Here is a 57,671-nt window from a genome sequence, read left to right on the forward strand (position 1 = left end):
CGACGCCCAGTCTGTATCGGGTAGTACGATTTCTAACTACAATATTGCTGAGGCAGAGCCCGTTTCCTTTGAAGAGGTAAATGTAGAGGGTTTACGAGGTATCACCTTTGTATTGGATGTGGTGTCTCCTTCCTATAACAGCATGATGGACTTTATCGATTTTCTAGAAAAAGGTGATCGTATCCTTTCGGTTGAGCAGGTTTCTTTTTCAGAATCGGAGACCGATGATGTACAATTCACACTAACTTTTTTGACATATTATCAAGAGGGACTAGATGGACTACGTGAACACCAACCATCCATCAACATCCCAAACCCAGCGAACAAAACAAACCCACTCCAATAACGAAACCAGATTAAAAGGATTCGACCATTTTAATCTGGTTTTTCTTATCTTCTAAATTTTCGAATTTGTTATAATAACAATATTACGATAGAAAGAGATGTGATCCTTTGCGGCGATTTTGGTACTCGTTTCTTCCGCTAGTTATACTCCTAGGGTTTGCAAGCTATACAGAGTATGTACAGTCTAGCATATCTCTACATATGATTTGGTTTTATAGTGTTCTATTATGTATATACTTTTTCATGCCGATTTTAAAAAATGTGCTGCACCTTTATATTGGGATGACTGGTGTTATTGGTGCTTATGCCCTGTTTTTACAGGCCGAACAAAATCTGTTTTTAATGTTGTTATGTTTCTTATTAGTTATTAAAAGTGTCTTTTATTTAACGAATAAACAGTTCATCATGTACGTTGCTTTTTCTATTGTTGTCTGTCTTTCTATCATCTATCACTATCAAGATGCTTTTTCTATGGAGTGGCTCTTACTTGCGTTGTTCCTTGCTTTTCCACTGTTGTTGTTAAATATATATTATATCGATGAGGAAGAACGTAAGGAAACGTATGAGAAGCTACTAAGTGAATATCGTATATTGAAGCGGCAAACCCATGAGGCGGAGCGAGCTGCTCGATTAGAAGAAAGAACAAAAATTGCTAGAGACATTCATGATTCTGTTGGGCATAAGCTAACCGCGTTACTTATGCGATTGCAGATGCTTTCGATGCAGGAGAAAAGGCAGGAATATGAAGACTTGAAGCAGCTTGCATCTACTAGTTTAGAAGAGACGAGACAGGCGGTAAAGCAGCTTCAGGTGGAGGAGCATGAGGGGCTGTCCTCTGTACTGCAGCTCATTCGGAAGCTAGAGGCGGAAAGTCATATCCATTTAGATTTTACGTTGCGAAAAGGTGTCTTGTTAGCTCCCTTATCCAATGAGCAAAATGTAGCTTTATATCGAGTGCTGCAGGAATCGTTAACAAATGCCATGCGTCATGCGCATTCACGGGAAGTGAAGGTTGTTTTGGCACTAGATGCGGTTGGGAATTTGACGTTTACAGTAAAAAATAAGCTCCATTTGAAGGGGAAGTTTCAATGGGGATTTGGGTTAACCAATATGAAAAAGAGATTAGTAGAGTTAAATGGGGAATTGACTGTCTATCAAAATGATTCGGAGTTTGTAGTGTCTGGTATTTTGCCAATGGAGGCGGATAAGCATGGGCTATAATATGTTACTTGTGGAAGATCAAGCAATAGTACGAAGTGGATTAAAGATGATGATTGAACAGGATAGTGCTTTTTCTGTTGTAGCAGAAGCGGAAAATGGGGAAGAAGCCATTCGGCAAATGGAGCAACACATTATTGATATTGTGATTATGGATATTCGGATGCCGATCATGAATGGTATTGAAGCCACTCGTCGAATTAAAGAGCGGTGGAAGGATGTGTATATACTTATTTTAACAACGTTTAATGATGATGAGTATGCGGTGCAAGCATTGCGAGAGGGTGCGGATGGCTTCTTATTGAAAACAGCTGACCCGGATAAGCTACTTCAGGCCATTCACAGCTGCTTGTCAGGAGGAATGACCATTCACGAAGAGGTCGCAGCAAAAATGATGCCAAAGCTGTTGAAAAAATCCTCGCCTAAGCAAGAAATTCCATTATCCAATCGGGAGCTAGCGATTACGAAATTGGTAGGGCAAGGGAGAACAAATAAAGAAATCGCAGAGGAATTGCATTTGTCTATAGGAACGGTGAAAAATCATATCACACAAGCGTTGCATAAGCTAGAGCTCCGGGACCGTACGCAGCTGGCTATCTTTGCGGTGAAGAATGACTTGGCATAAACATTCTCGGAGACTGTCACAAAATTGTTCCTTCCAAATTCGGACGCATCATGATTTTCGCTTATACTATAAGTAAAAGACTTCCAAGTAGGTGAAGCAGATGAAGGGGTTCACGAAGCTTTTTCTCATAATCGTAGGTAACCTTTCGTTAGGGTTAGGGATTGTTGGAGTTGTCCTACCATTAATTCCGACAACCCCATTGCTACTCTTAGCTGCAGCATGTTATGTAAGAAGCTCTGAGCGATTATATACATGGTTGGTCCATAATAAATATTTTGGTCCTTATATTTTAGATTATCGAGAAGGTAAAGGAATTCCATTGAAGGCGAAAGTGGTCGGTGTTTCGACTTTATGGATTTCAATTAGTTATACGGTTATTTTTGTAGTACCATTAGTGTTAGTGAAAGCTTTACTTGTAGCTATCGCAAGCTATTTTACATGGTTTATACTTCATATTAAAACACGAGAAAAAGACAGGGTAGGTGATGGGTTTGAAGAAGTACACGCTCACAGGTAATATCATTTTTTATCTTGGACTAGTTGTATTTTTAGCTGGATTATTATTACGAGACGCAAAGTCTGAAGCCTTTCAACCATATGTGGAGCACGGAACTCCAATTATGATTGCAGGTATTGTGATTGTTATCTTAACGAACTTCTTTAGAAGGAAAAATCCAAAATAGATTGTTATACTTTGTAACAATGCCTTATCGTGTGGAGCATGTACCTGAGTGGTGCATGCTTTTTTTGGTTTTTTTGGAGGTGTCACGCGACGTACTCAGGCCTCCAAAACCTAAAAATATATATAAATGCCATTAGCCTATGACTCTAGTCATGGTTCTTTATATTATTTTGTGACTGGCGATACAATGCCAATCTCCTTTTTCCAGATAAAATAAACGTATCAAGGGAGGGGTTGCGGTGTTAGAAGTTACGGATTTGAGAAAACAATTTAAAAAGACATCGGCTGTCGATGGCGTGAATTTGTATTTAGAGCAAGGGGAAATTGTAGGATTACTTGGTCCGAACGGGGCGGGGAAATCGACTACTATTTCCATGATGTCGTCCTTAATCAAGCCTACTAGTGGGGATGTTCGATTTTACAATGAAAGTATTATTAAAAAGCCACAGAACCTACGGGAGCAACTAGGTGTGGTTCCCCAAGAGATTGCGTTATACCTGGAACTAACGGCTCGTGAAAATCTATTATTTTTTGGGAAAATATATCGACTTGAAAAAGCGCAGTTACAGAGAAAAATAGATGAGGTTCTTGAGATTATCGGTTTAACAGAAAAACAAAACGATTTAGTAAAAACGTTCTCTGGTGGTATGAAACGGCGTTTAAATATTGGGGTTGCGCTACTGCACGAACCAACGATAATCTTTATGGATGAGCCAACGGTTGGGATTGACCCTCAATCCAGAAATTATATTTTGGAAACTGTGAAAAGGCTGAATCGTGAAAAAAAGATTACCATCGTGTATACGAGCCATTACATGGAGGAAGTCGAGTTTTTATGTGATCGTATTTACATTATGGATAAAGGTCATATTATTGCGTCTGGAACGAATGAAGAAATCAAAAGTATTTTATCCGCTGAACAAACCTTTGTTATTGAAACGGAAAGAGTAGAGCCGGCATTTGTAGAGGTGCTTGAGGAAAATCCTGTAGTAAACCAGATTTCGGTTAAAGAGAAAACCTTATCGATTATTGTTCCAAGGGATGTGAACTTTTTCCAAACGATAATTGAAAAGGCGGAGGAAACTAACACGCCACTCTTATCGGTGCAAGTGCAGAAGCCGTCGTTAGAAGATGTGTTTTTACATTTAACTGGCCGAGCATTACGGGATTAAAGGGGGGAGATGGAATGATTTTTAGCTTAATTAAAAAGCAGCTACTTCTCGCCGTTCGGGATCGGCAAAATATTACCCTTCTTCTTGCGATGCCATTAGTGCTAATTGCGATTATAAAGTTTTCTGTCGCGGATATGGTTTCGCCTGAAGCACCAACCATTGATGCAAAAGTAGGGATTGTGGAGCAATCGAATGAAGTAGAGGAAATGAAGCGATTGCAGGATGAATTGCTCGCATTGCCATTACCGGAAGAAGCAAAGCAGGAGATCGAAACAAACGTTGCACAGTTCCAACCGATTCAAATGCTAAAGGAAAATGTATTGGGTAGCGAAGAGCTAAAGGACATGATCAAGCTGGAAAGCATTGCTCCGGAAGAGTTGGAACAAGCAAAAAAGGATGAAACGTATGACGCAATCATTGAAGTTCCAGAAAATTTTAGCTTTCAACTTATGAAAAGCGCTTTTGCTAACGAAGCGGAAGTACCTAAACTGAACCTATATGTTAATGACGGGGAATTTAATTCAAAGATTGTTCATGATATTTTAGTAGTTTATGAAGACCAAGTAAATACAAATATGGCGCTGAACAAATATGGAATGGAAGATGTGGTCGTGACCGCGGAGGAAGTGACTGGGACCATTCAAACTATTGATGAACAAATTCCTGTATCAGGAACGTTCTATTATGTTATTGGAATGAGCATGATGTTTGTTCTCTACATCTCTTCTACCATTGGGTACTATGCATTTGATGAAAAACGAATCCATGTATTTGACCGCATTATACTAGCGAATATATCGAAATGGACGTATTTTATTGCCATTCTTTTATCTGGTGCATTGTTAGCATTTGCTCAATTAATGATTCTGTTTGGTGTTTCTGCAGTTGCCTTTGGAACAACATGGCCGAATCTATGGCAGTTTTTCCTTGTCACCTTGTTTATATGCTTGGCGGTTGGTTGTTTAGCTGCATTGATAACAGCGTTAAATTATCGATTCAATACAGACTCTGCATCGAACCTATTTAGCAATGTGATTATCTCGCTATTTGCCTTATTAGGAGGAAGCTTTTTTCCCTTCTCGGAATATTCGGATCTGTTTGCTTTTATAGGTAACTTAACACCGAACGGCTCAGGCTTAACGGCATACTTAACATCGGCACAAGGATACGGCATCAGTGAAATTTGGCCACACTTAGCCTATTTAGGCGGATTTATGGTGTTGGTACTAGTTGCAGCCGCACTAGTAATTCCACAAAGGGGGCAAGAAGCATGAAGGGATTTATATACGCACAATTTAAGCTATTAGTCCGGAAACCAGCTACATTTTTGTTGATGACCCTTTTCATGATCGTCTTTGCCTTAATGTTAGGAAACACTGGAGGGGCTTATAGTAGCTATGTTCCCGTTTATAGTGAGATGAATCAAAAGGACACAAAAAGGATAATGGAATCGCTTGAAGGGTATGGATCACAGCGATATGAGGTAGTGGATGAAGAAAAACTAATGAAAGCGGTACGGGAAGGGGACGCAGAGGCTGGTGTGCTTTTCTATGAAGACCATTTTGAGTATGTGCGCTCAGCCGAAACGCCAGGGTTTCAATTACTACAACAAAACGTAGAAAAAGCCTATTATGACTTTTTACAAGAAAAGAAGATTGTGGATTCACAAGCTACGAATTCCGATGACATAATAGCAGATTTAAATACACCGGTTTTTACAATAGATGCAAAAAGCTTAGCTAGTGAGGATGATTGGATTTATGATGGGAAGCTTCAGGCCATCTTCGGATTTGCTGTGTTTTTTGTAATCTATACGATTGGATATAACGTGATCAATCTATTAGTTGCGAAACAAAATGGAATTTGGGATCGCTTTATTTTATCGCCAGCAAAGAAATGGGAAATGTACGTTGGGATTATGGTGTATGCCTTTTTCTTAGGATACATCCAGGTTGTGCTTGTATTCTCTATTTTTAAATATGTGCTTGGAATTGACTTTTACGGTGGTTATTGGAAAACGCTAATCATCTTAATTCCATATGTGCTTTGCATTGTTTCCTTAACAGTGCTAATTGCTGGGTTATCGAAAAATGTGCAAACCTTTAATGCAATGATTCCACTAATTTCGGTAAGCTTTGCGATGATTGGTGGAGCCTACTGGCCAATCGAAATTGTTTCCAATAAAGTAATGCTCCTATTAGCGGAGGTTGTTCCCATTTATCATGTGATGGACGCCTTTAAACAAGTAACGTTATATGGTCAGGGGTTAACTGCAACCGTGTTTCCAGTCAGTATCTTAGTGCTTATGAGTATTGTAATGATGGGAATTGGACTGAACCTAATGGAGAGAAGGCAACATTAATCAGATGAGGATGGGACAAAAGATTTTCCTAAAAAGAAATACCCGAACTTTTACAAGCGAGGAAATGCCGCTCCTGAAATTCACTACACGGACCTTAGGGAGCTGCTATAGCCTCCTCGTGCTGATGTCCCAGCCTTTTTAAGGAAATGAGGAGAAAGTTATGCATTATATATTTAGCTTTATATTATCTGTTGTCTTAACATCACTATCCTATTTTTTTGGAAGTACACTTTTGAAGAGTTATTTAGCGCTTTGGCAGGCTTCTCTAATCGGTATTTCCGTCGTTTCGATCGGTGCCATAACAGAAGCTCTAGGTGCTCCAATATGGTTAATCGTCCTAATGCCTTTTCCAGTGGGCATGCTTTTGCTCTATTTATTCTTAAAGAAACCATTTAGCAAGTGGCTCATTACTTATGTAACAGTGCTCGCTTTGTATACGGTTATTCATGTGGTAATGAGTTTTTGTTTTCAATTTCATTCGTTAATTCCAGCTTGGAAGCTTTCCTAATTTGGAAAGCTCAGCTTGTAGAGAAAGTGGGCGTTTTTTCTCTACAAGCTTTTTTGTTGTATGGAGCACATAAATATTAGGTAAGTATTTGGGGATGAAAATAGACTCCCACACACCTAGCCAAGCTTGGCTAGGTGTGTGGCAATCTTCTTCATGTTCTGGCACGCTGCGGTGAGTAATACTTGTTCACTCGCATTGGCCAATCCCCGTAACCGGCAGTAGCGAAGCCCATGCAGCTGTTTAGAGTCTGCAAAGCTTCGCTCTATTTTTTCTTTTCTAAATTTATAAAGCATTTTTCCGGATGAGGATAAACGATTTTGTCGAACTTTCTCTTTATGTTCTTCCCAAACGTGACGTGTCACAACTTTTTGATGATTTTTGGCTCGGGTACATTGTTCTAAAAGAGGACAAATGGCACATTTCTTAGGATTAGATTTATATTCCCGATAACCCTCTCTATTTGTTGTGGAGTAAGACAATTTCTCTCCGTTTGGACAAATATAAAAATCTTCCTCTTTGTTATACTCGAATTTCCATTTTGGAAATAATCCTTTAGTAGGGTGATATCTACGATGGGCAATGACTCCAAATATACTACGATCTGATAGTCCTTTACATATTGGATTGGTAAGATAACCTGAATCTAAGGCAACAGCTTCTACTTTGAAATCAAATCTTTTGATCTGTCGATCTAATCGTTCTAAGTACGGGACAGAATCATGGACATTTCCTGGGGTAACATAGGCATCTGTAATGATGTTATATTTCATATCCGTGGTACGGTGGTCTAGGTAGCAGAACATTTCTTGTTTATGGTCACGAGACATAAATCCACTTTCTGGATCGGTATTACTTTTTCGAACGGTTTTTGTTTCTTTCACTTCCTCTCTGTTTTTTAAAGACTTTTTTCCATGTGCAAGTCGATCCTCTTCGATTGCTTGATTTAATTCTTTTATGTATTCTCGCGTTTCCACTTCGACTTCTTCTTTTGAAAACTTATGCTTATTCGCATTCGCTTTCAAATGGGTTGAATCTGTAAATAGAACCCTTCCACCTACCATATTATGATCTATTGCTTGAGTTACAATTTCATCAAAGATTTCCTGAAATATATTTGTATCTTTAAATCGTTTCCGGCGATTCCAACTAATAGTAGTATGATCCGGAACAGAATCAGATAACTTTAATCCGAGAAACCAGCGATACGCCACGTTTAACTGTACTTCTTTTTCTAGCTGGCGTTCGGAACGAATGCCATAAAAATAACCGATAAACAGCATCTTAAATAACACAAGTGGATCTAAGGATGGCCTTCCGTTATCCTCACTATAATACGGCTTCACTTTATCAATAATAAACTTAAAATCAATATACTTATCGACTTTTCGAAGTAAATGATCTTGAGGTACTAAGTCTTCAAGAATTACAAATTCCGCTTCATTTTGACTTTCATTTCTTGTATGAAACAACCTAATCACCGCCTTTTATTATTACTTATATTATAACAAATTAACGCGTTGAATTGTTAAAGTATAATAGAAAAATATAGGCTGTCGAGACTTTCTCGACAGCCTGAGCTTTCCTAATTTGGAAAGCTTTTTTCCTATTTGAGAAAGCAAACATTTTCAAATAAATTTGAAATTTTCTGAATTATTTTGTTAAAATACGTGTATAGTACAGAAATGAGAAAGGGAGATTAGAATGAATAACCAGCATTTAATTGCACCTGATAAGTACAACATTGCAATGGAGTTTGAGCGATTTGCGAAGGACCCAGAACGTCTAGCAATCAAATGGGAAAGTGAGCAAGGTGAGAAAAAGGAAATTACATATGAACGTTTACTCAAAAATGCAAATCAGATTGGGAATGCTTTTCTAGGGTTAGGATTACAAAAGGGCGATAAAGTATTAGTGATGATTCCTAGATTAATAGAGACCTATCAAGTGTACATTGCTGCCTTAAAGCTAGGTGTTGTCGTTCTCCCGAGTTCGGAAATGTTACGTGCTAAAGATTTACAATATCGGATAAACCATGGAGAAGTAAAAGCTGTTATTACGTATCATGCGTTTACAGATGTATTGGAAGAGGTAGAAGAAACCGGTAATCTAACAAAGCTTGTTGTAGGCGAGCCAAAAGAGGGTTGGATTCATCTGGAATCAATTATGGAAGACCAATCCGAGGAATTGGAAATAGCAGATACAAGTCGTGATGACATGTCTTTCCTTTCCTACACTTCTGGAACTACTGGTAACCCCAAAGGAGTTGTGCATACCCATGGATGGGGGTATGCGCACCTTAGAACAGCGGCAAACAATTGGTTATGTATCGAAGAAGGGGACACGGTTTGGGCTACTGCTGGTCCGGGATGGGCAAAATGGCTATGGAGTCCATTCCTATCCGTATTAGGTTCTGGGGCAACTGGCTTTGTCTATGCGGGTAAATTTGATCCGAATAAATATTTAAGTTTGTTAGATTCCTATGAGGTGAATGTATTGTGCTGTACGCCAACCGAATATCGCCTAATGGCTAAAGTAGATAACCTAGCAGATTATAAGCTATCCCATTTGCATAGTGCAGTTTCTGCTGGAGAGCCGCTGAATCGGGAAGTAATTGATACATTCCGAAACCATTTTAATGTAACGGTACGAGATGGTTACGGTCAAACAGAAAATACGTTGCTTGTTGGCATTACGAAGGGTATGGAAGTGAAGCCAGGGTCAATGGGAAAGCCTACACCAGGGAACTTAGTAGAAATCATTAACGAAGACGGACAACCGGTTAAAGCAGGTGAAGTAGGAGATATTGCAGTCCATCTCGATACGCCAGCCTTGTTTAAGCATTACTTTAAAGATCCAGAACGTACAGCAATGTCTAGAAGAGGCGACTATTATTTAACAGGAGACCAAGCGAGTAAAGATGAGGACGGGTACTTTTGGTTTGAGGGTCGGAGTGATGATATTATCATTAGCTCGGGATATACAATTGGACCATTTGAGGTAGAGGATGCTTTGGTGAAGCATCCAGATGTTCAAGAGTGTGCGGTTGTTGCGAGTCCTGATGAGGTTCGAGGTAGTATTGTAAAAGCTTTTGTTGTGTTAAAGGCGAATGTGAGCAAGGAAGAAGCGTCGCTTGTGAAGGAGTTGCAGGATCATGTAAAGGCACTAACAGCCCCATACAAATATCCGAGAAAAATAGAATTTATTAAAGAATTACCGAAAACGACCTCTGGAAAAATTCGCCGAGTCGAATTACGAAAAAGGGAGCAGCAAGCAGTAAAATAAAAAAAGGGACGTTACCAGGTTTATGGTAACGTCCTTTCTATATGTTAGGGGTAAGGATAGAAAACATATACTAGTTTGGCTTGCCTTTCTCGGAATTATACAAAATGTGTATGTTATAAGTCCAGTCCTAGTGATTGAATTGCCTCCACATGAGGCTCCTGAATGGTGTAGCAAGCTTTTTCGTTTTTAGGATCCATCGCAATTCCAGACTTTTCACTTAACCACATATAAATTGGTTTTTGGTCCGTATTTTCAAAATGAAAGGTAATTTCATAATCCTGTCTTGAAATGCTTTGAATACCATTTAGCTTTTTTGCTTCAAATAATGCCTTTTGAAATACTTCTATTTCTTCATCGCCAGTTATGTAAAAGGTTTCTCCAGTATCCGTTTTTTTCAGAACCATCTTATCGATTTGCTTGTCTGGTAGTAGTTGAGGGTCGGAACAAGCAGCTAATAAAACGATAAAAAGAGTAAATGCCGAAATTTTTTTCAATCATGACGCCTCCTCCATTAGTATAGACGGATAACAACAGCAAAAGGTTTCATAATAATTGGAAAATTCGATTTCATTTCTTTTCGACAAAAATGACAAGAAGGAAGGATTAATTCGGTTGAAGGTCAAATATGTTATATGGGAGTTGAACAAACGAATCATTTAAATAAACAACAGGTATAAATAGGAGGAAAAACATGAGTAAAATACGTTTCGGGATATTAAGCACGGCAAATATTGCACAAAAAGCGCTTATTCCTGCAATCGAACGAGCGGAGAACGCAGAGGTAGTAGCAATTGCAAGTGGAAGTGGGAAAGCGAAGGAAGTTGCAGAGAAGTTTCATATTGAAAAGGCATATGAAAGCTATGAGGAATTGTTAGATGATCCGAATGTGGATGCGGTATACATTCCTCTACCAAATCATTTACATAAAGAGTGGGTAGTGAAAGCTGCAGAGAAGGGAAAGCATGTCCTATGTGAAAAGCCCGCCGCATTAGACGTAAAGGAAACGGAAGAGCTTGTTTCCATTTGCCGTGAAAACAACGTGAAGTTTATGGAAGCGTTTATGTATCAATTTCATAGCCAACATAATCGAGTAAAAGAAATTATTGCGTCTGGTGAAATTGGTGAGGTACAAATGATGGAAGCAACCTTTTCATTCTTTATGAACGATCGAGAAAATAATATTCGTATGGATTCCACAAAAGGTGGCGGAAGTATCTATGATATTGGCTGCTATTGCATCCATTCTATCCGCAATATTTTGCAAACGGAGCCAGAACACGTATATGTAGAGGCAGATATAGATCCGAAATTTAATGTTGATGAAGCGGCATACGGAATTTTTACAATGAAAAATGGTGTGCGTGCGATGTTTAACTGTAGTTTTAATTCGCCAATGCGAAATGAATATATCGTAAAGGGTACAAAAGGCTTCATTACGGTGCCACGCGCATATCGTCCAGATAATCACGGTCATGAAGGACTTATTATTGTAGACAAAGGGAATGAAGTACGCGAGGAAAAAGTTGTTTCCGATCAATATAAGATGGAAGTAGAACATTTTTCACAAGTGATTCTAAATGATACAGAACCAAGCTACACAGGTGAGGATACGATTCAAAATATGAACGTAATCGATGCTTGTTATGAATCTGTAAAAGCAAATTCTAAATAAGGTTAGGAGTGTCATAAATGAAGTACAGACAACTTGGAAACACGGAATTAAGGGTGAGTGAGTTAAGCTTCGGTACTTGGGCTATTGGTGGAGATTGGGGCAATACTACGGACGCTGAAGCTTTAAGAGCGTTAGATGTAGCGATGGATAATGGGGTTAATTTTTTTGATACGGCTGATGTTTATGGAAATGGACATAGTGAAGAATTGCTGGCGAAAGCAACAAAAGGGAAAGAGGATAGCATCTATATTGCTTCTAAGTTTTGCCGTGCAGGGGACATTCACGACCCAGATAATTACTCAGAAAAAGCAGTTCGTCATTACTTAGAAAACACGTTGAAGCGATTAGACCGGGAGCGGTTGGATTTATACCAAATTCATTGTCCGCCATTTGAAATATTAAAAGATGGAAGTGTGTTTGACGTGTTAGATAAGCTTCAGCAGGAAGGGAAAATTCGCTATTTTGGTGTAAGTGTCGAAACGGTGGAAGAAGGACTTTTCTGTTTGGAAAATCCGAATGTGCGTGCACTTCAAGTAATCTTTAACCTCTTCCGTCAGAAGCCACTAGAGAAGCTATTCCCGAAAGCGAAGGAAAAAGGTGTTGGAATTTTAGCACGTGTTCCGTTAGCAAGTGGTCTTTTAACAGGAAAGTTTTCGAAGGAGCACCGATTTGAAGCAGACGATCACAGAAGCTTCAACGCAAATGGAGAGCAGTTTAATGTAGGGGAAACCTTTGGTGGATTAGAATTTTCAAAGGGAGTAGACCTCAGTGAACAAATAAAATGGATTGCAAAGGATAGAGGAAATCGGACAAGAGCAGCTCTTCGTTGGATTCTTGACCAAGAAGCGATATCTTGTGTCATTCCAGGGTTTAAAAATGTAGGGCAAGTGGAAGATAACCTGCAAGCTTTACAAGTTCCTTCTTACCAAGAGGATGAGCTAAAGCGATTAGAGGAATTTTATCATTCAGAAGTACATGACCATATTAGAGGTGCGTATTAATTATGTTATGGGAGAGGCTAAACGTGTGGCCTCTCTTTTTTTTGTTCAATTTTTAGTGCGACTAGGAAAATGGAGCTTTCTTAGGGTGTTTACAATATTTTTACCATTCATTTAGAATTTTTGAGTTGCCATAATGATGAAATGGTGCTATCTTATAATAGTTCGCTAATTGAACTATTCATCTATCAAACTAATTCGGCATAGGAGTATGACAATGGATTATAAAGAGACAAAACATCTTGTTGAAGCATATACGAGTGCAATGAATCTTGTATTCCGACGTGTTACAAGTGTTATGAATGAGAAGGTTCATAAAGAGCTTACAACAGACCAATTTGGAACATTACGATACTTGTATCAAAATGAGTCCTGCACAAGTTCGGATATTGCCAATGAGTTTGCGATTGGCAAAAGTGCCGTAACTGCACAAATTAATCGTCTAGTAGATCGCGGATTTATCGAAAGAGTTCGAGATGAATCCGATCGACGGGTTGTTTTTTTACACTTAACAGAGGAAGGAAAACAACTAGTAGAAAAAGGGAACGAAAAGCTTTATGAGGTTCTTGGGGACGTACTTTCCCATTTCGAGAAAGAAGAAGTTACAAATATTATTGAAAAGCTCGAGAAATTAGCAGACATATTAGAACATAAGGAATAGGTGGTTGTGATGCGAAAAATCATTCAATATCGTTGGCTTGTTTTTGTGCTTTGGATTGCGGCAGCTGTTTCTTTACTAGTTTTTGCGCCAAACTTACAAGAACTAGTAAGGGAAAAGGGAGAAATTACAGTTCCTGAGGGGTATCCGTCCACCATTGCGGCGGAACTAGAATCCCAAATGTCGGATGAGGGTGGAGAGAGTACGACAAGTGCTGTTCTCGTATTCCACAATGAAGATGGTTTATCAGAAGAGGAAAAGGCAGAGGTTGAAGCTGCTATCCAACTATTAAAGGATCAGGAAGCACAGCTTGGCATATCGAATATTTTAGCTTTCACAGATGATGCTAGAATTGAAGAGCAGGTTGTTGCCGAAGATGGCACAACAATTATAGTGCCATTTAGTGTTTCCTTAGAAAATCAAACGATTGATGAAGCGCGAGATACAATTAAGGAAAGCGTGGAATCGATTAACGTCGAGCATTATTTAACTGGTGAGGCTTTTATTTCACAGGATATTATCATCAATTCTGAAGAAGGTTTGAAGAAAACGGAAGTCATCACCGTTGTCTTTATTATGATTATCTTGTTTATCGTATTTAAATCAGCGGTTGCACCTTTTATCCCATTATTAACAGTGGGAATTAGCTACCTTGCCGCTCAAGGTGTTGTATCTATTTTAGCGGATACTGTTGGTTTTCCATTATCGACGTTTACGCAAATCTTTATGGTAGCAGTTATGTTTGGGATTGGAACGGACTATTGTATTTTATTAATTAGTAGATTTAAAGAGGAACTGGCAAACTGTGAGTCTACAAAAGATGCCGTCGTTGCAACGTATAAATCTGCAGGGAAAACAATCGCTTTTGCTGGTATTGCTGTATTGATTGGTTTTTCAACGATTGGGTTATCCACTTTCTCTTTATACCAATCTGCTGTTGCCGTAGCGGTAGGGGTTGCGGTAGTATTAATTGCTTTACCAACACTAGTACCATTTTTCCTAGTTGTATTAGGGAAGAAGATGTTCTGGCCATTTGATAAAAACATCGATCATAAAGAAAGTAAGATTTGGAAGGCAGCAGGTACGTTCTCTTGGAAACGACCAATCATTGCATTGCTCATTGTTGCTGTGATTACACTTCCATCCGTTCTTTTTTATGATGGATTTACGTCGTACAATTCCTTAGAGGAAATTGGCGATGATTATGAGACAGTGGCAGGATTTAATATTGTTTCCGAACGATTTGGTCCTGGTGAAACAATGCCTGCGACGGTGTTAATGAAAATAGATGAAAAGATTGATACTGCGAAGGAATTTCAAGATATTGAGATTATCTCCCAGCGCTTAGCTGATGGAGACGGGGTGAAAGCAGTACGAAGTGCAACGCGCCCAACTGGTGACTTAATTGAGGACTTTACGGTAACGAATCAAACGGGCTTACTTAGTGATGGAATTGGTCAAAGCACGGATGGAATTGACCAAATTCAATCCGGGCTAGAAGAAGCGGCACAGCAAATTTCCGATAGTCAACCACAGTTGAAGGAAGCGGAAGAAGGAGTGAATCAGCTTCTAACTGGAACAGAAGAAGCGAATAATGGTGTAGGCGAAATGCAAACCGCACTTCAGCAAATCCAAGAAGGTATCGCTTCAGGTTCAACAGGTGCTAAGGAATTAAGAGAAAATCTAATCTTGGTTCGCGATGGCGTTCAAGAGCTGATTAACTTTAATAATGAGCTTGTTACTAGCTTAAGTGAAATAGAGCAAGGCTTAAAGCCGATCGTGGAAGGGTATAACGGATATTATGAAACTTTAACTGTTGCTTTGGATAGTTTAAAGGCAGTGCTTGAAAATAATCCGCAGCTAGGCGCTGATCAGGACTTTATGAGAGCTTTAGGTTCCATTGACGCTGTTGTAAATGGCACAGAAATGGAAGGACAAAAGGTTCCGAGCATGGCGGAGGTTAATGGTCATCTAACTACGATTCAACAAGGCTTAACCGCTGCTATGGAGGAAATTGCAACGCAAACACAAGACAAGAATCCACAAGATTTAATTGATGGGTTGAATGGTTTGATTGCTGGGATTGAGGAGCTAGAATCTGGATTAGGTCAGGCGGCAAATGGGCAACAGCAAGTCATCAATAATGTACCTTCTTTACAAGATGGCCTAACGCAAATGTATGGTGGCCAAGAAGAGCTGAAAAATGCTTTTGTTACGATGCAAGAGCAAATGGGAGAGCTTTCTTCTGGTCTAACGGAAGGTGCAGATGGCCTGGAGCAGGTTTCCTCTGGTTTGTCTGAGGTACAAAGCTATTTAGAGGAGTTTTCAAGTGAAGACGAGACCTCTTCTCCAATGGTTAACATTCCAGAAGAAGCATTAGAAAATGAAGAATTTATGGAAGGTATTCAACCATATTTATCTGAAGATGGTACGATTGTGAAATTTGAAGTCGTATTAGAATACAACCCATATTCAACAGAAGCGAAGGATGCAATTGGCGATATTGCAGAAATTGCAGACGGTGCGAAGAAGAATACTATTTTTGCAGATAGCGAGACAGCTATTGGTGGAGTAAGTAGTATGAATAATGACTTGCAAAATATTTCGGATGAGGATTATTCACGTACAGTTGTTTTAATGCTAATCGGTATTTTCATTATGCTTGTGATCTTACTTCGATCCCTTGTTATGCCAATTTACTTAATTGGTTCCCTAATCCTAACGTACTTTACATCGATGGGAATTGCGGAATTCATTTTCGTAAATATGGTAGGATATGAGGGCTTAACATGGGCCGTTCCATTCTTTGCCTTCGTGATGTTAATGGCTCTTGGAATTGACTACAGCATTTTCTTAATGGATCGTTTCAAAGAATATGGTGAGCTAAGCATTCAAGAAGCGTTAATCACAGCGATGAAAAATATGGGAACGGTAATATTATCTGCAGCGATTATTTTAGGTGGAACGTTCGCAGCAATGTTACCATCTGGTGTATTATCTATTTTACAAATCGCAACCGTTGTATTAGCCGGCTTATTCCTATATGCATTTGTGATTATTCCATTATTCATACCAATTATGGTGAAGCTATTTGGCAATGCCAATTGGTGGCCGTTTAACCGTAATTAAGGGAAATCCCTCTAGAGTAATTTCTAGAGGGATTTTTATATAGGTTAACTCGTTATGATCATTAATAGAGAACTTCCTGCCCAAAGGATATAGGCAATTTGCGTTGTGAAGTACATCGCTTTTTCAAACGGAGAAAGCTTTCGTTCCCGTTTGATTCTTCTAAGCTGGAAAAAATAAATAAAGGAGCATAATACGAGTAATAAAACGGATATATCATAAAGAATGGTTAGTATGGTAATAAGTATTCATCTCCTTACGCTAGTTATATATTGATGTAATTTATGGGGGTGGAAAGGGTTTTGGTTTTACTTAGAAGAATACATATATGGAAATGAGGTTTTCTCGGAAACAAAGGAGCGTATCAAACATGAATATTCGACCATACGAAGAAAAGGACTTCCCATTTATTCATCAGCTTAATGAAGCAGAGGGCTGGAGCAATCTAGTAAAACATAAAGAAATCACGGAAAAGGCCTGGAGAGATTCGAATGTTACCTTTGTAGTAGAAGAAGCGGGTGAGATTGTCGGTTATGTGAGAGGGATTACGGACGGACATGTCACATTATATGTATGTGAATTGCTAATAAGGAAATCCCATCGTGGAAAAGGTATTGGGACTACGTTACTTAAGGAAATTCATCATTTATACCCGACAACAAGAATGGAGCTTTTAGCATCAACGACTTCCAAATCCTTTTACGAAAAAGAAAAATTTCGGCCGTTTTATGCGTTCCGAAAAACAATCGAGGAATGGGAATAAAAAGGGACACCTCCACTCCGTGTAATTGGAGCGGATATGTCCCTTTATTGTTTCATTTTCGGGTCCATCGCATCTCGAAGCCCATCGCCCATTAAATTAAAGCCGAGCACAGTTAACATAATCGCAAGTCCTGGGAAAATCATCGTCCATGGTGCTTGCACGAAGTATGCCCTTGAATCATCAAGCATTTTTCCCCAATCTAAATCAGGGGATTGAGCTCCAAGTCCGAGGAAGCTTAAGGCCGCGACTTCAATAATTGCAGTGGCAATAGCTAATGTACCTTGCACAATTACGGGGGAGATGCTATTCGGTATAATATGATGAGTTAAGATGCGAAAATTACTCATTCCAATAGCGCGTGCTGCGGTAATATATTCTTCTTCCTTAACGCTTAACACCTTGGAACGAATTAGCCTCCCAAATAACGGCACATTCACAATCGCGATGGCAATTAAAGCATTCTGTAAGTCAGGCCCTAGAATGGCAACGATTGCGATTGCGAGTAGAATGCTAGGGAAGGCAAGCATGATATCAAAAATACGAGAAATAATGGTATCAATCCAGCGCCCGTAGAATCCGGCGACAACTCCTAATAAACTTCCCACTATAATAGAGCCAATAACGGCCGTAAAGCCAACCATAAGGGAGATTCGCGCTCCCATAATGACACGGGATAATATATCTCGTCCGAAGTCATCGGTTCCGAACCAATGTGTGGAAGAAGGAGCTTCAAATCGATCTAACAATATTTGTTCATTCGGTTCATAAGGCATCAGCAATGGAGCGAATATTGCAATGAAGATAAAAAAGATGACGATGAATGTACCGACTAGGGCAATTTTATTCTTTTTAAAGCTTCTCCATGCATCGCGCCATGGGGAAGAAACCTTTTCCTTTTTCATTGGCTGATTTACCTTTGCCTGTGCAGGTTGTGACAATAATATCTCCTCCTTCCTTATTTGTATTTGATTCGTGGGTCTACTGCGGCGTATAACAAGTCCACGATTAAGTTAATGAAGACAAAGATGGTTGCGATGATGAGAATTCCAGACTGAATAACTGGGTAGTCACGGGCTTCAATGGCATCGTAAATGTAGCGACCGATTCCTGGCCATCCGAAAATTGTTTCGGTAAGAATAGCACCACCTAGTAAAAGGCCGGTTTGTAGTCCGATGACGGTTAGAACTGGAATTACCGCATTGCGTAGGGAGTGCTTGTACACGACCCAAAAGCTACTTAATCCTTTGGCGCGAGCCGTACGTATGTAATCTGCCTTCATCACCTCGAGCATACTAGCGCGGGTCATTCGAGCAATGATTGCCATTGGAATGGTTGCAAGAGCGACCCCTGGTAAGATGAGATGGCTTACCACTTCTTTAAATGCTTTAAAGTCCCCTTGTAGCAACGTATCAATTAAATAAAAGTTGGTTACCGTATCAATGGTGGTGGATGGGTCTGTTCGGCCTGTGGATGGAAGCCAGCCTAATTTTACCGAGAAGATATATTGTTCCATTAAACCGAGCCAGAAAATAGGAATCGAAACGCCGATTAACGCAATAACCATCGCAATATAATCGAACCAAGAGTTATGAAACCATGCACTAATAATCCCTGCATTCACCCCAACAAAAATAGCAATAAGCATTGCGACAAAGGTAAGCTCCATGGTTGCAGCTAAGTAACCCCATATTTCCTCACTTATCGGTGTTTTCGTTTTTAAAGAAGTGCCTAAATCTCCTGTAAACAGGTCTCCCATATAGGTGAAATATTGAAGAAGCAAGGGCTGGTCTAATCCTAGTTGCTTTTCCACCTCTAGAATGGCATCTGCGGTTGCCCTTTGTCCCAAAATGACCTGTGCAGGATTCCCAGGAATTAAATGAATGATTGAAAATACGAGTACACTAACACCAAACAAAACAGGGATAAGCAGTAATATGCGTCTTATCGTATAGGCGCCCATGTATTGTTCACCTCCCTAAAAAAAGTGGTGATGAGTAAGAAAGGGGAGTGTCACACTCCCCTTGATTCTTCCATCTATTATCACAAATCTAAGTTACTCCGAAATGGATGTATTGGTTACTGCCTCGGAACCGGTTGGGTGAGGAACATAACCACTTACAGATTTCTTCGCAGCTACAACAGGAGTGGAGTGTACTAATGGAACCCATGGAGCATCCTTATGAATGATTTCCTGTGCTTGTTTGTAAAGCTCATTCCGTTGTTCTTGATCTGTAATGGTTTGGGCTTCAATTAAAATGTCGTGTAATTCATCATTTGCGTAGTGTGTATTGTTGTTACTTCCGATGCTGTCTTTATCTAGTAAGGTGTAGATAAAGTTGTCGGCATCCCCATTATCCCCAGTCCAACCAAGTAAGAAGGCATCAAATTCCCCAGCTGTCGCTTGTTCAATATAAGATGCCCAGTCTGTTGTTTGGAGATTGGCAGTGACACCAACTTGGGCAAAGCTTTGTTGGATGACTTCGGCAATTTTTTCTCCCTCTGGAATATATGGACGTGGTACAGGCATATACCAAAGGTCAATTTCAAAGCCATCTGGGTATCCAGCTTCTGCAAGCAATTCCTTTGCTAACTCCGGATCATACGCATAATCTTCAATTTCATCATTATAGCCTTCCACAGATGGAGGCATTACGGTTTTCGCGGGCTCTGCGTAACCTGCGTAAAACGCTTCGATTAAATCCTTTTTCGGTACCGCATGGCTTAAGGCAACACGAACTGCTGGATCCGATAGTGGGTTGTCGCGGTTAACGGTAAAGCCAAGGTATCCTACGTTCATCGATGGACGCTCAATAATTTGTAGATTTGGATCGTCTTCTACACGCTGTATATCAGATGGGTTTAATCCATCAATAAGGTCCACTTCCCCAGTCATTAGGGCGTTTAAGCGGGCAGAGTTATCAGGAATAACAGTGTAGATGACTTCATCAAGCTTAGGTAAGCCTTCCTTCCAGTAATCTGGATTCTTCTCTAATACGATACGCTCTTCACGGCGCCATTCAACAAATTTAAATGGACCAGTACCTACTGGATTTTGATTGAATTCTTCAGCACCCATTTCCTCAAGCGCTGTAGGAGATGCAATACCAAATGGACTCATGGCCAAGTTTTTCAAGAATGGGGCTTGTGGACGCTTTAATGTGAACACAACGGTATGCTCATCTGTCGCTTCGACGCTTTCAATAATGTGGCCTTCATCCCCTTTATAGCCACCAAACATCGTGTAGTAAGGGAACTGCTCGGCATCTCCATTCATCCAACGCTCAAAGTTATAAACAACTGCTTCGGCATTGAAATCTGTGCCATCGTGGAACTTAACCCCTTCTTCGAGTGTGAATGTGTAGGTTAATCCATCATCAGACACATCCCATTCCTTAGCTAAGTTAGGTTGAATCGTTGTATCCTGTTCCCCGTACGTTAGCAAGGATTCAAAAATATTCTCTGTTACGCGAAAGGTTTCCCCTTCTGTTGTTGTGATTGGGTCGAGTGCAGTAGAGTCTCCCCCTCTCGCATAAATTAGTGTTCCACCAGTACTTTCGGCAGGCTCCTCTGATTCGGTCGGCTCCTCTGTCTCTTCTTTCGTTTCACCAGGCTCTTCCGTTTCTTCGCTTTGTTCAGGCTCCTCTTCATCGTTACTACAGCCTATTAATACTAGAGATAGCATAAAGGTAAGCAGTAGTAATAGAAGCCAAGGTTTCCTTTTCATTCTGGCATTCCCCCTATTATTGGTGTTCAATATGTCAATGCTGCATATCCTCTTCATATAGATGACATGCAACATAGTGACCAGGCTCCATTTCCTTAAACTCAGGTCGGACCTTCTTGCAAATTTCCATGCATGCTTTACATCTCGTATGGAACACACAGCCCTTTGGCGGATTAGATGGACTTGGGATTTCTCCACCTAACACATCTTCACTTTGACTTTTCACTTCTGGATCTGGAATTGGAACGGCTGATAGTAAGGCTTCGGTATATGGATGCAGTGGTTTCTCGTACAATTTCTCCGCATCGGTTAATTCTACTAGCGTCCCTAAATACATCACTCCGACACGATCACTGATTTGGCGGACCACACTCAAGTCATGAGCAATAAATAAATAGGTCAATTTAAATTCCTCTTGTAAGTCTTTTAATAGATTCAAAACCTGTGATTGAATCGAGACATCTAATGCGGAAACAGGCTCATCGGCTATAATAAGCTTTGGTTGTGTCATTAAGGCTCGTGCAATACCAATTCGCTGACGTTGTCCACCACTAAATTGGTGAGGATAACGCTTTAAATGGTAGGAATCGAGACCGACCACCTCGATCATTTTTCGAACCATTTTTTTTCGTTCTTCCTTCGTTCCTTTCTTATGTACAATTAGCGGCTCTTCTAAAATTTTTTCTACCGTATGACGTGGATTTAGAGAAGCAAAGGGATCTTGGAAAATAAGCTGCATATCCTCTCGAAGTGCTTTTACCTCTTTGGTTGATAGTTTCGTTACTTCTTTTTCTTCAAATGTGATCGAGCCATCTGTCGCCTCGAGTAAGCGTAAAAGCAGTCGTCCTGTAGTCGATTTTCCTGATCCACTTTCTCCGACTAAACCTAGCGTTTCTCCTTTTCTAATAGTAAAAGATATGTTATCCACGGCTTTGATATCACCTATTTTTCGGTCTAAAACGCCACCGGTTATTGGAAAGTATTTTTTTAGATTTTTCACTTCCACTAATGTGCTCATGGCTTCACCTCCTCTGGGGCGTGTAAAAAGCAGCGGACCTCATGTTCATCACTAGAACAAGGATATAGTGCAGGGTCTTCTTGAAAGCAACGCTCAAAAGCCATTTCACATCTTGGTGCGAATCGACAGCCCTCTGTAATCGAACCGGGCTTTGGAACGTTTCCTGGTATAGAGTATAGCTTTTCGCTTTTTTTTCGAAGATCGGGGATGGAGGCAAGGAGTCCTTTTGTATATGGATGTTTCGGATCTTTGTAAAGGGTGTGGATGTCTGCTGTTTCCACAATCTTGCCAGAGTACATAACCACTACTCGATCACACACCTCTGCAACAACACCAAGGTCATGGGTAATCATAATAATAGCGGTATTCAATTTTTGATTAAGCTCTTTCATTAACTGCAAAATCTGTTTTTGAATGGTAACATCTAATGCTGTAGTGGGCTCATCTGCAATTAAAACACTAGGCTCACAAATCATTGCCATTGCGATCATGACCCGCTGTCGCATGCCACCCGATAATTGGTGGGGATAGTCGTCCATTAATTCCTCAGCTCGAGGTAAACCGACAAGCTTTAGCATTTCAACTGACTTGTCCCACGCTGCTTTTTTGGAGACGTTTTGATGTGTTCGAATCGCTTCTATTAGTTGGTTACCAATTGAGAATAGAGGGTTTAACGAAGTCATTGGCTCCTGGAAAATCATCGCGATGTCGTTTCCGCGTATAGCGCGCATCTTCTTTTCTGGTAGGTTCACGATATTGTTTCCTTGGTATAAAATGTCGCCATCGACAATTTTACCTGGAGGACTTGGAATGAGTCCCATAATGGATAAGGATGTAACACTCTTCCCGCATCCGGATTCTCCAACAATACCGAGCATTTCTCCCTCGTGGACATATAAACTAACATCATCTACAGCAGGCACTTCACCATCGTCAGTAAAAAACGATGTTCGTAGCCCTTTTATTTCTAAAATTGGTTCTCTATCCATTACATCCCACCTTTCGCTAATGAGGGTTTGTTTTATTAAGTCATCTTATGAAAAGGCGGGAGGTAATATGCTAGATTTTGGATAAGGGTTTCATAGGGGACTGGTTTGTGGGGGAGGTGAGGATAACATGCACAAGAAAAAAAGCATACCAATCGAGATACGATTTGATATGCCTTCTTTACACTATTTTCATAGGTTATTTTTCTTTATTTTTTAATATGACAATCGATAATAACAGCATGATAATAATGAGGACAAAGGTTGTTCCAATGGTGCCCCACATTTCAGACGGGATTGTTCCGCTTTGTAAATAGTCGTTCACATAGGAAGAGATATGGCCAGGACTCCAAGTTAAGATATGACCATAAATACTAGTTATAATATCAATCCCAATAGCGAGAAGGAACGACAGGAATAGGACCATACCAGGCTTCTTAAACCACGTATTGACAAACACAATGATCGCCGTGAAAAACAAGGAATATACTGAATAAAGAAGGAAGGTCGTTAGGAATGCATCAAAACCTAAATCTCCAAACAGTAGATTTACATAATACCAACCAGCTAAAAGACCGATAAAAGTAGAGGTGACCACAAGTAATACAAAGCCTGCCCATTTTGCTGTAACATAATTGGTGTATTTCACTGGCTTTGATAACACAAGCTCGTAAACACCACTCTTCATTTCACCAGCGATTAACCGCATGCCAATGAGAGCAATTACGAGTAGGCCAAGAGAATCAATTTCGGATACACTATAAAAAAAGGCTTCAGCTGGAATGGGCATCGGAATGTCTACAACAGCGCCTTCCGGAAGTCCACCAACAGATTCTAAAATTTTAGGCAAATAATACGTCGTAATTGGATCCATAATTCCGAAGATAAAAAATACAATCGGTACCCAAATCCATTTAATGTTTCGGGCATTTTCTAGCATTTCTTTTTTGAAAATAACAGACCATTGCATCACGCGCTCACCACCTTCATAAATAAATCTTCTAGCGTCGTTTTTGCGATTTCAAACTTCGTAATCGGCCAACGGTGCTCGTGAATGAGATTGAAAATTTGTTCTCGAGCTGCTTCCACATCCGTGGTGAGTAATTCAATTTTATATGTATAGGCGGTCATTTTTGTAACAACGGAAAGTGCTTGGAGTATTTCTTCCGCATTTTCGGGTTTGGACGTGAATTCTAACACCATTTTTCCAGAATCATTTAAGTTACTTAATTCCGCGATAGAGCCTTGTTGAACTAGTTTGCCATTGTTCAAAAGTAAAAGCTCGTCACTTACTTCCTCGGCATCGTTTAATATATGAGTGGAAAATAAAATCGTCGTGTCTTTTTTTATTTCATGCATTAAGTTTAAAACTTCTCGACGTCCGATTGGGTCTAATGCAGAAACAGGCTCATCCAGCATAATGAGCTTCGGTTTGTTGATCATCGCCTGTGCAATGCCAAGTCTTTGCTTCATCCCGCCAGAGTACTTGCCGATTCTTCGTTTCTTCGCATCCTTCAGCCCAACTCGCTCCATCAATTCCTCTGCTCGCGCTGTAGCTTCCTTTTTGCTTAAGTGTCCAAGCTGGCCCACATAAACCAAAAATTCCATTCCTGACATCCAGCTATGGAAAACAGGAAACTGAGGCAGGTAGCCAATATAGTTTCGGATATCGGTTGAAAGTGCTTGTTCATCAAAGGAAATGGTACCGTTTGTTGGCTTGCTAAATCCAGCAAGCATCCTTAGAGTAGTCGTTTTGCCGGCACCGTTTGGACCTAGCAAGGCAACACATTTTCCGGGTGTTAGCTGAAAATTTACATCGTCTACAACTGGAACGCCGTCATATTTTTTTGTTAAATTCTTTACTGTAAGTAGCGACATCTAATCTTGTCTCCTTCCAAATATAAAATAACTTATTGGTCCGAGAACAGTTAAGAAAATAATGATTAGTGCCCAGACCCATTTCGGTCCCTTTGTTTCATCAATACGAATTAAATCAATGAGTGCTACAACAATTAAAATGGCTTCAATAATGAGTAATGGTAAAATTAATCCCCAATTTAAATCCATGAAGCTCCCCCCCTATCAGTAAGTAATACGAATAGCTTCCAAAATATGTTTCAAAAAAATTGTATCATAAAGGAATGGCTTCCGAAGATTCGAAAGCCATATGCATTTTTACTGTTGTATCAATCCTGCAGCAATCTGTACTTGTTGCTGATGACCTGGGGTAATTTGTCCATCTTTATGTCTCGTACTGTTTTTAAAGTGAATATCGGTATGCCCGTTAAAATTGTTATCCTTTATATATTGAACGTCATGAGGCATAGAGGTCATAGAGCCTGCAATTTTATGACCATTGACTTCTACAATGACCGCACGTTCCTTCCAGTTAAAACCACCAAAAACATCTTTTATGATTGCTGTATCCTTCGCGGTAACAGGTTCAACATCGGCGTGGTTTGCTCCAATCGTTCTCTTTACATAAAAGCTCTTGCCTGTTTGGAAGTCCGTCACCTTTGCGGTAGAACCAATTGGAAACACATATTGGGCTTCTGTCCACCAATCTAAAAATTCCCCGTGTTTTTCACTAACCGTAGGCTGGACTGCAATATTGTGCACGGGGATTTGTAATGTTTGACCGATGGAAAGGGTAGCGTTTGCTGTTAAATTGTTTGCGCGTAATAGCTCTGCTTGTGGTATCCCATATTTTTCACTTAACTTCCATATGTTATCCCCAGATTGTACAGTATGTGTTTTATAAGTGATCGTGTTTTGACTCGCGTTCATAGTAGTGTCAAGCCTTAACGTTTGTCCTACATATAAGTTGTCACCAGTCAGCCCATTAATTTGCTTTAGCTCAACCACATTCATACCAAATTTGTTTGCAATTGCGTAAAGCGAATCTCCAGATTGAACGGTATAAAATGCTGGAGTCGATTTCACTGTTTCAGTAGTAGGACTGGTGTTTTGCGGAATCGACAGAACTTGACCAATCATAATCGTATCAGAGGTTAGACCATTTGCTTCCTTAATCGCATCAACTGATATTTTAAATAAGGAGGCAATGCCGATTAGCGTGTCTCCGCCTTTGACCGTGTAGTTATCCATCTCGTCATCAACAATTGGTGTAGATGTTTCGGTAGGAGTAGGTGTTGTTATCGTTGTTTCAGCAGGAATGATAAGCTGTTGTCCGATAGTGATTGTATTCGATGATAATGTATTCGCTTGTTTAATATGGTTTACCGAAACGTTAAATTTGTTTGCTATGCCATATAATGTATCTCCTGCTTTTACAGTATAGGATTCGCTAGTTGTTCTTGTATGTTCGACAGGTGCTTCTTCAATGGCTGTTGGAACTTGATTAGTTGGAATCTGTAACGTCGATCCAATTGTAATTGTATTCGTTGTTAACTGATTGGCGCTTTTAATTGTATCGACAGATAGGTCATATTTTTTTGCTAAGCTATAAAGGGTGTCACCTGCTTTTACAGTATAGGTGGTACTTGGAATGATAAGGCGTTGACCTTGCTTAATGGTATTATTTGTTAGGTTGTTGGCGGCTTTTACATCGTTAACTCCGATATTGAATTTTTTCGCTATGGAATACAACGTATCACCTGGAGCAACATTGTACGTAATCTGATGTTGTTCTATCGTATCCGTTACTTGCGCATGCGACACGAGTGCATCTTGTGCTAACGGAATGGTTGCAATCATCATGGAGCCAAGGACAACTTTTACTGCATTCACCTTGAGATTCGGTACTTTTTCTCGAATATATTGGTAAACGCCTTGTTTCAAGTCTGTCTCAGTTTGGTCGTTGAGGGATTTTTCACCGAATGATTGAGCAAATTCGGTAAGTTGTTCATCTAAATATAAAATTAACGTATAACCATTGTCATTTTGCTCGATTCGATGGTGTTGAAACATTTACATTCTCCTCTAACTTTTTGATTGATACACTTATTGTTTCCATCAAAAGAGTTAGGTAAGAGTATAAATAATTGGTAGAAATGTTAAGGAAGGTTTTGTTAATTATTTTAAGGGGAAGTGTGGAATAAAGGAGTAAGAGGTATAAGTGGAGCATAGCGGGTTCGAACCGCTGACCTTTTGGCTGCCAGCCAAACGCTCTCCCAGCTGAGCTAATGCCCCATAATCCTATAGTTTAATTATAAAACTTGTCTATTTCCTGTCAATAAAAAAATGCGGCTGATATCCAGCCGCAATCGAATGATTGTCAATGGGGACTATATGGTTAAAGGGGAGGAATCTATTACCGATTGATCGGATAATAAATTACATTGACAATCACTTATCTACATTATTGTCCACAAACGTATTCCTTTATACATTGAATTTAATCGCTTTATGCACATAATCCACAAATTATGCACATGAAATTGTGCACAACTCCATTGCTTACTAAGTAAAAAGTCATAGGACTTATCTACATTGTTCACAACCCTGTGGATAAGTCCTATGTGTATAAATAACTTTTCTGACTATATTCCTTTTGATTTCTGGTATACACGGTCTGCCTGTTTAAATTCACTTTGGTATAGCACTTGTTGCGTTTTAGAAAGGTTTAATCGTTTTGTATCATAGGACTTTTGCTTCTTCATACAAATTCTCCTTTCTGCAGGTTCAGCATTTTTCTTAACTTACCCTAGAACAGAAGGAATATACTTCGACACAATTCGGGGAGTGACAGGCACTCAAAAACCACCTGCACCACTCCCACCCGATTCGACAAATTTCGGGAAGTGACAGGCACCCAAAACCCAAAAACCCCATCCCGATACTTTAGGCTTCTTTTTCTTCCAGTTCTTCTTTGCGGTAGTAATGGAACGTGAATTGGTCTTTTGGAATCGCGTAAAGGTCATATACATCTCCGTCTTTATTTATCCACGATAACACCTCTGGATATAATTCGTTTGCTAGTACGGAATATGTTAATTTATCTGCTGCTTTCTTTGAACGTCCATTCGTTTTACGAATCTTCATAAATACAACCTCGATGTTTTGCTCAAAAAAGAGTTCATATAAAAAGGCTTCCTTTGCAAGATTATTGTAACCTTTTCCGAAATAAGGTTTGCCAATCCATGTTGCAAGAAAACCTGTGTTGTTGTGAATATCATATAGATTGATGGTGCCAATAGGCTGGTGCCATTCATCTAAAATCGTACGTGATATTAGTTCTCCACGGTCTTCTGCTTCTATTAAATTTTTCGTCACAAAGTAATAAGCATCACTTGTTTCGGCTTTATGTCTTACATATGGAAACACATTAGGATCAATGAGAAGTTCAAAAAGTGCGCCCGATTCAGATAGTTCCCGTTTTTTAAGCATAAAAATACCCTCCTTAAGAGAGGGTGGGTTGACGAAAGAAGGTTGTGGTGCTTGGTGCTCGTCTTCCACCCTCGAATTTTTATCAAAAGCTCACAAAAATTCGGGGTGGGAATCGAACCCACTAGAACCAGTACAACTACTACTGGTGGCGCACCATTTGCCTTCCCTTCTTTATAATTAGCTATTTTATATTACACAATTTTTTTGTAAAAATCTACAGTTTTTTTGCGACAATTTTCTCCAGAATTGTGAACTTTTTATGGACGAGATAAAGAGGTCTCAACCCCTTACGTCATCAAGGGTTGATTGTGATATAATTTAGACTAAGGAGGGGCTAGTTTTATGGCAAAGATAACCCGAATTTCGGCGCAAAAAAAGAAAGGGCGTTACAACATTTTTTTAGATGGGGACTACGCTTTTGGTGTAGATGAAGATATATTAGTGAAGTTTGCCCTTCGTAAAGGAATGGAATTAGATGAAGCTGCTATTAAGGCGCTTCAGGAAAAGGATATAACGAATAAGTTTTACGTAATGAGTATTAATTTATTAAGCTATCGGATGCGTTCGGAAAAAGAGATAGCGGATTATTTAAAGAAAAAAGAAGCGGAGCCAGAGCAAATTAACGAGGTGATTGTGCGGTTAAAACGGGAAGGGTATGTCAATAATCAGGATTTTGCTTACGGGTTTGTACAATCGCGAATGATCTCCTCCAGTAAGGGACCGTTGTTAATCAAAAAAGAGCTGCTGGAGAAAGGCGTGTCACAAGAGCAAATTGAAAATGCCTTAACCCTATTTTCACACGAGGAGCAAGTGCAAAAGATACATAAATTTATTGAAAAAAAGCTTGGGGCTAGCAGTAAAAAATCCTTTCAACAACAGCTCATCAATCTTCAAACGACGTTGATGCAAAAGGGGTATGCACCAGAGCTTATAAAAGGGGTCCTTGCTGAAACGAAGGATGAATACCGTGATGAAGACGCAGAAAAAGAAGCGGTAGTGCACCAAGGATTAAAGCTACTTGCGAAATATAATAAAAAAGCAGAAGGATACGAATTGAAACAAAAAATAAAAGCAGCTCTTTATCGGAAAGGCTTCCAAGGGGACTGGATTGATTCCTTTATAGAAGAATATGTAAAAGAAGAAAACTAGCGCAAGATGTTCGCGCTAGTTTTTGCGTTCTATGACAATCTCCATCCGCCCATCGTCCTGTAAAAAGATTGTATTCGCCACTTCAGCCGGAGACATAAGGGTACTGGTATTGGACACATGGTTGCTTTGATTCCAGAACGGTGTATTCATACCACCCATGTACACTCCGGTTACACGAATGGGTATGACCTCCAGTTCTTTTTGAAGACTTTTCGTAAACCCAGCGACTGCAAATTTTGAAGCACAATAGATCGATTCGTTTTCTTTTCCGCGAAGACCTGCCGTGGAGATGATATTTAGAATGCGACCTTTGGATTCCTTTAAGAGTGGGACTATTACTTGAGTAAGCAGGATTGTCCCTTTTACGTTCAAGCGTAACATGTCATCAATCTGTTGCTCTGTGTAATGCTCTAATGGACCAAAATGGCCAATGCCCGCATTGTTGATTAATACATCTACTTTATGTATATGGTTGGAAAGCTCTTTAATAGAAGTGGAATTGGTAAGGTCACATACGATAAAGTGTGCTTTTCCACCATCGTTTTCTATCTCTTTTTGTACTTGTTGCAATTGAGATTCGTTTCGACCTATGAGAATCAGATTGTTTCCTTCCTTTGCATACCGCAACGCCAACGCTTTTCCTAAACCACTGCTAGCTCCTGAAATTAAGATGTTTTCCACAAAAAAGTTCCCCTTTCTCTTTTATATTGTGTAGGTAGACTGTTAAAATGTAAATATAGATGAAATGTTGGACAACAAAGGAGAATTTCCATGAATAAAAGATATAGCGCTTATACACAGGAAGAATTGGAAATAGAAATTCGTCAACTAACAGAAAAGGCTCGAAAAGCAGAGCAGATGGGAATGATCAATGAGTATGCCGTTTACGAACGTAAAATTACGATGGCGAAAGCATATATGCTCGACCCAAAGGCATATGAAAAAGGAGATATTTATGAATTGCATGGAGACCCAGGATCTTACTTTTTAATTGAATATAAAAAAGGGGTTTTTGCATGGGGATTTCGGGTAAATAAAGAAGGAGAGAAAACCTCCATCAATGCGGAATTAGAGGCACTTCCATTATCGATGCTGGAGAACTTCATCGAAAACGTTAAATAAAAGGGGACTTTCTATGCCAATTATCATCGAAAAAGCAAAAGCAGACGAATTTGAACCAATCAATGCAATAATGGAAGAGGGACAGCTGGAGCATGCTGAAGCGGTACCCCATATTTTTCGAAAGGTGTCTCCGGTTATGCCGAGAGTGTTTTTTGAGGAAGTATTACATGACGAAAAATTGGAAATATTGGTTGCGAAAGACAATGAGGAAATAGTCGGGTTTGCTTTGTTGCGTGTGAATCAATCCCCAGGTTATCCATCTATTCAAAATCGGGTCTACACGTATATTGATGATATTGGGATTGCCAAAAAGGTGCAAGGAAAAGGGATTGGCCGAAAGTTGTTTGAAGCTTGTAAAAAGTGGGCACAGGAGCGTCAATCAGAGCAACTGGAATTAACGGTTTGGGAATTCAATCAGAAGGCCATTTCTTTTTATGAATCATTAGGAATGGAAACGATCAATCGGAAAATGTCCTTATCTTTAAAATAGGAACCCTTGCATTCGCAAGGGTTCCTTTACTATGACTTGAGTGTACTGCTATTTCATGCCACGCCCATGAAGAGTATCTAAAATAATATCCTTCTGGGTTAGCTTTGTTTCGCCATTTACTTGGTGAGCAGTTCGTTTAAAGCTTGCTCGTGGCGACTGAAATGGAGAATTTGGTACGGAGTTCACTGAGAAATTGCGATTGCGACCTTTTGCCATTTAGTTCACCTCATTTTCGTTTTGTCTGGAAGATTGGGCCATCCTCTCCTGTGGATGGGTGTTAATCGTTCCATTCGCACGAATTGGTGAATATTTTGCTTTAGCATGTGGCTTTTCTTCATAACCACGGATTGGGAAGTCTTTTGCCTTATTACGGACCATAATAATCAAAACCCCCATTTGTTCAGGCCTTTGCACCTTAGTGCAGTTTTATTTTTTGTAATTATGTCGATTGTATGTGTTAGAATAAGGAGCGAATTAATGGAAGGAATAGAGGTGAATTCTTTTGGAACCGATTTTTACTGAATTAACAAAAGAATTATTAAATAAAAACAGCGAACTAAAGGAAGAGGAAGCACGTACATGGATCGAATTGCTTTGGGAAGATTTTGAAACCACCCGTGCAAAAGCAGGAAGAGAATACCTTGGCAGCGAAAGAACTGAATCGATCGTACGCCAATGGATTAACAACTACGGACCAAGACTACACGAAGTTGCATTGGACCAGGAAAAATGGAAAAGCCGAATTAACCGTGGACCGATAAACTAAAGCAAAGCACCACCCGGAGCGAGAACCGGAACCGGAATCGGAACCAGTGCCTGGCTTTTGTCGAAAAATCGAAGATTATTCGACAAGTGCCAGGCACCCCAACCAAACTCCCAGCACTCAAAAACTTAACTCACCCTGGAATCGGCTTCAGCTTCTTCTTCAACTTCTCCTTCGAATAAATCCAACCCGTATAAGAATTAATGATGTTCAAATCTAAATCAAGCTTTACGACTGCGATAAATGGATAGTGCTCTTTAGAACGGTATCGTAAATCGATAAAGCGGACTTCTGTGTGATCATCCAATTCTTCAAGTTCCCACCGGTAGACTGGTGAGAAGGAAAGGAAGGCTTTAATGTTTTCATCCTCCATCGCTTTGTGCATGGCTGGGTGATCGGGTAAGGCTTTTCGTACAAATTGATCATGATAAATAATTTTGCCATTTTTCGATTCTGCCACATAAAAGTAATCTCGAGTCGTAACCGCAATACGCCAAACGTTATGCTTGATGGTAGGTGATGTAACGATTTGCTCGATATAATCTAAATCTTTATGGATTGCTTTGATAATGACCTGTTTATCGTGGTACCGTTTCATGTAGTAAATTCCCATAATGATAAAGACGATTGGAAAGATTATGCCAGGTTTTACGCCAAACAACCAAAAAAGGATACCAGCAATTAAAAATGTAAAGATATACGGGTCAAACGTATTGATAAATCCTAATGCAATCCATTTGCGATTGATTGGTCGTGCTGCTTGCGTCCCATAGGCATTGAAGATATCCATAAAAACATGTAGCATGACTGCGAAAAGGGTCCAACCAAATAAGTGCAAATAACTCACTTGGGGAACAAATAAATGGATGATGGAAGATATTGCTGCTCCCCATACGAAAATAGCAGGGATAGAATGGGTAATACCACGATGATTTCGAATGTAAACGGCATTGTTTTTCATTTTCGTTACGGTATCAAAATCAGGAGCATGAGAACCGATAATGGTGCCGACTAAAACAGCGTGAAATAAAGTTGGGTCTTGTTGGACTGCAGGGTCTAGTGTTGCAACTCCACCAAGTGCAACCCCCATCGTAATATGTGTTAATGTATCCAAAATGGGTCCTCCTTAGCGAGAAAATAATGTACAATAGTTACTGTCATCATTTGAGAGGATGAAACAAAAATGACCAAAACCTATACAGATAAATTTCCTATAGATGCATTTCAGCAAAATTTAATAGAATGGTTTCAACGAGAACAACGGGATCTTCCGTGGCGTAAAGAGAAAAACGCATATAAAACTTGGGTTTCGGAAATCATGCTTCAGCAAACGAAAGTAGATACCGTCATACCATATTTTTACGACTTTATGGACAAATTCCCGACCTTAGAAGCACTTGCAAATGCAAGTGAACAGGAAGTATTAAAAACATGGGAAGGTTTAGGGTATTATTCCCGTGCACGTAATCTTCAAACCGCCGTACGAGAAGTTGTTGAAGATTACAATGGACAAGTTCCAAATACAGCGGAGGAATTAGGCAAATTAAAAGGAATTGGACCATATACAAAAGGAGCCATATTAAGCATTGCCTTTGATATTCCAGAACCAGCTGTTGATGGAAACGTCATGCGTGTATTCTCACGTATTTTAAAAATAGAAGAAGATATCGCGAAACCGAGTACCCGAAAAATCTTTGAAGCAGCTGTCAGAGAGCTGATTTCTGAAGAAGACCCCTCCTCCTTTAACCAAGGATTGATGGAGCTTGGTGCACTCATTTGTAAGCCGAAAAATCCCGATTGCCTCTTATGCCCAGTGCAACAATATTGCAAAGCATTTGACGAAGGTATTGAAAACCTATTACCTATTAAAACAAAAGGTAAAAACAAACGGACCGAGCCATATGCAGTTCTATTAATAAGAGATGAAAAAGGCAGAGTTTTAGTGCAACAAAGACCGGAAAAAGGGCTTCTAGCTAATCTATGGGAGTTTCCGATGGCACCACTAACAGATCTTGATTTACAGTCCATACCAAATTGGTTTTATGGTGAATATGGAATCGAAGTAGAGATTCATGAAAAAGAAAAAGATGTACGTCATGTTTTTTCCCATATTATTTGGGAATTAAACGCATATAATGCTACTGTTTTATCAGGCGATCTCGACCACGCTCGTGCAAGGTTTTGCACCAAAGAAGAGCTAGATATGCTTCCGTTTCCTGTTTCGCATCAAAAACTACTGTCGACATTGTAATGTATAATTAAGCCACTTGTCTTTATTACAAGGGTGCTCTTTCTTTACATGATGTTTACCTTTATTATTGCTTTTCGTGTGGCTATTTATTCGGATATGCCTTATTTTGGTATTCCAGATTAGGGGATAACAAACGAATTAATGGACAAATTAAGTCATGCGGAGGTGATATTGAGATGGCTAAAAAGAACAAAACTTCATCTGGCACAAACATTAACCACGTAAAACAACAAAACGCACAAGCTGCACAAGGCCAAGGTCAGTTTGGAACTGAATTCGCATCTGAAACTGACGCTCAACAAGTAAGAAAACAAAACCAAAAGTCTCAACAAAACAAAAAATAAAGCAACGCTTTAAGTGAGACGAGAAAAGCACTCCAATGGTGGAGTGCTTTTTATATGTGTTCTCCTAGTATTTTCTACCTAACGTCTTGCTCGTATTATTTCCATTTCCTATTCATAATCGTTATAATAAAAGGAAAAAGTATGTAGGATTGGTTGATTAGAAAGGGAGATCCTATGATAATTCCCGAGCCAGGACAAAAAATCGAAATTCAAAGCTATAAACATAACGGTCAACTTCATCGGGTCTGGGAGAGAACGACGGTACTGAAGGCAACACGAAACATATTAATTGGTGGTAATGATCGGACTCTAGTTACCGAAAGTGATGGACGAACATGGATTACACGCGAACCGGCCATTTGTTATTTTCATGCCAAGTATTGGTTTAATGTAATTGGTATGATTCGAACGACAGGGCTACATTATTATTGTAATATTGGCTCCCCTTTTGTGTTTGATGAAGAAGCATTAAAATATATCGACTATGATTTGGACATTAAGGTGTTTCCAGATATGACCTTTACGCTTTTGGATGAGGACGAATATGCGGTACATAAAGAGGAAATGAATTATCCGAATGTGGTCGATAGTATTTTGCACAACCACGTGGAAATTTTAAAGCAATGGATTCGCCAACGAAAAGGGCCATTTGCGCCGGAGTTTGTAGATCAATGGTATGAACGCTATTTAACATACCGCACCTAATGAAAAGGAGGCCTGTTTGAGAACAGGCTTTTCTTTATCAGGTAAGAACGAAAGTACAAAGAAAGACTAGAGCCTTTGTGGTCTGTTTTTCTAATGAGGTGAAATTTTGGGTAGCATCAGGCGATACTTACAGTTTGTAAAACCATATAAGTGGAAAATTATTATTACGATTTTAATTGGAATCGTTAAATTTACGATTCCGCTATTGATTCCTTTATTATTAAAATATGTTATTGACGACATCATTGGTGGCGATTTAACACAGGCTGAACAGATTGAGCAATTGTTGTGGATTATGGGGATTGCTTTTGTTGTATTCCTTATTTTACGTCCGCCAATTGAATACTTCCGTCAATACTTAGCCCAATGGACCGGAAGTAAAATATTATATGATATACGTGACCGATTGTTTGATCATATCCAGAGGCTGTCGTTGCGGTTTTATGCACAGACAAAAACAGGTGAAGTAATTTCTCGGGTTATTCATGACGTCGAGCAGACGAAAACCTTCGTAATTACGGGCTTAATGAACATTTGGCTTGATATGTTTACCATTGTTATTGCAGTCATCATCATGCTTACAATGGATGTGAAATTAACGTTAGTAGCAATCATTTTATTTCCTATCTACGGTTTTGCCATTCGTTACTTTTATTCAAGACTACGTAAGCTGACACGAGACCGCTCACAAGCATTAGCAGAAGTACAAGGCCATTTGCATGAGCGGGTTCAAGGAATGCCAGTTGTACGAAGCTTTGCATTAGAGGACTATGAGCAAAATCAATTTGATAAGCGGAACAATAATTATTTAAATCGAGCACTAGATCATACGGCATGGAACGCAAAGGCCTATACGGTTACAAATACAATCACAGATTTAGCTCCTTTACTCGTCATTGTGTTTGCAGGTTATCACGTGATTACCGGCAGTTTATCGGTTGGGACAATGGTTGCCTTTACTGGATACATGGACCGAGTATATGCACCGTTACGACGACTCATCAACTCTGGGACTGTTCTAACGCAATCTATTGCATCGATGGATCGTGTCTTTGAATTTTTAGATGAACAATATGATATTGTCGACCGTCCAGATGCGAAAGAGCTTGAGACGGTCAAAGGAAATGTGGAATTAAAAAATGTCTCCTTCCATTATGATGAAGAAGAAGCGGATGTGTTAAAAAACGTCTCCCTTCAAGTGAAGCAGGGAGAGACAATTGCTTTCGTTGGGATGAGCGGGGGAGGAAAATCGACGCTTATTAGTTTGATTCCTCGTTTTTACGATGTAACCGATGGCAGCATCTTAATCGATGGTGAGGACATCCGGAATTTCAAAGTACGAACATTGCGGGATAAAATCGGTATGGTGCTCCAGGATAATATACTATTCAGTGATTCGGTAGCAACGAATATTCGAATGGGCAACCCAAATGCAACCGATGAAGAGGTAATTGCTGCAGCTAAAGCGGCAAATGCACATGATTTCATTATGAACCTGCCAAATGGATATGATACCCTTGTTGGCGAACGGGGTGTGAAGCTATCTGGAGGACAAAAACAACGTGTTGCCATCGCTCGCGTATTTTTGAAAAACCCACCAATTTTGATATTAGACGAAGCAACCTCTGCACTAGATTTGGAAAGTGAGCATTTAATTCAAGAAGCATTGGAAAAATTGGCTGCTGACAGAACGACCTTTATCGTTGCTCATCGTTTAGCAACAATTACTCATGCAGATCGAATCGTTTTAATTGAAAATGGGGAGATCAAAGAAGTTGGATCACATCATGAATTAATGGAGCAAAAGGGAAGCTATTATAACTTATTTCAAGTACAACATTTGGATTCAAATGATATGTAAATGGGGTGAAGAAATGAGCTTACCAGCATGTCAACATTGTCATTCTAAGTGGACATGGAGAGAGGTCTTTTTCAAAACGTTACGTAGGAAAATGAAGTGTAACTATTGTGGGGCTGTGCAATATGTGGATTCCAAATCAATGAAGCGGGTATCTTTTATCTCCGTTTTACCGGTATTTATTTGGTTGCCATTATTTTTGCTTCGTACTTCCTTAGTATGGAACATTGTTGTATTGTTCGTTATCTTAACGGTTGTGATGATGTTTATCCCTTATCAAGTAAGGTTAAGTAATAAAGAAGAGCCTTTATGGTAAGAGAAAGCGCTGAATCCTGAATTGGATTTAGCGCTTTTTTATAAGCAATTCTAACGTGACATATAGAAAGGGACCTTTATCGTTGAAGGCCCCTTTCTTCTATTTCGCTTCGGTTTGTATATGCTCTTCACTATGATAGTTTTGATAGGTTGCTAATAGCTTACGAACGTGTTGAAGCTGTTCGTCATAGTCCATTAATTTCGCAGCAAGTGGTAGGAATTGAAGCTGTGATTTTATGTTGCCTTCTGTATCTACTAATTTCTCAATTAGAGACGGGATTTCTGCTTTTGTATACTCTTCAATCGCCTCGTCTTCCTGCTCTCTAATTTTCCCTTTGCATGTTAGGATTAATCGTTCATGAATGTGAATGACTTTATCAATCTCTTCAATCAAATACGTTCGAACCTCAACCGGAACACCTTCTAATTCGTGATCGTATCGGTGCAATGTTCGCAATAATTCCAGCGATTTTTTTGTGGAATAGATGAGCTGTCGAAATAGGACAAGCTTTCTTGCCCGTTCATACTGGGATTTTTTCGTGTAGGTGCGCTCCTCCGAATATAATAAATAGGTTTGATCTAGCATCGTAATATCTTCTACTAGCTTTTTCACTTCTTCTTTTAATGCTGGTTGCTTCGATAGATGACGGGATGTAATTCGTATCCACTGCAATACTTCTGTAGTAACCTCTTCTATTTGTTTAAAAAGCTTTGTTTCATATTTTGGTGGTAAAAATACGAGATTCACAATAAATGCTGCAATGATACCAATTAAAATCGAAGCAAAACGCATAAAGGCAAATTCATGAAAAGGTAAATCCGTCGCTTCCATAATGGCAATTACGGGAACAATTGCAACCATAAAAACTTCCGATTTAATTTTAAAGCTCATGCAAAATGAAATAACTAATATGATCGTGAACCCAACAATAATCGGGTCATTTCCGAATAAGTAAACCATAAATACTGCACTGATTGCACCGATTAAGTTCGCTTCAATTTGCTCAATAATCGTTTGAAAAGAACGATATATCGATGGTTGTATCGAAAAAACGGCCGCAATACCTGCAAATACGGCAGATGTATGGCTAAATAACATTGCTACATACATGGCAACAGCTACTGCTAAACCGGTTTTTAAAACTCTAGCTCCAAAACCGAATTTCATTCTTGGAATCCTTCCTAACTTTAAGTATTGTCTTGATGTATTATACAGTAATTTTTCTAGAATAGAAGTATTTATTGTTTAACAAAAATATTACAGTAGATCAAAAAGGTTTAATTTAATGAATAAATAAACATTATTCAATAAAAATTATATATTGTTCGGCAAATAAGTAATTTTTCCTATTATTAACAAAAAATATAAGTAATTTACACTAAATTTACGAACATAGGCTTGACCTACATCTATGTGTCGTGAATAATGAGAATTGAGTGTAAATTAAGGGAATTTAAGGAGGAGAGGCATGAAAAAGCTTGCAAAAAGAAAGTTTATGAATTGGTTACTGATTGTGGCTTTAGTTTTTCCGAACTTTTCCGGTCTTATGAGTTCCGTTAGTGCGGAAGGCGTACAAGCCGAAGATTTATTTATCTCTGAGTATATAGAAGGTGGAAGCTTTAACAAGGCGATTGAGATTTTTAATGGAACTGGACAAGAGGTCGATCTATCACAATATAGCCTAGCATTATATTCCAATGGAGCTAGTGAAGCTTCTAATACCGTAACATTATCAGGGATGCTCGCACATGGGGATGTTTTTGTAGCTGCTCATAACCAGGCGGCTAGTGAAATATTACAAGTAGCCGATCTTCAAGATAGTAATGTCATTAACTTTAATGGAAATGACGCCATTGCTCTTAAAAAAGGAGACACCATCCTTGATGTGGTTGGAACAATTGGGGTTGATACTGTCTTTGCTGTGGACGAAACATTAGTAAAATACTCATACATCACAGCCGGTACTTCTACATACACAGAAACAGAATGGCAAGCTTTTCCTAAAGATACATTAGATTATATCGGGACACACACGATGGATGGGGTTGCTCCTGTAGATCCTGGTGAACCAAAGGAACCAATCGATCCTAGTGAAGTCCTTACAATAGAAGAAGCAAGAAATGCACCACTAAATACAACCGTAACAATTGAAGGCATTGTTACAGCTGATAATGCCGCAATTGGTGGAGGGCGCTTATCTACGTACATCCAAGATGAAACAGCAGGAATTAATCTTTTCGACTTTGATGCTACAGGTTATCAGGAGCTGCAAAAAGGGGACAAAGTAAAGGTTACAGGTAAGCTTGATGAATACAATGGTCTTAAAGAAATTGTGCCTAGTAGCCCGGACAATGTAGAAGTATTAAGTTCAGGGAATACCCTTCCCGCCCCACAAGAAATTACATTAGCGGACATGCAGGATGAAGCCATTGCAGAGCCTTTAGAAGGTTCGATAGTAAAAGTAAACGGATATGTATCTTCCGTCCCATCAAGTCCTGCTGGTGGAGGTTATAACGTTTCTTTAATGGATGCGGACTTCAACAGTACTACCCTACGTGTGATGGAAGATGCACTTGATATTTCGAATGTTAAAGAGGGAAAATGGTATGACATTACTGCTGTATTAAGTCAGTATAATACCTATCAATTGATCCCAACGGAAGCAAGTGACATCGTTTTAGCAGACGAACAACCGGAGGCTCCATCTGCAGCAGGGCAATATCCGGCAGTTGTAGAGTCGGTGACGGATGGGGACACGATTCGATTAGCGGCCCCTGTATTAGGTTCGGAGCGCGTACGCTTTGTAAATATGGATACACCAGAAACCTATCATTCTGTTCAAAATGAATTAGATCAAAATCAATTAGACCATGGAATTGCTGCGAAGGAGTACATTCAAACCCTTCTTCAGCCAGGTGACGAAATAACGTTGAAGATTGGTGATGAGCCGACAGATGATTACGGTAGGCTATTAGCACAAGTAGTTACGAATGATGGCGTAAACGTTAACCTGAAAATGGTTCAAGAAGGTTATGCATCGACCTACTTTATTTGGCCGGTTGGCGATGAAACAGATTATGAGACATTCCAGACAGCAGTGAAGGAAGCAAAGGATGCGGGCCTCGGAATTTGGAATCCGGAAGATCCATTACTCGAATTACCCTTTGCCTTCCGTGCTAGATATGAGGGAAAAGGATTACTACGTTATGTAGGTAATTCAGATACAAAGGAATATGTATATCCAGAAGACTATGAGGAAGTACCAGTTGAAAAAAGAATTTTCTTTGTAAGCGCTGAAGAAGCAGAGGAAAATGGCTATACACCTGCGGAAAGTGTTGAGGACAATGAAAATATTAAGGTTCAAATTTTAAGTGTGAATGACCTGCACGGTAAAATTGATGTGACGGAAGAAATTAACGGCGTGGATTATGGACGAATTGATTATTTAGCTGCTTACTTAGAGGAGCGCGAAGCAACGAATCCAGATAATACAGTGCTCGTTCATGCTGGTGATATGGTTGGGGGAAGTCCACCAGTATCTGCTTTATTACAGGATGAGCCAACTGTTCACTTGATGGAAGAAATGGGATTTGATGTCGGTACAGTCGGAAACCATGAATTTGATGAAGGCGTTGCGGAAATGCTTCGTTTGATCAATGGTGGAGATCATGAAAATGGTACAGACAACTATGATGGAATCGATTTTCCAATGGTTGCAGCCAATGTCGTATATAAGGATTCTGGAGATTTAGTTCTTGATCCATATACGGTCCAAGAAGTGGCAGGACAGAAAATTGGTTTTATTGGTGTTGCGACTGTTGATACACCAAATATGATTATTTCAAAAGGAAATGAGAACATAGAATTTACGGATGAAGCAACAGCGATTAACCAATATGCGGAAGAGCTTAAGAATCAAGGTGTTCAAGCAATTATTGTTTTAGCACACGTACCTGGTGATCAATCAGGCTCTACAGTGACTGGTGACATTGCAAATATAGCAAATGAAGTAGATGATGAGGTTGACGTTATTTTCGCAGCACATAATCATGTAAAACTAGATGGTGTAGTAGACGGTAAACTGATTGTTCAAGCAGGGGAATATGGAAAAGCATTTGCGGATGTAGATTTAGAGATTGATCCAGCAACTGGAGATATTGTGAAAAAAACTGCTGAAGTCGTGGATGTTATTCAAGAAGGAATGACACCAGACCCAGAAGCGACCGCAATCTTAAATGACTATTTGGAACAAGTTGGTCCGAAATTAAATGAAGTCATTGGAGTTGCGGAAGTGGCACTTCCAGGAGGTTACGCTGCATTTGGTGAAATTGGCGATAATCCACTTGGAAATCTAATTGCAGATGGAATGATTGCAGCGATGGATAGTGATTTTGCGTTAATGAATGGTGGAGGAATCCGCGCTGATCTTAATGCAGGAGAAATTACGTGGAGCGAGTTATTTAATGTACAGCCTTTTGGCAATACACTTGTGAAAGTGGAAATTACAGGAGCGGAATTAAGAGACGTGCTTAATACGCAATTTAGTGGTTATGGTCCAGATGTATTAATTGGTGGATTCAGCTATACATGGGACAGCTCTTTAGGGGATTACGGTCAGGTAGTGGATTTATTTTTACCAGATGGTTCGAAGCTGGATGAAGCTGCAACCTATACGGTAACGGTTAATAATTACATGTATCCACATAGCAGCGATAAGTATCGTTTGTTCGAGCTTGGTGAAAATCCAGTTCAAGGACCAGATGATCTACAAGCAACCGTTGACTTTGTGAAATCCTTTGATGGACCAATTGATTATACGCATACGTTAGGAAGAATCTCTGAAGTAGACAGTTCCGAAGAGCCAGAAACACCGGAGGAAGAAGAAACCGTAATCACACCAATTGTGGAAGGTGGTACAGTGGCGCTTACAGATGACCAACTGGAGAATGTAGGTGAAAATAGTACGGTTGTGATTGACGTTCCAACAGAAGAGTTCTCTACTTTGAAACTAACAAAAGAGCAAGTAGCATTGTTGAAAGAGAAAAATGTGAAGCTTGAAATAGCGAATAAAAATACAACATTAGTCATTCCTGCAAGCATTTTAGGCAATGGCGATGCGGAAATTGGTGTGAGTGAAGCAGCTGAGGTAGAGAACAGCGATGCTGCAGTAAGTCCAGTTTATGAGTTTACGATTCTTGTAGACGGTAAAGAGCTTCATGCATTCGAAGATTCCGTGACACTGCAACTTAAAGTAGACCCATCGAATGTTTCCAATCCGGAAAGTGTGAAGCTCTACTACTTTAATGAACAAACTAGTGAATGGGAATTAATCGGTGGAACGTATGTGGATGGAATTTTAACAGCAACGACAGAGCATTTTAGTAAATTTGCAGCCTTTGAAATCAATCCAAACCAAGTAGATGGAACGAATGGAGATACAGATGGAGAAGATAGCGCAACAGACGAAGGCACTAATAATGGAGATGAAGAAGGAACATATAACGAAGAAGCTAATGCCAATAATGGAAATGATGGAACAGACAACGGAAATACAAGTGGAGAAAACAAACTACCAAATACAGCAACAAATTCCTATAATCTACTATTGATGAGTGGAATATTGCTAGCTTCTGGATTCGTATTGTTTGTACTACAAAGAAGACGAGCGAAAGCATAAAATAAACCGACGTCTATGTGGAGTGCTGCATAGGCGTCGGTTTTTTGTTGTTTCTTTTTTCGTTAGTGACCTATAGCTCAATAAAAGACAAGTTTCATCAACAATCATATTTATTCTATAACCTTACATTTATTTAAATAAATTTTGTTAAATATTCACCAAATATTTTGTTCATAACTTTGGGTGTGTTTTCTAAATAAACATTAATTTGTTCAATGTTCGATTCGAATCTATCAGAGTATCTTTCATTAGTTGGAAAATCAGATATTCCTTTAATAATAATGCATTCAACATTATTCTTCATACAGATATAAGCAATTGCACCCGCTTCTGTATCGGCTATTGTTATTTCATTATCTTTAAGTTCTAAATAGTCCTTCCACATAACTACTGCTTTATCAGCGGTGCCAATTGTTCCAGTATAAAAATCATTTTCATATTTTGATAGGTCAATATCGACTATGAAGGATTGTTTAATAAGAGGCTCAATTTCTTTCACTGTGCAATCATATTGGACGGCTTTATTAGGTACAAAAATATCCAAATTACTGAACCTCTCATCTATTCCTGCACATGTTCCAGCAACGATTACTTTAGTTAAATTAAATTTAGAAATCATATACTGATTACCACCAACACCATTTACTTTTCTTACACCTGTAAGATAAAAAACAAGTTCCGTATCATTAATTGTTCTTATGAAATACTCCCCATATGGATAATCGAGACGTTCGTTATTATTTATGCTAAAGTATTCCAATGTCGCTTCATATTCCCACTTCGTTGCTATACTTATTCCTATCATCAACTTATCACCTTAAAAATAAAATTTTTCACATTGAATGTCCATCCTTATTTACTTAACGGATCCGTTTAGTAAATAAACCTTTTACTTATTTTACCATAAAAACACCGATTATCCTGCAAATTCACTATAAAAAAGCAGCTCCATTAAGGAGTACAAATTACACTTCTGTACTCCAAAACGGAACTACTTAGTATCTTGTCGACGTCATCAAAAATATTGTTTCCACATTATTTATTGGCTTTTATCAACAAAGTGTATTACAACCGCATTGATTAGCGCCTACTTTATGAATAGTAATTACAATTATTCCGTAGACACCGCTGGATCTGCTTGAATCTTTTCCGGTACTACTTGGATGAAATGGTCTTTTGGATTTGCGAGAAGCGCTTTAAGTGCTGCAACCTCCTCGTACTGTCCGGTTTCTTGAACAACTTCTATATACGTTGAAAGCATTTCCTTCACATCCTTAATGCCTTGCTCTGAAAGGGAGTCTAATTTTACTTTTGCCCCCTTTGCCATTCGTTGCTCTAGCACCTCTTTTGTTAATCCCATTTCCGGCTGGTGTCGTAAATAAACGACGCCGCCCGTCATCCCTGCACAAGCCCATGGACCTGGGTCACCTAGTACAAGGCCACGACCATTTGTCATATATTCAAAGGCAAAGCCTTTAATGCTGCTTGTAGAGCCAATGTTGCCCCCCTTTGTTTTGGAAATTGGCTTTGTTAGCATTTGACCAATGATAATGTCCGCTCCAGAGAGGCGGATGCCAGCTCGTGAATCTGCATAGCCTTGAACGATTAATGTACCTGCCTGTGCACCATACCCGAATCCTTTTCCGACAGATCCGTTTATATAATTTCCGTTTGCGCCCTTTGATTTCGTAATGGCTACTAAACCACCATAGGCAGCTTTTGCAACGCCATCCTGAGCGCCACCTGAAACACGGGATAGAATACCGTCTGAAATGTAGGCTGCAAAACCATTCCCTACAATCGACCCGTTTTTATAGGTTAGCGTTGTTGTTTCCAATTGGCGATAGGAGCCATCTAAACGATCGCGAACTCTTGCACATGATACGCGACTTCCGAGGTTTCGTTGTTCACTTGTAATGCTAGAGAACTCACGAGATTCCAGTAAGATTTGTTCATTGTTATCCAAATATTCCGCTCCAACAGCCATTGCAAGGCGTTGTTCGATTTTCTCTTCGGTCTTACGGTATGCTTCCATTTCTTCAACTTCCAACTTTTCAAGCAATGGAGATAAATCCATCCAGTCGGTACCTTTAACTTGCTCCAATAAATCCGAACGTCCTACTAAATCTTGGACCCGAGAAACACCGAGACTTGCAGCTAATCGCTTTAGCTCTTCGCCAAACGCTGTAAACATGTTCATAAGTCCTTCTACAGATGGATCGTATTTTCTCGGAACAAAGCGGCGTAACCCGTGCTCCTTTGCTTGTGCTTCTGTTTCAATTTGTGTGGCAATACCTACGTGACACGTATCCAAGTGGCAGCCACGACATGCCGTACAGCCAACAGCAATCATAGATAACGTACCAAAGCCTACACGATTTGCCCCGAGTAGCATTACTTTTATTGCATCCAAAGAGCTTCTCATCCCGCCATCACACCATATTTCTACACGGTGGCGTAGTCCAGCTTCAATTAAAGCATTGTGCGCCGCTTTAACACCAATCTCAGCAGGCAAACCTACATGCTGGAGTGCGTGTACACGTGCTGCCCCGGTCCCACCGTCGAATCCACTTAATGTAATAAAGTCAGCGCCTGCTTTGGCAATACCAACTGCAATGGTACCGATATTTGGAACAATCGGAACTTTAACTGCGACCTTGGCTTTGTCATTCGCTGTTTTTAACTCCGAAATCATTTGGGCCAAATCTTCAATCGAGTAAATGTCATGGTTGTTGGATGGGGAAATCAGGTCGGAACCAATTGTCGCATTACGTGCTTCCGCAATTTTCTCGGTCACCTTAGAGCCTGGTAAATGGCCGCCTTCTCCAGGCTTTGCCCCTTGACCAATTTTAATTTCTAATAGATTCGAAGAGTTTAATAGCTCTGCATTGACACCAAAACGTCCGGATGCCACTTGTTGCCCACGGGTATTCGGATATTTTCCGAGCATATCCTTGATCTCGCCACCTTCCCCGTTGAAGGAAATCATATTGAGGCGATCAGCGGCTTCGGCATAGGAACGAAATGCCGTTTCATTTTGAGAACCGAACGACATGGAGGAAATCATGAACGGGAAGTCGTGCGTCCCGACACGAATATCCACTTCACTTGGGTCGAGTTTGTTTGCAATTTCTTTTAATTGGGTTAAATGACGAATGGATATTGGGTTTCCTTCTTCTATTTCTTCCAGCTTTTCTCTTAATGGATCATACGGATTGCCTCTAGCTATGTCGCCAATAGACTTCCAAATCCGCGGGAGCACATGGTAGCTTCTCGTCGGCTTTGCTTTTTCATTTTCGTAATCTTCTCTTCGCTTGATCGCATCTTCTTTTAATGCATCCCAGTTATACGACAGGGTAGGGGCGCCGAAGAAGTTTACAATATTTAAGATATCAGCAAAATCCTCATGTAAGCCAATTGCTGAGAATAGGCGCGCATAGCCACGTAGTTCATGAATGCCGATGGTGGAAATGACCTTTTCTAATCCTTTATTTAAAGCTTGATACAAGTTATAGATAGGCTCACTATTTTCATCAGCAACCGTCGCAAACATGACGTAAGGATTGATCGCGTCTGCGCCTAAACCAAATGCGGTGATGAAGTCGTGTAAGGAGCGAATTGCACCAGAGCGTAAAATTAACGACACATCCCGGCGTACCTGCTGCTTAACTAAATATTGGTCGATTTTAGAGATGACAAGATGTGGGTCTAGCCATAAATGATTTTCCTGATGGGATAATCCATCATTTAAAATAAGGAGCTCTTTACCAGCACGAACCGCTTTCTCTGCTTCCAGTGCTAGGCGCTGTAAAGCTTCTTTTATCCCTTCGTTGTCGTGACAGGTGATGGAAATTTCTTTTACCTTCTCCTCTTTCGCAAATATTTCATATACCTGCTCATAGGAGGGTTGATTCTCTAGCTCTGTAATGTTTTTAGCATGCGTCCCTTCTACTAAAATAGGGGATAAAAGCTCCGTTGTAATCGCGGCTTGTTCTTTCGTGAAAAGCGATGGCCGTTTCCCAAGCACGGTACGAGTGGAAAAATGCTCGGTTTCCCGGTCTCGATCAATTGCAGGGTTGGTTACTACTGCAACACTTTCCTTCAAATAATCGGCGATGTTTTTGCGATTTTCCTGCATGGCCGCAAGGGGGACGTCGTGTCCAAGGGAACGAATAGGCTCGGCACCTTTGTCCGCCATTTGTTCTAAAAGCTGGATTTGCTCCCGGTCCCAGCCATAAGCAGAATACCAGCCATTGTGTACGCTTTGAATCGTTGGATTTGCCTTCGCCTGCACCGATACATTCGGCTTCAAACGATTGCGAAAGTCTGCAAATTCTAGGCGATCCTTTACCCGTTCGTAAACAACCTCCTGATACTCAGAATGCTGATAAACTCGTAATTTACCGGCATCGTCATAGGTTAAACCGACCTTTTCCCCAGGAGAAAGTGGTTTCGGGTCTTCTACGTACTTTGAATTTGGTAGAATACCAGGCTCACTACTGAAAAGATAAGCATCTACTGTTTCAAGCTGCCATAATGGTCGAAGTCCTAGGGAATCTAAGCTAAACGCTGCTTCGTTTCCATAACGAGATATAATTCCTGCCGGTCCTTGCGCAAAATGGCCCCATGCTTCTCGGAAATAGGTGTACATATCCTGTACATGCTCCGGATATTTATGCATTTCATTCACAATCGGTGGAAACAAAATATCTAACGCTTCAAATAAGCCAAAGTGATGGCGTTTTATAAAGGTTTCCAATGTCCGGTTTAAGTCTTGTGAGTCACTTCCGCCATTGGTTAGGGGAACATCGACCATTCTCGCTTCATCTCGTAGCTTTTCAATTGTGTTAATTTCTCCATTGTGTCCAATGATGCTGAATGGTTGGACTCGAAAAAAGTTCGTCTTTGTATTGGTTGAATATCGGTTATGTCCTAATGTCATGCTTGAAGCTATGGATGGGCTTGCTAAATCTTTATAGTACTTAGGAAGCTGATCGGCTGCTCCCATTAGCTTATACACCACATGAAATGAGGATAAGGACGAAACATGTACATCGTCATTTTTCTCAAATTCAATGGTTAAATCGAACAAAACTTGCTCTAAATCGTTCATTTTGTTTATGGGTAGTAATGCGAATTGCCAAAATATCGGTTCTTCCTTCGTAGCGATGGGTCCTAAAGCGTTAGAATTGGTTTCAGATGTTGAATCATAAAGGATATGGAAATGTTCTTGCAAGGTTGTTTTCATTGTAGAGCGAATAGAAGCTTGATCATTGGTTGGATTGATGAATAGATGTCCTACGGTAAATTGTTCATCATAAGCAAGGCTTGGGTTTTGGTTTTCTTGTTGTAGCTTTTCCTCCCAAAGCTTACGCGGAATATCGATATGAATTCCGACCCCGTCCCCTTCGTAGTTAATAAAGCCTGCTCTATGGTTCATCGTTGTTAAAGCTTGAATGACTGTATCGATATTTTCCTTCGTAGGAATATCTTCTTTTTGAATGCATGAGACGATTCCACAGGCATCATGCTCGTGCTCGTGAAAGTTTTTAAAGGAACTAAATGGATGATTTCTGCTCATTTTGCTGGCCGAAAACTGGCCTTCACCTCCTGTAAATTAAATATCTATTCCAATGTTTAAGCAAACATGTTAGGGACAAAGAAAGACTTTCGCGGGTGCGCAAAAGTCTTATTGCCATTTTTAATCAATTTGTTTACAAGGAAAAAGTCCGGAAAAACTAGCTTCCACCTAAGTTTGGTGAGAGCTAGCGTTCCAATGTATAGCTTAAAAGGAAGGAGTAATAAATGAAAAAACGTAACGCTGAAACACTGAAATTGTAATGAATTTTCTGAAATGTAAGTTTATTTTAGCACGACGAAAACAGTAAAGTCAAATAATTATTCAAAAAAATGAATGGAAAACCAAAAATATGCAGTTGGATAAGTAGTGTGTTTTCATTGTAAATATTATATTGTAAGCGTTTTCTTGAAAAGTTTAAATTTTTTTTGAAGTAAAAGGATTGTTGTTAATGCATAAATTATGTATAAAAGTGTATATGTATATAACTTATCCATTAAAAACGGTTAAAAGGAAACATCTAAAGGGTGGATGAAGAATGCCAATGCATAAAAAAGAGGTGCCAATCCTTTAGACTGACACCTACAGGCTTATCCTTTTGCCATTTCACCAAATGCATAATCAACTGCTTTTAACGTTACCTCTACATCTTCCTCTGTATGTTCCGTAGTTAAGAACCACGCCTCATATTTAGAAGGTGCAAGGTTAATACCTTGGTGTAGCATAAGCTTAAAGAACTTTGCAAATTGCTCGCCATCGGTTGCTTCGGCTTGCTCGTAGTTAACTACCTTTTGATCGGTGAAGTAAATCGTGAAGGCACCTTTTAAGCGATTTATGGTGATTGGAACACCATGTTTTTCAGCACTTGCTAAAATCCCTTTTTCCAATTGCTCACCCAGTTTATCTAACTTTTCATACACGCCCTCTTGTTGAAGTACTTCTAGACAAGCAATCCCAGCAGACATGGAGGCAGGGTTTCCAGCCATCGTACCAGCTTGATACGCTGGACCGAGTGGGGCAACAGTTTCCATAATTTCTACGCGGCCACCGTAAGCACCGATTGGAAGCCCACCACCAATAATTTTTCCAAGTGCGGTCATGTCTGGCTCAACACCTACAATGCCCTGTGCACTCCCATACGTAAATCGGAATGCTGTAATGACCTCATCAAAAATAAGCAGTGCTCCTGCAGCATGTGTTAGACGTTTTACTTGCTCTAAAAAGCCTGGCTTTGGTTCTACAATACCGAAGTTTCCTACAATCGGCTCTACTAGAACTGCCGCAATTTGATCACCCCATTTAAGCAGTGCTTCTTTAAAAGGCTCTACTTCGTTAAATGGCACCGTGATAACCTCTTGGGCGATCGATTGTGGTACACCGGCAGAGTCTGGAGTTCCTAACGTAGAAGGACCAGATCCTGCTGCAACAAGCACTAAATCAGAGTGCCCATGATAACAGCCGGCAAACTTGATGATCTTCGTACGATTCGTATATGCACGTGCAACCCGAATTGTTGTCATGACAGCTTCCGTACCCGAGTTGACGAAACGGACCTTATCCATGGAAGGAATAGCATCCTTTAACATTTTGGCAAATTTATTTTCGAATGCAGTTGGAGTTCCATAAAGTGTTCCGTTTGCTGCAGCCGTTGCAATCGCATCGGTAATATGTGGGTGGGCATGCCCGGTAATAATCGGACCGTATGCAGCTAAATAATCAATATATTTATTTCCATCGACATCCCAAAAGTAGGCGCCTTGCCCTTTTTCCATAAACACTGGTGCACCGCCGCCAACAGCTTTATATGCACGTGATGGGGAATTGACACCACCTACAATATGTTCTTGGGCTTCTTCATATAGTTTTTCTGAGTTCGTAAAATTCACGATTAACCCTCCATTCTTATGTACGGTCTTATTTTAGCACAATTGGGGATTCATTTAGTAGCGTTGAGGATTGGGTGAATTTATGTGAAAATTAAGGAAAATGTAATCGAAATGGAACCATTCATATAGTTAGAGAGTCTTAACGGTAAAGGGGGGCTAAGGGTGATAGAAGAACAAGACATATGGTTAGCCCAAAAGGGGGATAAAGCGGCATTTACGCGCCTAATCAAGGAGCATCAGCATTCCATGTACCGTGTTGCCAAAGGAATATTAAAAAATGATGCGGACTGTGCAGATGCCATTCAGGAAGCCATTATCAAAAGCTATCTCGCTATTCATCAGCTACGAGATTCCCAGGTTTTCAAGGCTTGGATAACGCGAATTGTCATTAACCAATGCTATGACCTTCTAAAGAAACAACGGAAAATTATTTTAATGGAAGCCGTTGAAATAGAGGAAAAGATGGATGTGCCAAAGGATTATTACGAGCTATCGGAAGCAATGGATCAATTAAACAAGGAGCACCGCATTGTAGTGACCTTATTTTACTATGAGCAATTTTCAGTCGAGGAGATTGCCGAAATTTTAGATGTCAAGGAAGGAACAGTGAAATCGAGATTAAACCGGGCTCGACAAAAGTTAGCCGAGCTGCTCCAGCTGGATGACGGGAAAAGGGGGGAACATCATGGACTTTGATAGAATTGATCAACAGCTGAGGAATCGAGTGGAGCAAGAAACACTAGAGTTACCGAATAGGATTGAAAAAACAATTGATTCAACTCTCGAGGAATTACCAGATCAAAGGTTATCAAAACCTCAGCGATTTTCCAAAGGAATGACCTACTGGTTAAGTGGTGTAGCATGTGCGTTATTTGCGGTGCTTCTTTTTACGTATTTTCAAAATGAAAATCCGCAGTCAGGAACAGTCTCTAGTGAGAATACGTTTATCCATGAACCATTTCCTTATGAAAAGGCTATTGATTGGTTGACCTTAAAGACCGATAGCTATTCGTTCCCAGAGGAATATTTTGATGAGGTAAAGATTTGGACTTCCATTCAATATGAGGGTCGTTGGTTTGCGATAATTGAGTTTGGAGAGAAGGATATTCCATTTGTTAAGTTAGTAGAGTTTATCGATAAAGGAGATCAATATACGGTATCCTTTGCGGCGAAATCTGATTTCACCATTAGTGATAACGAGGAGTACTCCCATTGGTATGACGAAGAAAATGGCATTGGTTTCGGAGCTGTGAATCCTTATGGAGACCATAACATCGTCGATTCGGTGAAAATCTATACGAAAGGTAAAGAAATCATTAGTCACGTACATGGGGACGGGTACATTTATATGAGTCCAGATAAACCGGAAAAGGTGGAGTTTTTATCTGAGGATCAGGAAGTATTACGAACAATGGAAACCTTTAATTTTGATCCAGTATATCCATTCATCGCTAGAGATGCCGGAGAATATTCATTACTCATTGTCGATCAAACAGAAGAAACGGGTGTGCTTACAGGAAGATTGCATGAGCTTGGGATTGATATTAAAACGATCCAGAGAAGGGGAATGACCGCGGAACAAGCAAATGAAGAGCATCCTTTCTTACAGCTCGAAAAAACACCTGCATTGATTCTTTTTGATGATACGGAAATGGTGTTGAAGACATATGATCAAGAGGAATTAATTCAATTTTTAAGCAGGAATCCAAATAACAAAGTAAAGCGTTAAAGGAATAAAATTTTTCTTGACACATATACTAAGGAAGTATTATTATAGTTAACAACTTAAAAGACTCTGAAAAATTGGCGTTGACGAAGAGGAGTAGCTTTTGTGGAAGCGAAAGAGAGCTGGTGGTTGGTGCGAACCAGTGCGGACATGAGAGTGAATGGACTTCTGAGCCTCCAAACCGAACCGGATAACCATAGTAGGCTTTGGCGAACGTCTCATCGTTACAAGAGACAGGTATTGATACGATACCGTAAAGTGAATTGCATGCTGCAATTAATAAAGGTGGTACCACGGGTTCCTCGTCCTTTTTGGATGGGGGACCTTTTTGTAATTCAATCGAAAAAATCATGGAGTAAGAGTAGTAAGATTACCCAGTTGCATAACAGAGAGTTAAGCGAAGGTGAGAGCTTAATATGCGATGGTTTTCTGAATGGACTTACGAGAGGCTTCTTGAACGTATAGTAGGGAAGCACGGGTTTCCGCCGTTATCACGGATAGGGTATAAGGAGTGAGCTCCCGTACCCGAAAAAGTGGGATTAGAGGAGAACTCGAATCCAAATGAGGTGGCACCGCGGTTCCAATCGTCCTCCAATGACAGGATACATCTGTCGTTGGGGGATTTTTTTATGGATCCGTAACGTTGTTAACAAGAGGCTTGGGACATAACGAAACAGTTTGAATCAGAAGGTGAATCATGAACTAATTTTCCATAGCGGTATTTCCACGCTAGTCAAAGTTCGGGTTTTCCTTTTTAGAAAAACGTTTGTCCCGTCCTCTTTCATAAATAAGGAGGGATAGTTGAGTTGAGCTTAGATGTGACGAGAAGAGATGCATTTTTAGTAGAGGAAGTAGAAGGGGATGCTTTTACCCCAATCTCGATTTTTCACCGACTGCAGGGGGAAAAGAAGTTTTTATTGGAGAGCTCGTATAAGCACGAAAAGTCTGGTAGGTTTTCATTTATTGGCTGTGATCCCTATTTAGAAATGAAAGGTATAGGGGGAAAGTGCATCCTTACAAAGCCTTTTGAAAATAAGGTGGAGGAATTGGAAGCAGAGCTCATGGATGTGCTGAAGGAACAAATCGTAAAGGTGGAGGAGACATTTCCGTTTCCCTTTTTTGGAGGTGGAGTTGGCTATATTGGCTATGATGTCGTCCGGCAATTCGAAACAATTGGTGACATACCCCGAGATGATGTAAACATGCCAGATGCCCATCTCATGTATTACGAAAAGGTAGTGGTGCTGGATCACCAATTACAGAAAATATACATTGTTCTATCAAACGGGTCTGGAAGGAAGTCGAAGGATGCTTTGCAGAAGGAAATGCAATCGATTCAAAAGCAGCTTTCCACCCCTTCTAGCCAGGAATTTAGCAACGACAAAATGAAGACAGCATCCTTTGAATCCTACACCACAAAGGAGCATTTCATAGAAAATGTAAAACGTGCACAGGATCATATTCAAAAAGGAGATATTTTTCAAGTCGTGCTATCTCAGCGTTTACAAGCGAGCTTTGAAGGAGATCCGTTTTCCTATTATCGGCATTTGCGAAAATCGAATCCATCTCCATATATGTTTTATGTGGATTTTGAGGAATATATCGTACTTGGAGCATCCCCTGAAAGCTTCACAAAGGTGCAAGGACAGGAAGTGTACACAAATCCAATCGCAGGTACGAGAAAACGAGGGATAACAGAAAAGGAAGACATACGCCTGGAAAAGGAGCTGCAAACCGATGAAAAGGAGCTTGCCGAGCATCGCATGCTTGTGGACTTAGCTCGAAATGACCTAGGGCGTGTTTGTCAGTTTGGCAGTGTAGAGCTTACGAAATATATGGAAGTAGAGCGATTCAAGCATGTGATGCATTTGGTGTCAGAAGTAAAAGGGATATTAAGGGAGCACGAAACGAGTTTACGCGTACTTCGAGCTTGCCTTCCAGCAGGAACAGTATCTGGTGCTCCGAAGATACGAGCCATGCAGATTATTAATGAGCTCGAGCCATTAAAACGTGGGGTTTATGCAGGAGCAGTTGGTTATATCAATCGAAATGGGGACCTAGACTTTGGGCTTGCCATTCGGACGATGGTCCTTAAAGGAAATCAAGCCTTTGTTCAGGCTGGTGCAGGAGTCGTGCTCGATTCGGTGCCAGAGCTCGAATATGAGGAAACCTGGAATAAAGCTAAAGCGCTACTGGGGGTGTAGAAGATGATTATACTCATCGACAATTACGATTCCTTTACGTATAACCTTTACCAATATTTTGGTGAGCTTGGGGAGGAAGTAAAGGTAATCCGTAACGACAAAATCACGATCGAAGAACTAGAAGCAATACAGCCAGATGCAATCGTCTTATCCCCAGGACCAGGTCATCCGAAAGACGCGGGGATTTGTATTAGCGTGATAAAGTCCTTTTACAAAAGGATACCGATTCTCGGAATTTGTCTCGGGCATCAAGCAATTGGAGCCGCTTTTGGTGCATCCATTACAGAAGCAAAAACGATTAAGCATGGAAAGCAATCTAGTATTACCCATATGGGAACAGGTCTGTTCGAAGGGCTCCTTATTCCACTAGAGGTCATGCGATATCACTCACTCGTCGTTGATCGGAATACACTTCCGGCAATGTTTGAAATTACCGCAACGGCAATGGATGACATGGAAATGATGGGTATCAAGCATAAGGATTATCCCTTATATGGCCTGCAGTTTCATCCGGAATCGATTGGAACGATGGAAGGAAAAGCGATTTTGAAAAACTTTCTAAATGGAATTCGAAGGGAGATGCTGTCCAATGAAACGATACTTGCGAAAAATTATGAACGGTACTGATTTAACGATAGAGGAAGCAAAAGCGGCGTCACAGCAATTGTTTGAGCAGGATGTGACAGATAGTGAAATTGCTGCATTTTTAGTAGGATTGACGACAAAAGGAGAAACAGCAGAGGAGATTGCGGGACTAGTAAGTGTGCTCCGCAATCATGCGATGCCCTTTCAAAAGTCCTATGCGAATGTTTTTGATAATTGTGGCACAGGTGGGGATGGTGTACAAAGCTTTAATGTTAGTACAACATCGGCATTTGTCTTAGCTGGAGGGGGAGTGAAGGTTGCGAAGCATGGCAATCGAAGTGTATCGAGCAAAACAGGTAGTGCAGATGTGCTGGAGCATTTAGGTGTTTCCTTATCCTTTCAAGCCGAGGAAATGAAGGAGATGCTTGACCAGAATGGGGTTACATTTTTATTCGCCCCGCACGTTCATCCAAACCTGAAGCGAATTATGCACGTGAGAAAAGCTCTAAAGGTACCAACCATTTTCAATATGATTGGTCCCTTAACAAATCCAGTAAACCTCGATACTCAGCTACTTGGCATTTACCAGCGAGATCGCCTCATGATGATGGCCAGTGTCCTTCATAAGCTAGGAAGGAAGCGGGCCATTGTAGTAAATGGCGCAGGATACATGGATGAAGCGTCATTAGCTGGTGAAAATCATTTGGTTCTTTTGGATAAGGGAGAGCTCATTCCTTTCACCTTACGTCCGGAAGAGGTTGGACTGAATCATTATCCTATTGAGGCAATCCGTGGTGGAGATGCAAAAGAAAATGCAGCGATTTTAGTACGTGTCCTAAATGGCGAAGCGGGTCCTTATTACGAAACCGTCTTACTAAATGCGGGCCTTGCCTTTTTTGCCCATGGAAGTGTAGAGACAGTAAAAGAAGGTATTGAACTTGCCAAGGAAAGCATTCATTCCGGGAGGGCACTGGAAAAGCTACACGGCCTTATTGCTTTTCGTCAGGGCGAAAATAGAGGGGTGGCGTTACCATGACCATATTAGATACGATTTTGAAAGAAAAAGCAAAGGAAATCGAAGCGTTAAAAAAGACAGAGTTCCCACAATCCACTCGGAGAACGAGCCGGTCACTGTTCCACGCTTTTCAAAAAAGCAAGACGTTACAGGTTATGGCAGAAATTAAGCGGGCATCCCCTTCCAAAGGGGATATTCGCCCGGATGTGAATCCATTAGAGCAAGCGAAGGCATATGTAGATGCGGGAGCTGGTGCGATTTCAGTTCTAACAGACACGCCATTTTTCAAAGGGTCTATGGAGGATTTAGCAAGTGTAAGGGAAGCTGTGGATGTTCCGATTTTGTGTAAAGACTTTATTGTAGATACGGTGCAAATCGATAGAGCAAGGGCCTATGGTGCGGACGTCATCCTACTAATCGCGGCAGCACTTCCAAAGGATAAGCTACAGCAATTATATGACTACGCCACATTGGCCGAGCTTGAAGTATTGCTGGAGGTTCATAATGAAGCGGAATTAGCGGATGCTCTAGCTGTTGGGGCAACGATCATTGGGATAAATAATCGAGATTTAAAAACCTTTCAAGTGAGCTTAGAGGTGACGGAGAAATTAGCGGAAAAGCTAGATGTAAAGGAAAAGCTGCTTATCAGTGAAAGTGGCTTTCGGACAAAAGCAGATGCAGAACGAGCAGCACGTATTGGGGCAAAAGGGATTTTAGTCGGAGAAACGTTAATGGAGGCGGAGGATATATATGATGTCATTCAAAGCTTTACCGTACCTCTTGGTGAGCGGGTATGAAAGTGAAAATATGTGGCGTGAAAAATAGTGAAACAGTGCAGGCCGCGGTGGATGATGGAGCGGACTTTCTCGGGTTCATGTTTGCGAAAAGCAAGCGTCAAATTTCGTTAGAGCAGGCGAAGGAGTTAGCGGCAACTGTACTAGAGCCTGTGCAAAAGGTTGGTGTGTTTGTGAACCCGACGTTGGAAGAAGTGGAGACGGCAATTAGGGAAGTGAAGCTAGATTTTGTACAGCTACACGGTGAGGAATCCCCTTCCTTTTGTAGAAATGTCTCCGTTCCAGTAATCAAAGCTTTTTCGATTACATCGAGATTAGACTTAGCGAAAGTGATGGAATATGAGACGGCTTATTATTTACTAGATAGTGCAGGTGGGAAATATCGAGGTGGAAATGGCAAGGTTTTTGACTGGAGAATACTGGAGGACGTTCAAATGGATCGGAGCAGGGTGATGCTAGCAGGTGGCTTAACTCCAGCGAATGTTCAGGAAGCGATTCAAACCGTAAAGCCTGGTGTAGTAGATGTCTCCAGCGGGGTTGAAACAGCTGGGGAAAAGGATTTGGTGAAACTAAGAGCATTTATCGATGAAGCGAAAGGGAGGATGAAGCAATGAAATATGCACAGCCTGATGTACAGGGGCAATTTGGGATATATGGAGGTCGTTATATTCCAGAAACCCTTATGCAAGCAGTCATTGAATTGGAAAAGGCGTACAAGGA

54 protein-coding genes, 1 tRNA gene and 2 other annotated features (2 of these 57 running past the window's edge) are annotated in these 57,671 nt (G+C 40.2%); of the genes, 33 read left to right on the plus strand and 22 right to left on the minus strand.

What is annotated here, in order from left to right; translation table 11 throughout:
* From C1A05_RS14125 to C1A05_RS14165, 9 genes are all read left to right on the plus strand, one after another.
* Positions 1 to 346, plus strand: the 3' portion of a protein-coding gene (locus tag C1A05_RS14125; RefSeq protein WP_102028883.1) for a hypothetical protein. It extends 275 nt beyond the left edge of the window; only the last 346 of its 621 coding nucleotides appear in the window; its start codon lies off the left edge, out of view; its stop codon occupies positions 344 to 346.
* 242 nt (positions 347 to 588) lie between these two features.
* Positions 589 to 1,566 carry a sensor histidine kinase gene (locus C1A05_RS14130; protein WP_159462081.1) on the plus strand — a complete coding sequence of 326 codons (978 nt, stop codon included), beginning with the start codon at positions 589 to 591 and terminating at the stop codon, positions 1,564 to 1,566.
* Positions 1,556 to 2,188 carry a response regulator gene (locus C1A05_RS14135; protein WP_102028885.1) on the plus strand — a complete coding sequence of 211 codons (633 nt, stop codon included), beginning with the start codon at positions 1,556 to 1,558 and terminating at the stop codon, positions 2,186 to 2,188. Before C1A05_RS14130 ends, C1A05_RS14135 begins: the two co-directional genes overlap by 11 nt.
* A gap of 100 nt (positions 2,189 to 2,288) precedes the next feature.
* Complete coding sequence (locus C1A05_RS14140; protein ID WP_102028886.1) at positions 2,289 to 2,705, plus strand: YbaN family protein; 417 nt, start codon at positions 2,289 to 2,291, stop codon at positions 2,703 to 2,705.
* The gene (locus C1A05_RS14145; protein ID WP_102028887.1) at positions 2,680 to 2,871 is read left to right on the plus strand and encodes a hypothetical protein; all 192 of its coding nucleotides are present in this window, start codon (positions 2,680 to 2,682) and stop codon (positions 2,869 to 2,871) included. Before C1A05_RS14140 ends, C1A05_RS14145 begins: the two co-directional genes overlap by 26 nt.
* Before the next feature lie 238 nt (positions 2,872 to 3,109).
* Positions 3,110 to 4,042, plus strand: coding sequence for an ABC transporter ATP-binding protein (locus C1A05_RS14150; RefSeq protein ID WP_102028888.1), 933 nt, complete (start codon positions 3,110 to 3,112; stop codon positions 4,040 to 4,042).
* Between the two features lie 14 nt (positions 4,043 to 4,056).
* On the plus strand, positions 4,057 to 5,316 hold the full coding sequence (locus C1A05_RS14155) for an ABC transporter permease (protein WP_102028889.1): 1,260 nt from the start codon (positions 4,057 to 4,059) through the stop codon (positions 5,314 to 5,316).
* On the plus strand, positions 5,313 to 6,404 hold the full coding sequence (locus tag C1A05_RS14160) for an ABC transporter permease (protein ID WP_102028890.1): 1,092 nt from the start codon (positions 5,313 to 5,315) through the stop codon (positions 6,402 to 6,404). Before C1A05_RS14155 ends, C1A05_RS14160 begins: the two co-directional genes overlap by 4 nt.
* 160 nt (positions 6,405 to 6,564) lie before the next feature.
* Complete coding sequence (locus C1A05_RS14165; RefSeq protein WP_102028891.1) at positions 6,565 to 6,912, plus strand: hypothetical protein; 348 nt, start codon at positions 6,565 to 6,567, stop codon at positions 6,910 to 6,912.
* 116 nt (positions 6,913 to 7,028) lie between these two features.
* Here C1A05_RS14165 and C1A05_RS14170 read toward each other — a convergent pair whose 3' ends face one another.
* The gene (locus C1A05_RS14170) at positions 7,029 to 8,387 is read right to left on the minus strand and encodes an IS1182 family transposase (protein ID WP_102028968.1); all 1,359 of its coding nucleotides are present in this window, start codon (positions 8,385 to 8,387) and stop codon (positions 7,029 to 7,031) included.
* 226 nt (positions 8,388 to 8,613) lie between these two features.
* Between C1A05_RS14170 and mbcS the strand changes: the two genes are divergently transcribed.
* Positions 8,614 to 10,194 carry an acyl-CoA synthetase MbcS gene (gene mbcS / locus C1A05_RS14175; RefSeq protein ID WP_102028892.1) on the plus strand — a complete coding sequence of 527 codons (1,581 nt, stop codon included), beginning with the start codon at positions 8,614 to 8,616 and terminating at the stop codon, positions 10,192 to 10,194.
* Positions 10,195 to 10,307: 113 nt separating this feature from the next.
* Here mbcS and C1A05_RS14180 read toward each other — a convergent pair whose 3' ends face one another.
* Positions 10,308 to 10,688 (minus strand): hypothetical protein, encoded by a 381-nt coding sequence (locus tag C1A05_RS14180; protein ID WP_102028893.1) that lies wholly within the window; start codon positions 10,686 to 10,688, stop codon positions 10,308 to 10,310.
* A gap of 197 nt (positions 10,689 to 10,885) precedes the next feature.
* Between C1A05_RS14180 and C1A05_RS14185 the strand changes: the two genes are divergently transcribed.
* From C1A05_RS14185 to C1A05_RS14210, 5 genes are all read left to right on the plus strand, one after another.
* On the plus strand, positions 10,886 to 11,866 hold the full coding sequence (locus tag C1A05_RS14185) for a Gfo/Idh/MocA family protein (RefSeq protein WP_102028894.1): 981 nt from the start codon (positions 10,886 to 10,888) through the stop codon (positions 11,864 to 11,866).
* A 17-nt stretch (positions 11,867 to 11,883) separates the two neighbouring features.
* Complete coding sequence (locus C1A05_RS14190) at positions 11,884 to 12,867, plus strand: aldo/keto reductase (RefSeq protein WP_102028895.1); 984 nt, start codon at positions 11,884 to 11,886, stop codon at positions 12,865 to 12,867.
* Positions 12,868 to 13,081: 214 nt separating this feature from the next.
* Positions 13,082 to 13,525 carry a MarR family winged helix-turn-helix transcriptional regulator gene (locus tag C1A05_RS14195; protein WP_102028896.1) on the plus strand — a complete coding sequence of 148 codons (444 nt, stop codon included), beginning with the start codon at positions 13,082 to 13,084 and terminating at the stop codon, positions 13,523 to 13,525.
* A 9-nt stretch (positions 13,526 to 13,534) separates the two neighbouring features.
* A complete protein-coding gene (locus tag C1A05_RS14200; RefSeq protein ID WP_102028897.1) occupies positions 13,535 to 16,651 on the plus strand; it encodes an MMPL family transporter in 3,117 nt (1,038 codons plus the stop codon).
* A gap of 367 nt (positions 16,652 to 17,018) precedes the next feature.
* Positions 17,019 to 17,411, plus strand: coding sequence for a GNAT family N-acetyltransferase (locus C1A05_RS14210; RefSeq protein WP_102028898.1), 393 nt, complete (start codon positions 17,019 to 17,021; stop codon positions 17,409 to 17,411).
* A 44-nt stretch (positions 17,412 to 17,455) separates the two neighbouring features.
* Here the strand turns inward: C1A05_RS14210 and C1A05_RS14215 are convergent, their stop codons facing one another.
* From C1A05_RS14215 to C1A05_RS14270, 12 genes are all read right to left on the minus strand, one after another.
* Positions 17,456 to 18,313 carry an ABC transporter permease gene (locus C1A05_RS14215; protein WP_102028970.1) on the minus strand — a complete coding sequence of 286 codons (858 nt, stop codon included), beginning with the start codon at positions 18,311 to 18,313 and terminating at the stop codon, positions 17,456 to 17,458.
* 53 nt (positions 18,314 to 18,366) lie between these two features.
* Positions 18,367 to 19,371: an ABC transporter permease gene (locus C1A05_RS14220; protein ID WP_102028899.1), complete on the minus strand. Its 1,005-nt coding sequence runs from the start codon at positions 19,369 to 19,371 to the stop codon at positions 18,367 to 18,369.
* A gap of 93 nt (positions 19,372 to 19,464) precedes the next feature.
* The gene (locus tag C1A05_RS14225) at positions 19,465 to 21,135 is read right to left on the minus strand and encodes an ABC transporter substrate-binding protein (RefSeq protein WP_102028900.1); all 1,671 of its coding nucleotides are present in this window, start codon (positions 21,133 to 21,135) and stop codon (positions 19,465 to 19,467) included.
* 34 nt (positions 21,136 to 21,169) lie between these two features.
* Complete coding sequence (locus C1A05_RS14230; protein WP_102028901.1) at positions 21,170 to 22,153, minus strand: ABC transporter ATP-binding protein; 984 nt, start codon at positions 22,151 to 22,153, stop codon at positions 21,170 to 21,172.
* Positions 22,150 to 23,142 (minus strand): ABC transporter ATP-binding protein, encoded by a 993-nt coding sequence (locus C1A05_RS14235; RefSeq protein ID WP_102028902.1) that lies wholly within the window; start codon positions 23,140 to 23,142, stop codon positions 22,150 to 22,152. Before C1A05_RS14235 ends, C1A05_RS14230 begins: the two co-directional genes overlap by 4 nt.
* A gap of 196 nt (positions 23,143 to 23,338) precedes the next feature.
* Entirely contained in the window at positions 23,339 to 24,109 is a 771-nt protein-coding gene (locus tag C1A05_RS14240; protein ID WP_102028903.1) for an ABC transporter permease, read from the minus strand.
* Positions 24,109 to 25,017, minus strand: coding sequence for an ABC transporter ATP-binding protein (locus tag C1A05_RS14245; protein WP_102028904.1), 909 nt, complete (start codon positions 25,015 to 25,017; stop codon positions 24,109 to 24,111). The genes C1A05_RS14240 and C1A05_RS14245 overlap by 1 nt, the downstream gene beginning before the upstream one ends.
* Positions 25,018 to 25,206, minus strand: a complete 189-nt coding sequence (locus C1A05_RS14250; protein ID WP_102028905.1) for a PLD nuclease N-terminal domain-containing protein — start codon at positions 25,204 to 25,206, stop codon at positions 25,018 to 25,020.
* A 108-nt stretch (positions 25,207 to 25,314) separates the two neighbouring features.
* Positions 25,315 to 27,069 carry a muramidase family protein gene (locus C1A05_RS14255; protein ID WP_102028906.1) on the minus strand — a complete coding sequence of 585 codons (1,755 nt, stop codon included), beginning with the start codon at positions 27,067 to 27,069 and terminating at the stop codon, positions 25,315 to 25,317.
* 149 nt (positions 27,070 to 27,218) lie between these two features.
* Positions 27,219 to 27,291, minus strand: a tRNA-Ala gene (locus C1A05_RS14260).
* A gap of 350 nt (positions 27,292 to 27,641) precedes the next feature.
* Positions 27,642 to 27,761, minus strand: coding sequence for a YfhE family protein (locus C1A05_RS14265; protein ID WP_102028907.1), 120 nt, complete (start codon positions 27,759 to 27,761; stop codon positions 27,642 to 27,644).
* A gap of 181 nt (positions 27,762 to 27,942) precedes the next feature.
* Complete coding sequence (locus tag C1A05_RS14270) at positions 27,943 to 28,488, minus strand: GNAT family N-acetyltransferase (protein ID WP_102028908.1); 546 nt, start codon at positions 28,486 to 28,488, stop codon at positions 27,943 to 27,945.
* 342 nt (positions 28,489 to 28,830) lie between these two features.
* Here C1A05_RS14270 and recX point away from each other — a divergent pair, with 342 nt between their 5' ends.
* A complete protein-coding gene (recX, locus tag C1A05_RS14275) occupies positions 28,831 to 29,637 on the plus strand; it encodes a recombination regulator RecX (protein WP_102028909.1) in 807 nt (268 codons plus the stop codon).
* Positions 29,638 to 29,652: 15 nt separating this feature from the next.
* Here the strand turns inward: recX and C1A05_RS14280 are convergent, their stop codons facing one another.
* Complete coding sequence (locus C1A05_RS14280) at positions 29,653 to 30,318, minus strand: SDR family NAD(P)-dependent oxidoreductase (protein ID WP_102028910.1); 666 nt, start codon at positions 30,316 to 30,318, stop codon at positions 29,653 to 29,655.
* A 90-nt stretch (positions 30,319 to 30,408) separates the two neighbouring features.
* On the opposite strand from C1A05_RS14280, the gene C1A05_RS14285 reads away from it, so the two are divergent.
* Positions 30,409 to 30,759 carry a YfhH family protein gene (locus C1A05_RS14285; protein ID WP_102028911.1) on the plus strand — a complete coding sequence of 117 codons (351 nt, stop codon included), beginning with the start codon at positions 30,409 to 30,411 and terminating at the stop codon, positions 30,757 to 30,759.
* 13 nt (positions 30,760 to 30,772) lie between these two features.
* Positions 30,773 to 31,249: a GNAT family N-acetyltransferase gene (locus C1A05_RS14290; protein WP_102028912.1), complete on the plus strand. Its 477-nt coding sequence runs from the start codon at positions 30,773 to 30,775 to the stop codon at positions 31,247 to 31,249.
* A 48-nt stretch (positions 31,250 to 31,297) separates the two neighbouring features.
* Here the strand turns inward: C1A05_RS14290 and C1A05_RS14295 are convergent, their stop codons facing one another.
* Together C1A05_RS14295 and sspK are read right to left on the minus strand one after the other, a co-directional pair.
* Positions 31,298 to 31,465 (minus strand): YpzG family protein, encoded by a 168-nt coding sequence (locus C1A05_RS14295; protein WP_102028913.1) that lies wholly within the window; start codon positions 31,463 to 31,465, stop codon positions 31,298 to 31,300.
* On the minus strand, positions 31,466 to 31,627 hold the full coding sequence (gene sspK, locus C1A05_RS14300; RefSeq protein ID WP_102028914.1) for a small acid-soluble spore protein K: 162 nt from the start codon (positions 31,625 to 31,627) through the stop codon (positions 31,466 to 31,468).
* A 124-nt stretch (positions 31,628 to 31,751) separates the two neighbouring features.
* Between sspK and C1A05_RS14305 the strand changes: the two genes are divergently transcribed.
* A complete protein-coding gene (locus C1A05_RS14305; RefSeq protein WP_102028915.1) occupies positions 31,752 to 32,015 on the plus strand; it encodes a YfhJ family protein in 264 nt (87 codons plus the stop codon).
* Positions 32,016 to 32,145: 130 nt separating this feature from the next.
* Here C1A05_RS14305 and C1A05_RS14310 read toward each other — a convergent pair whose 3' ends face one another.
* Positions 32,146 to 33,126, minus strand: coding sequence for a metal-dependent hydrolase (locus tag C1A05_RS14310; protein ID WP_102028916.1), 981 nt, complete (start codon positions 33,124 to 33,126; stop codon positions 32,146 to 32,148).
* 69 nt (positions 33,127 to 33,195) lie between these two features.
* On the opposite strand from C1A05_RS14310, the gene mutY reads away from it, so the two are divergent.
* The 5 genes from mutY (at position 33,196) to C1A05_RS14335 (ending at position 37,486) form a co-directional block, all read left to right on the plus strand.
* Positions 33,196 to 34,263: an A/G-specific adenine glycosylase gene (mutY, locus tag C1A05_RS14315; RefSeq protein WP_102028917.1), complete on the plus strand. Its 1,068-nt coding sequence runs from the start codon at positions 33,196 to 33,198 to the stop codon at positions 34,261 to 34,263.
* Between the two features lie 176 nt (positions 34,264 to 34,439).
* Entirely contained in the window at positions 34,440 to 34,607 is a 168-nt protein-coding gene (locus C1A05_RS14320; protein ID WP_102028918.1) for a gamma-type small acid-soluble spore protein, read from the plus strand.
* A 174-nt stretch (positions 34,608 to 34,781) separates the two neighbouring features.
* On the plus strand, positions 34,782 to 35,312 hold the full coding sequence (gene ntdP / locus C1A05_RS14325) for a nucleoside tri-diphosphate phosphatase (RefSeq protein WP_102028919.1): 531 nt from the start codon (positions 34,782 to 34,784) through the stop codon (positions 35,310 to 35,312).
* A 106-nt stretch (positions 35,313 to 35,418) separates the two neighbouring features.
* A complete protein-coding gene (locus tag C1A05_RS14330; protein ID WP_102028920.1) occupies positions 35,419 to 37,173 on the plus strand; it encodes an ABC transporter ATP-binding protein in 1,755 nt (584 codons plus the stop codon).
* Positions 37,174 to 37,186: 13 nt separating this feature from the next.
* A complete protein-coding gene (locus tag C1A05_RS14335) occupies positions 37,187 to 37,486 on the plus strand; it encodes a TIGR04104 family putative zinc finger protein (protein WP_102028921.1) in 300 nt (99 codons plus the stop codon).
* A gap of 99 nt (positions 37,487 to 37,585) precedes the next feature.
* Here C1A05_RS14335 and C1A05_RS14340 read toward each other — a convergent pair whose 3' ends face one another.
* On the minus strand, positions 37,586 to 38,653 hold the full coding sequence (locus C1A05_RS14340) for an FUSC family protein (RefSeq protein ID WP_102028922.1): 1,068 nt from the start codon (positions 38,651 to 38,653) through the stop codon (positions 37,586 to 37,588).
* Positions 38,654 to 38,954: 301 nt separating this feature from the next.
* Between C1A05_RS14340 and C1A05_RS14345 the strand changes: the two genes are divergently transcribed.
* The gene (locus C1A05_RS14345) at positions 38,955 to 43,163 is read left to right on the plus strand and encodes a 5'-nucleotidase C-terminal domain-containing protein (protein WP_102028923.1); all 4,209 of its coding nucleotides are present in this window, start codon (positions 38,955 to 38,957) and stop codon (positions 43,161 to 43,163) included.
* A gap of 133 nt (positions 43,164 to 43,296) precedes the next feature.
* Here C1A05_RS14345 and C1A05_RS14350 read toward each other — a convergent pair whose 3' ends face one another.
* The 3 genes from C1A05_RS14350 to C1A05_RS14360 form a co-directional block, all read right to left on the minus strand.
* Positions 43,297 to 43,968, minus strand: a complete 672-nt coding sequence (locus C1A05_RS14350; RefSeq protein WP_102028924.1) for a 5'-methylthioadenosine/S-adenosylhomocysteine nucleosidase family protein — start codon at positions 43,966 to 43,968, stop codon at positions 43,297 to 43,299.
* A gap of 306 nt (positions 43,969 to 44,274) precedes the next feature.
* Entirely contained in the window at positions 44,275 to 48,744 is a 4,470-nt protein-coding gene (locus C1A05_RS14355; protein WP_102028925.1) for a glutamate synthase-related protein, read from the minus strand.
* 587 nt (positions 48,745 to 49,331) lie between these two features.
* On the minus strand, positions 49,332 to 50,627 hold the full coding sequence (locus C1A05_RS14360; protein ID WP_102028926.1) for a glutamate-1-semialdehyde 2,1-aminomutase: 1,296 nt from the start codon (positions 50,625 to 50,627) through the stop codon (positions 49,332 to 49,334).
* A 162-nt stretch (positions 50,628 to 50,789) separates the two neighbouring features.
* Here C1A05_RS14360 and C1A05_RS14365 point away from each other — a divergent pair, with 162 nt between their 5' ends.
* The 8 genes from C1A05_RS14365 to trpB all read left to right on the plus strand — a co-directional run.
* Positions 50,790 to 51,323: an RNA polymerase sigma factor gene (locus tag C1A05_RS14365; protein ID WP_102028927.1), complete on the plus strand. Its 534-nt coding sequence runs from the start codon at positions 50,790 to 50,792 to the stop codon at positions 51,321 to 51,323.
* On the plus strand, positions 51,313 to 52,356 hold the full coding sequence (locus tag C1A05_RS14370; protein ID WP_102028928.1) for a hypothetical protein: 1,044 nt from the start codon (positions 51,313 to 51,315) through the stop codon (positions 52,354 to 52,356). The genes C1A05_RS14365 and C1A05_RS14370 overlap by 11 nt, the downstream gene beginning before the upstream one ends.
* Before the next feature lie 71 nt (positions 52,357 to 52,427).
* Positions 52,428 to 52,666, plus strand: a binding site (T-box leader).
* Between the two features lie 29 nt (positions 52,667 to 52,695).
* Positions 52,696 to 52,948 (plus strand) — a binding site (T-box leader).
* Between the two features lie 211 nt (positions 52,949 to 53,159).
* On the plus strand, positions 53,160 to 54,557 hold the full coding sequence (gene trpE, locus C1A05_RS14380) for an anthranilate synthase component I (RefSeq protein WP_234998557.1): 1,398 nt from the start codon (positions 53,160 to 53,162) through the stop codon (positions 54,555 to 54,557).
* A gap of 3 nt (positions 54,558 to 54,560) precedes the next feature.
* Positions 54,561 to 55,184: an anthranilate synthase component II gene (locus tag C1A05_RS14385; RefSeq protein ID WP_102028930.1), complete on the plus strand. Its 624-nt coding sequence runs from the start codon at positions 54,561 to 54,563 to the stop codon at positions 55,182 to 55,184.
* Positions 55,147 to 56,178 carry an anthranilate phosphoribosyltransferase gene (gene trpD / locus C1A05_RS14390; RefSeq protein WP_102028931.1) on the plus strand — a complete coding sequence of 344 codons (1,032 nt, stop codon included), beginning with the start codon at positions 55,147 to 55,149 and terminating at the stop codon, positions 56,176 to 56,178. The genes C1A05_RS14385 and trpD overlap by 38 nt, the downstream gene beginning before the upstream one ends.
* Entirely contained in the window at positions 56,175 to 56,954 is a 780-nt protein-coding gene (trpC, locus tag C1A05_RS14395; RefSeq protein WP_102028932.1) for an indole-3-glycerol phosphate synthase TrpC, read from the plus strand. The genes trpD and trpC overlap by 4 nt, the downstream gene beginning before the upstream one ends.
* Entirely contained in the window at positions 56,951 to 57,565 is a 615-nt protein-coding gene (locus C1A05_RS14400) for a phosphoribosylanthranilate isomerase (protein ID WP_102028933.1), read from the plus strand. The genes trpC and C1A05_RS14400 overlap by 4 nt, the downstream gene beginning before the upstream one ends.
* Positions 57,562 to 57,671: the 5' portion of a tryptophan synthase subunit beta gene (gene trpB / locus C1A05_RS14405; RefSeq protein WP_102028934.1), read on the plus strand. It continues 1,090 nt past the right edge of the window; the window shows 110 of its 1,200 coding nt (coding positions 1–110); it begins with the start codon at positions 57,562 to 57,564; the stop codon falls past the right edge of the window. Before C1A05_RS14400 ends, trpB begins: the two co-directional genes overlap by 4 nt.

It is taken from the genome of Salirhabdus sp. Marseille-P4669 (assembly GCF_900240405.1).
Classification (GTDB): Bacteria; Bacillota; Bacilli; order Bacillales; family Alkalibacillaceae; genus OEQK01.

Excerpts from the sequence above, each read along its gene's own strand:
- C1A05_RS14130 (WP_159462081.1), top strand. The coding sequence starts at position 589 with ATGCCGATTTTAAAAAATGTGCTGCACCTTTATATTGGGATGACTGGT.
- C1A05_RS14135 (WP_102028885.1), top strand. The coding sequence starts at position 1,556 with ATGGGCTATAATATGTTACTTGTGGAAGATCAAGCAATAGTACGAAGT.
- C1A05_RS14140 (WP_102028886.1), top strand. The coding sequence starts at position 2,289 with ATGAAGGGGTTCACGAAGCTTTTTCTCATAATCGTAGGTAACCTTTCG.
- C1A05_RS14155 (WP_102028889.1), top strand. The coding sequence starts at position 4,057 with ATGATTTTTAGCTTAATTAAAAAGCAGCTACTTCTCGCCGTTCGGGAT.
- C1A05_RS14160 (WP_102028890.1), top strand. The coding sequence starts at position 5,313 with ATGAAGGGATTTATATACGCACAATTTAAGCTATTAGTCCGGAAACCA.
- C1A05_RS14165 (WP_102028891.1), top strand. The coding sequence starts at position 6,565 with ATGCATTATATATTTAGCTTTATATTATCTGTTGTCTTAACATCACTA.
- mbcS (WP_102028892.1), top strand. The coding sequence starts at position 8,614 with ATGAATAACCAGCATTTAATTGCACCTGATAAGTACAACATTGCAATG.
- C1A05_RS14185 (WP_102028894.1), top strand. The coding sequence starts at position 10,886 with ATGAGTAAAATACGTTTCGGGATATTAAGCACGGCAAATATTGCACAA.
- C1A05_RS14190 (WP_102028895.1), top strand. The coding sequence starts at position 11,884 with ATGAAGTACAGACAACTTGGAAACACGGAATTAAGGGTGAGTGAGTTA.
- C1A05_RS14195 (WP_102028896.1), top strand. The coding sequence starts at position 13,082 with ATGGATTATAAAGAGACAAAACATCTTGTTGAAGCATATACGAGTGCA.
- C1A05_RS14200 (WP_102028897.1), top strand. The coding sequence starts at position 13,535 with ATGCGAAAAATCATTCAATATCGTTGGCTTGTTTTTGTGCTTTGGATT.
- C1A05_RS14210 (WP_102028898.1), top strand. The coding sequence starts at position 17,019 with ATGAATATTCGACCATACGAAGAAAAGGACTTCCCATTTATTCATCAG.
- C1A05_RS14215 (WP_102028970.1), bottom strand. The coding sequence starts at position 18,313 with ATGAAAAAGGAAAAGGTTTCTTCCCCATGGCGCGATGCATGGAGAAGC.
- C1A05_RS14220 (WP_102028899.1), bottom strand. The coding sequence starts at position 19,371 with ATGGGCGCCTATACGATAAGACGCATATTACTGCTTATCCCTGTTTTG.
- C1A05_RS14225 (WP_102028900.1), bottom strand. The coding sequence starts at position 21,135 with ATGAAAAGGAAACCTTGGCTTCTATTACTACTGCTTACCTTTATGCTA.
- C1A05_RS14230 (WP_102028901.1), bottom strand. The coding sequence starts at position 22,153 with ATGAGCACATTAGTGGAAGTGAAAAATCTAAAAAAATACTTTCCAATA.
- C1A05_RS14235 (WP_102028902.1), bottom strand. The coding sequence starts at position 23,142 with ATGGATAGAGAACCAATTTTAGAAATAAAAGGGCTACGAACATCGTTT.
- C1A05_RS14240 (WP_102028903.1), bottom strand. The coding sequence starts at position 24,109 with ATGCAATGGTCTGTTATTTTCAAAAAAGAAATGCTAGAAAATGCCCGA.
- C1A05_RS14245 (WP_102028904.1), bottom strand. The coding sequence starts at position 25,017 with ATGTCGCTACTTACAGTAAAGAATTTAACAAAAAAATATGACGGCGTT.
- C1A05_RS14250 (WP_102028905.1), bottom strand. The coding sequence starts at position 25,206 with ATGGATTTAAATTGGGGATTAATTTTACCATTACTCATTATTGAAGCC.
- C1A05_RS14255 (WP_102028906.1), bottom strand. The coding sequence starts at position 27,069 with ATGTTTCAACACCATCGAATCGAGCAAAATGACAATGGTTATACGTTA.
- C1A05_RS14265 (WP_102028907.1), bottom strand. The coding sequence starts at position 27,761 with ATGAAGAAGCAAAAGTCCTATGATACAAAACGATTAAACCTTTCTAAA.
- C1A05_RS14270 (WP_102028908.1), bottom strand. The coding sequence starts at position 28,488 with ATGCTTAAAAAACGGGAACTATCTGAATCGGGCGCACTTTTTGAACTT.
- recX (WP_102028909.1), top strand. The coding sequence starts at position 28,831 with ATGGCAAAGATAACCCGAATTTCGGCGCAAAAAAAGAAAGGGCGTTAC.
- C1A05_RS14285 (WP_102028911.1), top strand. The coding sequence starts at position 30,409 with ATGAATAAAAGATATAGCGCTTATACACAGGAAGAATTGGAAATAGAA.
- C1A05_RS14290 (WP_102028912.1), top strand. The coding sequence starts at position 30,773 with ATGCCAATTATCATCGAAAAAGCAAAAGCAGACGAATTTGAACCAATC.
- C1A05_RS14295 (WP_102028913.1), bottom strand. The coding sequence starts at position 31,465 with ATGGCAAAAGGTCGCAATCGCAATTTCTCAGTGAACTCCGTACCAAAT.
- sspK (WP_102028914.1), bottom strand. The coding sequence starts at position 31,627 with ATGGTCCGTAATAAGGCAAAAGACTTCCCAATCCGTGGTTATGAAGAA.
- mutY (WP_102028917.1), top strand. The coding sequence starts at position 33,196 with ATGACCAAAACCTATACAGATAAATTTCCTATAGATGCATTTCAGCAA.
- C1A05_RS14320 (WP_102028918.1), top strand. The coding sequence starts at position 34,440 with ATGGCTAAAAAGAACAAAACTTCATCTGGCACAAACATTAACCACGTA.
- ntdP (WP_102028919.1), top strand. The coding sequence starts at position 34,782 with ATGATAATTCCCGAGCCAGGACAAAAAATCGAAATTCAAAGCTATAAA.
- C1A05_RS14335 (WP_102028921.1), top strand. The coding sequence starts at position 37,187 with ATGAGCTTACCAGCATGTCAACATTGTCATTCTAAGTGGACATGGAGA.
- C1A05_RS14340 (WP_102028922.1), bottom strand. The coding sequence starts at position 38,653 with ATGAAATTCGGTTTTGGAGCTAGAGTTTTAAAAACCGGTTTAGCAGTA.
- C1A05_RS14345 (WP_102028923.1), top strand. The coding sequence starts at position 38,955 with ATGAAAAAGCTTGCAAAAAGAAAGTTTATGAATTGGTTACTGATTGTG.
- C1A05_RS14350 (WP_102028924.1), bottom strand. The coding sequence starts at position 43,968 with ATGATAGGAATAAGTATAGCAACGAAGTGGGAATATGAAGCGACATTG.
- C1A05_RS14355 (WP_102028925.1), bottom strand. The coding sequence starts at position 48,744 with ATGAGCAGAAATCATCCATTTAGTTCCTTTAAAAACTTTCACGAGCAC.
- C1A05_RS14370 (WP_102028928.1), top strand. The coding sequence starts at position 51,313 with ATGGACTTTGATAGAATTGATCAACAGCTGAGGAATCGAGTGGAGCAA.
- C1A05_RS14385 (WP_102028930.1), top strand. The coding sequence starts at position 54,561 with ATGATTATACTCATCGACAATTACGATTCCTTTACGTATAACCTTTAC.
- trpD (WP_102028931.1), top strand. The coding sequence starts at position 55,147 with ATGAAACGATACTTGCGAAAAATTATGAACGGTACTGATTTAACGATA.
- trpC (WP_102028932.1), top strand. The coding sequence starts at position 56,175 with ATGACCATATTAGATACGATTTTGAAAGAAAAAGCAAAGGAAATCGAA.
- C1A05_RS14400 (WP_102028933.1), top strand. The coding sequence starts at position 56,951 with ATGAAAGTGAAAATATGTGGCGTGAAAAATAGTGAAACAGTGCAGGCC.